The organism is Acinetobacter apis (genome assembly GCF_900197575.1).
Classification (GTDB): Bacteria; Pseudomonadota; Gammaproteobacteria; order Pseudomonadales; family Moraxellaceae; genus Acinetobacter; species Acinetobacter apis.
Genome location: NZ_FZLN01000001.1, coordinates 576715 through 634385 on the forward strand (window position 1 = coordinate 576715; position 57671 = coordinate 634385).

Here is a 57671-nt window from a genome sequence, read left to right on the forward strand (position 1 = left end):
TGAACGGCGTGGATCAGGACGTCCTTGGTCTGGTCGACCTTGTTGATGATACTCATGACGATCACCATCACCGCGTTGATCACCAGGTCCTGCAAATGCTGTAATGCTTGTGAAGAATGTTGACCCAATCAAAGCGACAGTTAAAATTTTCTTGTTCATACAATTATCTCAGAAATGAATTAATTGGTTACAAGTTAGCAAAGGTTTTTTGAAAAATAATGGAGGAATCCGTGTTTTGTGTAAAATTATTCAGGTTTTATATTATATATTCTTCTTAAGGTACTGTTTTAAATAAAATTTTTATAAGACTGAAAAACAATGTATATGGATGCTTAGTATACAATCATGCGTAAAATCAGTTGCATAAAATTCAAAATCGTATGGTTTGTAATTTTTTTTAACAAAAAACCGCCTTTTTCACTCATTAAATAGAAAGAATCAGTGAAAATCGCGATATAACAATAATGATAGTCTGGTAATCAATCATCTCATGATATTGAATCGACTATAAAAAAATAAAATTTTCGTGATCCATCCACTTCCAAAGAACAACCTTGGATTCAAATTATGAAGCTTGTGACAAGAGTAAGACACAGTTGGTTAAACCAAACAGCACATACTGACTGGTTAAGAACACAAACCTTAAATTTGCTTGATTTTTATCAAGATGCAAAATGCCAATATGGTGGATTTATTGATTTGGATCGTTTTGGTCTTCCTTTACATCAGCGTCCAAATACATTAAATACAGCCCGTTTTACTTACTGCTATTCGCTTGCAGCGATTCGCGGTTATGCTGGCAGTGTGGAATTGGCTGAGTGGGGCGTCAAAAGCTTAAATAATGAGCTGTATGATCATGAACATGGCGGATGGTTGTCCTCTTTACCAGATGAAAGCCCGAATGACCGCAAAAAATCTTATTTACATGTTTTTGTTTTGCTTGCTGCAAACTGTGCAAGACAAGCCAATATAAAAGGGTCGGACACTTTATTTGAAACAGCTTTAACGTTGTTTAATCGTTATTTTTGGTCAGAAGAACAGCAATGTGTATTAGAAAGCTATGCACCAGATTGGTCTGATCTTGAAGTATATCGTGGTGCAAACTGCAATATGCATGCTTTAGAGCTATTCATGCAATTGGCGGTGACCACACAAGATAATGTTTGGTTAGAACGCTCATTGGCTATTGTGAAGCGTATTATTCATGAGCAAGCAAAAAATCATCAATACAATGTGGTTGAGCATTTCGATGATAATTGGCAACCACTTTATGATTATAATGAAAAAAATATTCTTGATGATTTTAGACCATATGGAGTAACTCCAGGTCATGGCTTTGAATGGTGCCATTTGCTACTGAATCTTGAGCAAGGCCTCAAAGATGCCAAGCTTGAAGTACCTAGATGGTTAATTGAAGATGCTAAGCAGTTATTTGATACAGCTTGGAAATATGGTTGGAAAGATGATCCACATACAGGCATTATCTATACCTATAATTGGAAAGGTGAACCTGTGGTGCAAGAGCGTTTGCATTGGGTACATGCAGAAGCAGCTGTGGCTGCAGCTGCATTAATGAAACGCTTAGACAATGAAAAGTATGAGGTTTATTACCGTAAAATCATTGGCTATATTCATCATCACTTGGTAGATGAGCGACACGGCAGTTGGTTCCAAGACTTAGATAAGAAAAATAATATTTCTAATCTAGTTTGGGACGGTAAGCCTGATTTATATCATGCATTTTTAATGACCTTAAAATTGCCGATGTTTTTAGATCAAGTGTTACTTCAGCAATTAAAACCGACCAAAATTAAATAATTACTTCGGTTGTAATTGCTCAACCAAGTAATTGATAAATACACGAACCGCAGGCAACATGCCACGGCGAGAGGGATAGACCGCATGCAAAATACCATGCGGTACTGTCCACTCAGGTAAAACATGGACCAATTGCCCCAAAGCCAATGCTTCTTTGGTAATTGAATTGGGTAAAAGCGCAACACCACCACCTTGGCATGCCAATTCGCGTAGTAGAATTAAATCAGACCCCATGACCGTGGGGTTTATTTTGACCTTTAATAATGCATCTGAAGACAAGTTTTGCACAGTAAGCACTTGTTCGGTATGGTCATCGACCATACTCAGTACTCGGTGTTCACTTAAATCTTTGGGATGGTTGATTTGCCCGTATTGGTTTAAATAGGCTTGGCTCGCAAAAAAATACTCTTCATCACGTTCAAACTTTCGAATAATTAAGCTTGGGTCATCATCAATTTTTGAACGTACTCGAATAGCGACATCAATATTTTCGTAAATAACATCAACACGGCGGTTACTAATAATCAGCTGTAAGCGCACTTCAGGATATTTTTTTAAAAATTGCGGTAAAATATGTGCTAATTCATTTTGTGCAATCGAGATTGGCACACTAACGCGCACCACACCACGTGGTTCTACAGTCAAGTGGTTAACAGTGTCATAAGCCGCTTGCGCAGCTGCAGTCATCATTTGAGCATGCTGATAGACATTCATACCGATGTCAGTGACTGCAAAATGACGAGATCCTCGCTGAATAAGACGTACTTTAAGGTGCTGTTCAAGCTGATCAACACGGCGGCTCAGTTTTGATTTTGGTATATCTGTGGCACGTTCAGCAGCACTAAAGCCGCCATGTTCAACCACTACAGCAAAATAATAAAAGTCGTCTAAGTCATTTAGCATGCAAGAAATCCTGTCTTTAACCATATATTGCTGATGTTGAAGAATAGAGTAAAGGCTAATACTTCAACTTGATAGGGGGGTAGAAAAAGTTTAGCATGCAGCAAGGATTTATCATGACCAAACATACGATTAAATTGAGGAATGTATGCCATTGTCTATGCGTCAGATTGAAAGCGCGACCGCGCATGTGACATGCCCAATTTGTCAATCATGTGTGATTAATTGGAGTGAAGAGCAATATATACAGCCATGCCAGCATACTGTATTTATTGCACTTGATTTGGGTTTTGAATTTGTTGCAGATAGCTTTGAAGCTACGCTTGCACATTCTGTTGATGATATTCATCAACATGAATTGAATGTGTTGGATGAAATTAAAAAATCAACTCAACTGCCTGAATTGTTGATATATCAAATGCCTTTAGGGGCACTTGATTATTCCCGCTATATTGGTTTTAAGCAGAGATAAAAAAACAGCAGTACACGTGTGTACTGCTGTTTTTAGATTTAAATGTTTAAAATTAAATCAGTTTTGCATCGAGTGTAATTTCTGCATTAAATAAGCGTGATACAGGGCAACCAGCTTTGGTTGCTGCAGCGATTTCTTGGAATTTCGCCTCATCAATCCCGCCTTGAACTTTAACATGAGACTCTAAATGTACCTTGCTTACAAAAAAGCCTTTCTCATCTTTAGATAAAGTGACAGCAGCTACAGTATCAATTGATTCAGCAGTAAAACCTTCATTACCCAAACCTAAGGTAAGCGCCATTGAAAAACAGCCTGAATGTGCTGCACCTAGAATTTCTTCAGGGTTTGTTCCAACTTTGTCTTCAAAGCGAGTATTAAAGCCGTATGGTTGGTTTGTTAAAGCCCCAGATTCTGTTGAAATATGACCTGTACCTTCTTTAATTGTACCTTCCCAATGTGCTGAACCTTTTTTTATAATATCTGCCATGGTTATTCTCTCTTTGCTTTAGTTATTGATGAAATAGGTATAGATGAGTTTTTAATCTAGCATGAATGTAAAATAATTAATGTTATCGCTATGTTTAGATATTTAGCTTGTTTTTATCTTATTGTCTTGGATCACTTCATATTTAGTACGCGATCACTGCAAGAAACGTATATTAGTCATTAGCAATTGTGCTAAAACACGTTAGAATGTGGGCAAATTTTGCGATAAAAACAAATTGGAGCATAGAGTGGATCGACTGACGATAAGCCCAGAGAGCCTAACTGAGGCTGCTACGCATTTAGACACGATACGAGATTATATTCGTTTTGGTGTGACTGCATTACGTCAATATGATGCGCATCTTGGTCAGGGGACGGATGATTTTTTTGCAGAGAGTGCTGCATTGGTATTGCAAACACTGGCATTAGATTGGGAAGCCAATGCTGATATTTTAGATGCCAAGTTATTGCCAAGCGAAAAAGCTGCGTTTCTTGAGTTGTTAGAGCGCCGTATTAATGAGCGTGTACCTACCTCATACTTATTAAATTTGGCTTACTTTTGTAAAAAGCCATTTTATGTGGATGAGCGTGTATTAATTCCTCGTTCACCAATTGCAGAATTGATTGAACAAAAGTTTGCACCTTATTTTCCAACAGAAGATGCATCGATCCCTTTAGCACAAGGGTTACCTGCTCGTACACACAGTACAGCACCTGCACGTATTTTAGATATGTGTACAGGGTCAGGTTGTATTGCCATTGCTTTGGCTTATGCTTTTCCAGATGCAGAAGTTGATGCAACAGACTTATCTCGTGATGCGTTAGAAGTGGCAGCGTTAAATGTTGAACATCACAATATGCAATATCAAGTGGCTTTACTTGAGTCAGATTTATTTGCCAAGCTTCCTGCTGAGCATCAATATGACTTAATTGTGAGTAATCCACCATATGTTGATGCAGAAGATATGGCAGACCTACCTGATGAATTTTTACATGAGCCTGAGCTTGCTTTGGCTGCAGGTCAAGATGGCTTAGATTTAGTGAAAAAGATGTTGGCACAAGCGGCTGACTATCTCACCCAAGATGGCTTAATTGTGATTGAAGTGGGTAATTCAGAATGGTCAATGCGTCAAAACTTCAATACGATTGATTTTCATTGGATAACATTTAATCGCGGTGGGTCAGGTGTGTTCGCATTCACGGCGGCACAATGCCGTGAATATAAAGCAATCTTTGAAGCATCTACTGCATTTTAAGGGATAAAGGATATGGCAGGAAATTCAATTGGTCAGTTATTCCGTGTTACCACGTGTGGGGAGTCACATGGTTTAGGGTTGATGGCGATTGTAGATGGCGTACCGCCAGGCTTATGGCTGTCAGAGCAAGATTTACAGGTCGATTTAGACCGTAGAAAGCCTGGGACATCCAAGTTTGCAACTCAGCGTAAAGAACCTGATCAAGCTAAAATTATTTCAGGTGTTTTTGAGGGGCGTACTACAGGGACATCGATTGGTCTTTTGATTGAAAATACAGATCAAAAATCAAAAGATTATGGCAATATTGCGCAAACTTTCCGTCCAGGTCATGCCGATTATACTTATACACATAAGTATGGATTTCGCGATTATCGCGGTGGTGGTCGTTCAAGTGCACGTGAAACAGCAATGCGGGTCGCAGCAGGGGCAATTGCTAAAAAATATTTGGCTGAAAAGTTTAATATTGTAGTTCGTGGCCATGTGACACAAATAGGTTCTGAAATGGCTTCTGCTTTAGATTGGGCTGAAGTTGAAAATAACCCATTTTTTTGTGGTGATGTCGAGGCTGTACCGCGTTTTGAAGCATTAGTGACATCTTTACGTGAGCGTGGTACCAGCTGTGGTGCAAAACTAGAAATTTTGGCTGAAAATGTGCCTGTGGGGTGGGGTGAACCTGTATTTGACCGTTTAGATGCAGATCTTGCACACGCTTTAATGAGCATTAATGCGGTTAAAGGGGTTGAAATTGGTGATGGATTTGCTGTGGCTGGGCAGTTTGGTCATGAGACACGTGATGAGCTGAGTAGCCAAGGCTTTTTAGCCAATCATGCAGGTGGTGTGTTAGGTGGGATTTCCTCAGGACAAACCATTCGTGCAGCAATTGCCTTAAAACCAACTGCAAGTATTACTACTTCAGGAAAAACCATTAATTTAAATGGTGAAGATACTGATGTATTAACCAAAGGTCGTCATGACCCTTGTGTTGGTGTTCGTGCAACACCTATTGCAGAAGCAATGGTGGCTATTGTACTGATGGATCACTTTTTACGTCATCGCGCTCAAAATGCTGATGTGGTGGCGCCGTTTCAACCAATTGCTTAATTCATTTAAAAAAAAGTTCCTAAATGGAGCTTTTTTTTGGTGTAAATTGCTCAAAAACAGGTTAAGTTGAAAGAAGAAGTCATCGATCAGATGATTGAGCGTAAAGGAGAAGGTATGAAAACTGTTGTTAAATACATTGTGCTAAAAAGTAAAGAATACCAATTAGGACATCCTTTACATGAAGAAGAAATTGATGCCAATTCAGATTACTTTGATCAATTGCCAGAGCAGATTGAATATCAAAATCTGACGTTTCAAGTGCTGTCTAAAGAGCTTAATCGCTTAAAAAAGACAGGGGATGCAGAAGAAACGCAAACCATTAAAGTTAAACTTGTGGCTTTGGCAGATTAGCCAACCATGAGGCATAAAAAAAGAAGTAGATATCCTACTTCTTTTTTATGCCTCAATAGATTATTCAGCTTTTTGAGTATCAGGTGCTTCAGCAGTTAACTGCTTGAGAAGATGATTTTCTAAATAGTGAATATCCATTGCACTTTCACAAAAAGCTTCATCTTTTAAGATCAAGTCTTTATGTAATGGAATATTGGTTTTTACACCCGTTAAGATCATTTCATCTAATGCTTGACGCATACGAGCCAACGATGTTTTACGATCTTTACCATGTGCAATTAATTTTGCAATCATAGAGTCATAATATGGCGGAATTTTATAACCTGGATACACGTGAGAATCTAAACGAATACCTGCACCACCTGGCGCATAAAAGGTCTCAATTTTACCTGGTGATGGTAAAAAAGTGGTTGGGTCTTCTGCATTAATACGGCATTCGATTGCATGACCTTGAACTTTGATATCATCTTGTTGGATGCTTAAACCCAAGCCTGCAGCAACACGTAACTGTTGCTCAATAATATCAATCCCTGTGACCATTTCTGTGACAGGGTGTTCAACTTGAACACGAGTATTCATCTCAATAAAGAAAAACTCGCCATCTTCAAATAAAAATTCAAAAGTACCTGCGCCACGATATTGCATCAGCTCACATGCTTTAACACAAGATGCCAAAATATCTGCACGTGCTTGAACAGGTAAGCCCGGTGCGGGTGCTTCTTCTAAAACTTTTTGGTGACGGCGTTGCAGTGAACAATCACGATCATATAAATGCACAGCATGGCCATTACCATCTGCTAAAACTTGGACTTCAACATGACGTGGAGTTTGTAAAAAACGCTCCATGTAAACAGTATCATCACCAAACCACATTTCTGCATCACGTTGTGCTGCTTGAACTGACTCAAGTAATGTGTCAATTCGTTCAACAATACGCATACCACGACCACCACCACCTGATGCAGCTTTGACAATCAGTGGAAAACCGATTTTAGCTGCTTCTTCTTTGGCATTGGCAGGCGTGACCGCATGCTGAGAACCTGGAACAGTAGGTACACCTGCTTTACGCATTGCAGTAATTGCAGATACTTTGTTACCCATTAAACGGATATGTTCAGGACGAGGGCCAATAAAAATATACCCTGAGCTTTCGACCATTTCTGCAAATTCTGCATTTTCTGATAAAAAGCCATAACCTGGATGGATGGCATCTGCCCCTGTAATTTCAGCAGCAGTTAATAGTGCAGGAATATTTAAATAACTTTCGCTGGTTGCACCTGGACCAATACATACAGCTTCATCAACAAAACGCAAATGCATTAAATCTTTATCTGCATCTGAGTAAACGCCAACTGTTTTAATTCCGAGTGTTTTACAAGCGCGGGTAATGCGTAATGCAATTTCACCACGGTTTGCAATCAGGACTTTTTGCAACATGTGAAACTCCACTTAAGCGCGGTAACGGAACAATGGCTGACCAAATTCAATCACTTCACCATTTTTCACTAAAATCTCTTCAATCACGCCACTTTGTGTCGCCTCAATTGGATTCATAATTTTCATTGCTTCGATAATACCTAATGTATCACCTGCAGACACCGTCTGACCTACTTGAGCAAGTGGGCTTTCACCTGGGCTTGATGCTGCATAGAATACGCCAACCATAGGCGCTGTTTCTAATGCGCCACGTGGCGTTTTTGCAGCAGGTGCTTGAGCAGCAACGGGTGCTTGTGCAGGCGCTTGCATACTCAAGATTGGCTCAGGTAAACGACGAGTTAAGGCAATGGACTGATCGCCTTCTTTAACTTCAATGGCTTGTAAGTCAGATTCGATCATTAAATCAATCAGTTTCTTGATTTTACGAATGTCCATAGTTGAAATTTTCCTTATGAAAATGAATCAGTAGGTGAAAGTTTGGAAAGAATATATTGTAAAGCAGCATGATAACCAAAAGCACCTAATCCACAAATGACAGCTTGTGCTTGATCACTGAAATAAGAATGGTGTCTAAATGGCTCTCTAGCATGAACATTAGATAGATGAACTTCTATAAATGGAATGGCTACACCCAATAAAGCATCTCGAATGGCAATAGAGGTATGGGTATATGCTGCTGGATTAATAATGATGTATTCAATCTGTTCGTTTTGGGCTTGGTGAATTCGGTTAATAATATCGGCTTCAGCATTGCTTTGAAAGGTTTTTAGCTCGCATTCATGGCGTTTGGCATCAGCAATTAAAGCATGGTTAATATCATTTAACGTATGATGACCATAGACATCAGGTTCTCGTGTTCCGAGCAAGTTTAAATTTGGTCCATGTATTACGAGAATGTGAGCAGCCATACAACGTGTTCCACTTAAAATAGGTATAGTTTACAAGATATCTGCAAAGTTAATACTTTAAGCCCCAAAACAAGCAGATTTATTGACATCAATCTAACCGAATGTATTTTAAGGTTTGAAAATATGCGCATATCTTGTAAATATTTTTCATATTTAGCAATGTTAAAAAGTGCCATTTTTGTAGAGTAAATACTTTAAAGTATAAACTATGGTCAAATTGGTGTATAGCGCTTGTAAGGCATATAACTATTCTATTACTTTGAATAGAATTTCATGAGGGTTTTTTGAATCCATGTGCCATAAGGCGGATAAATGAGCTTCATAAAACTCAGTTTCGGTCGTACAAATACTGACTTTTCATGACTAAATGTCTTAAAACCTTCAATGCCATGGTAGCGTCCCATGCCTGAAGCCCCCACACCACCAAAAGGCAGGTCTTCTTGTGCCACATGAATTAAAGTTTCATTGAGACAAATACCGCCACTGTGCGTATTTAAAATCACATGTTGTTGTGCTTTTGCATCATGACCAAAGTAATAAAGTGCTAAGGGACGCGGACGCTGGTTAATATATACAATTGCATCATCTAAATGCTCATACGGAATGACAGGCAAGATGGGACCAAAAATTTCTTCGTGTGCAATGGTCATGTCATCTGTCATGTTTTCAAGCACGCAATGTAAAAAACGCCGTCCATCTGAATGACCTTGCATTTGATGAATAATCGCGCCGTGGTGTATTGCATCAGTCACATAGTCAGTTAAACGTTTTAAATGGCGATCATTAATAATGGCGGTGTAATCTGGGTTATCAGCCACTTTAGGATAAAACTGTTCAAGTGTTTTTAAATATTTATCAATGAAATCTTCTTTTAGGGATTGGTCAATTAACACATAATCTGGTGCAACACAGGTTTGACCGGCATTCATGGTTTTACCAAATGCAATACGCTCGACGGCTTCATCAAGCTCAGCATTTTTGGTAATGATGGCTGGGGATTTTCCACCTAGCTCTAAAGTGACAGGCGTTAAGTTGGCTGCTGCAGTTTGCATAATATGCTGACCGACTGCGGTTGAGCCTGTAAAAAATAAATGATTAAACGGCAGCTGTGTAAAAGCTTTTGCAGTGTCGGTGTCGCCAATCACGACAGTAATTAAGTCTTGAGGAAATACACGCCCAATCGCATCTTTGAATGCGATTGCAAAATGTGGAGTATATTCACTCATTTTTAGCATGACACGATTTCCTGCCGCCAAAGCTTGGCACAGTGGACCAAATGCCAAAAATAATGGGTAATTCCAAGGCACCATAATTCCAATTACGCCAAGCGGTTGTGCTAAAACATATGCTTTTGCTGGCTGAAATAGCATTGCAACATCGCGTGAGTTGGGTTGCATCCATTTTTTCAAATGCTTCAAGCAGTATTTAATGGCAGAAAGACTGGGAATAATTTCTGCAATCTGGCTTTCATCGGCACTACGGTGAACATAGTCTTTGTTGATTGCATCAATAAAAATGTGCTGCTCTTGCTGTAAAAGTGTATATAACCGCATGAGCCAAATTTTACGTTCTTCATAAGCAGGATAGCTTTGTTGTTGATACGCTTGTTGTTGCGCTTTAAAGTAAGAATTTAAATCTTCTGTGAGATTTTCAGTTGGCGAGGCCATATCGATATACACTACATGAACGGTTTGTTTTTATCCTACTATGAAAAAATTGTTTTGTGTGTGATATCGGTTTCGTTGCATTAAAAAAATCAAACAAACTGATGGTATGCAAATACACTTTCTTTTCTCGAATTATGCTAATTTATCAACATTATGCAAACAATGAATTTAAGAGTTATATGAAACGATTATTTAGCGCTGTTTTATTTTTTATGAGTGCAGCATCATTTGCAGCATCTCCTGCCACCACACAACAAAAAGCGAAACTCCCACCTGCACCTGCAAATGATATTGTCATTGTGACACGGCCTGCCATTTATGGATTATGGGCGATGGCATTGCCCAACACCACATGTAAAGAATTTTACAACTTTAAAGAAAATAATGCTGTGGTGGTGAACAGTGCTGCCGAATGGTCTACAGGGATGTATGAATACCAACCTTCTGTAGAAGACAATAAAATTGGTGCGCTTGCGATTCAAATGAAATTTGACAATAACCAAAGAGATTGTTCAGGCGAAGCGATTCAACAGTCAGGTGAGCTATCTCAATATTATGTTCGCTGGCAAGATCCAAACAACATACAGTTTTGTTCATCTGCCGACCCAAAACAATGTCCTGTTGCATTGAAGCGTTTACTGCCTTAAATCCAACTATAAGCAATTGGCAGGTTTTGGAATTCCTGCCAAGCGACAAACATGTCGTGCAACGAGACCGGTATTAAAGGCTTGTTGTAATTTGGCATTGGTTATATCAGCATCAACTGTTTTCATTAAAAACTTAATCAGCGGTCGTGTACTTGGTGAGTGACCATATTGAGTATAAAACTGTCGTACGCCGTGCAACACGTCTAAATGCCATTCGGTGAGCGTGATCTCAAGAGATTGTGCTAAGTGTTGTGCAATGTCGGCATTCCATGTGCTGTGGTCAAGCAGATGGCCATCTTGATCAAGCGGGTAAGGCATAATATTTCTCTGTGTTTTAGTGAAGGCGAATACAGGTTGTGGTCTGTAATATCAAATCTGCCAATTGAGGATAATCAATCACTTGCACATTAGCAGGATGTACACTCAATAATAAGGCTTCTGAGTTTAATACATAAACTTGTTTGAATGTTTGAAGCCGAGGATCATTGGCCCATAATACGGCATCCGCCATGAGAATAATCACATCGTTAATCTGAGCAAGCTGTGCTAATTGATCAAGGTGAGCAGGTGTTTGATGATATGTGCTTTGTATTAAATAAATAGAATAAGACATCATACTTACCAAGATAATATGTGGTGAAATTGTTGAACAAAGTCGCGATTAAACTCAATACATTGAATGGATGATTGTGCTTGATGGACTAAAGGATGCTTGGCATGTTTTTCTTCAATATAAATTGATTCAATATCATAAAATTCAAAACTATCGACAAGATTGGATGCCAATTTAAAAGCGTGTGTGCTTGCATCGTAACTTAGATCAGAAGCTAAAAGGCTCAGTGCTGCATCTTGTAGCAAAACATGGACTTCACTACCAAATGTTGCAAGTACCATGGCAGCTGAAATACTTTCTACTGTATTTAACTGATGTAAATTGGCGGTTGATAACACAATAAGAATTTTTTTCACGATATACCTTTAAAATTGCACAACACGATCAGCCTGTTCAACAGCATCTGCTAACTCACCTAATCCAACCAACTGAAAATGTTTTGCTAAGTTGGAATGGAGTAATTGGTGACGTTCTGCGTTGTCTTGATCTGTAATCCCACGTTGTAATGCTGCACTGACACATACAGGCAATGGAATATTTAAACTTTGCCATTCATGGGTTAAATTTCGTTGATCATCAGGGTTCCAATTGAGCTGATTTGCAACATGAACGCCGTCTTGATAAAAGAAAACCCGAAATGGCTGTTGTTTTTGTTGTAATGCTTGTGCCAACCCCAAAGCATGCCAAGCCATAATCGATGTTGGTGATGTCGTAATTAAAATAAGCGTGCTCATATCACAAGTACAATGATTCGATGAGGGTAGTATACAATGATTTATTTCAAGAGAGAGCAGCTAAGCTCGATTGAATTCTTTGATTTAATTTCTGTTATATAATGATTATTATTTACAAAAACAGGTGTAGTATAAATCACACCATATTATTGATTGATTGAAGTAAAGGATTATCATATGAGCATACGTATTGAACGTGACACGATGGGTGAAGTTGAAGTACCAAGTGAAGCGTATTGGGGCGCACAGACTCAGCGTAGCTTACAAAACTTTAAAATTGGTACTGAGCATCTGCCTCGCGTCATGATACGTGCCATGGGTATTGTAAAAAAAGCTGCGGCACTGACCAATGCAGAGTTAAAGCAAATTCCTCAAGATTTGGCAACAGCGATTGTTGATGCAGCAGACGAAGTGATCGCAGGGCAATGGGACAATCAGTTTCCTTTGGTGATTTGGCAAACAGGTTCCGGCACACAAAGCAATATGAACTGTAATGAAGTCATTGCCAATATTGCCAATCATAAGCAAGGACAGCCTTTAGGCACACAACAGCCTGTTCATCCGAATGATCATGTCAATCGTGCACAATCAACCAATGATTCTTTTCCAACAGCCATCCATATTGCTGCCTGTTTGCATTTACATGAAGTATTAATTCCTGCGGTGACAGCATTACGCGATACATTGCGCCGTAAATCTATTGAGTTTGAGTCAATTGTTAAAATAGGTCGTACACATTTACAAGATGCAACACCATTAACATTAGGGCAAGAGTTCAGTGGTTATGTTGCACAGCTTGATGCAGGCTTACAACGAATCCAATATGCATTACATGGGTTATATGAGTTGCCTTTGGGTGGAACCGCAGTGGGTACAGGTTTAAATGCACATCCAGACTATGCGGTTCGTGCAGCACAGGAGATTGCTGATCTAACAGGATTGCCATTTATCACTGCACCCAATAAATTCGAAGCACTTGCTGCAAGAGATGCTGCTGTATTTGCATCAGGTGCGTTAAAAACATTGGCCACAAGCTTAAATAAAATTGCCAATGATGTGAGATGGCTTGCAAGTGGTCCACGTTGTGGTTTGGCTGAACTCCGTATCCCTGAAAATGAGCCAGGGTCAAGTATTATGCCCGGAAAAGTTAATCCAACCCAAAGTGAAGCCATGACAATGGTGGTGGCACAGGTATTGGGTAACGATACAACGATTAATATTGCTGGCGCATCAGGTAATTTTGAGCTTAATGTCTTTATGCCTGTGATTGCATTTAACTTATTACAGTCTATTCGTTTATTGGGTGATGCAAGTTTAAGTTTTAATGATCATTGCGCCGTAGGCATTACACCTAATTTAGATCAAATCGATCATTTCTTGCAAAACTCTTTGATGTTAGTGACTGCATTGAATCCAACCATCGGTTATGAAAAAGCAGCTAAGGTTGCTAAAACGGCTTACCAACAAGGTAAAACATTAAAAGAAGTCGCTGTAGAGCTTGGTTATGTGACTGCTGATGAGTTTGATAAAATTGTTGTACCTGAAAATATGGTTTCAGCGAATGTGAAATAACCATCTTTGCATCAGGTATTTTGAATCGTTCACGTTATGTCTTACAATGAATGATATTTTAATACCTGATGACGAGTTTATGCTTGAGATTTATCTAACCGATACACAACAACATATTCAGTTTCAAGATTACCCAGGTGACCATCCTGTTAAATTTATCTTAAACTTTAAAAAAATATTTCCAAGTGTAATGGAGCTTTTACTGCCTGTGTTGCCTGAAGATAATAATTTAGAGCAAATGCAGTGGGAGTCAAAAGAGAAAGATTTTAATATTTTTAAATTGTTTGTAAGTGGTTGGGGCGGTGTTGAACTTCGTTTAACTGCAATTGCACAATATAAAGACCGTGAATATGCCAATGACATGGTACAAAAAATTAAAAAGAAACGTCAAAGTTATCATATCAAGCATAAAAATTTAACCACGCCTGAATTAGATTATTTATTTTTGCATGATTTACATGCAACGATTGATGAAGAATTAATTGAAGTTGGAGAGCGCTTTTATTTACCATTACTTCGTGAACAATGGAAACCGTATATTACACCGAACGTTCTAAATGGGCTTGAAAACGTAAAAAAACCGTCATAAAAGACGGTTTTTTTAAGACTTAGATAAATTAGCCTAAGTAAAATTAATCTAAACCTTTTAAAGTACGGTCAAGTTGTTCTTTGTCTAAAGCGTTGTCCCAACGTGCAACAACCACGGCAGCACAAGCATTCCCGATAAAGTTAGTTAATGCACGGCATTCAGACATAAAACGGTCAATACCCAAAATCAATGCCATACCTGCAACAGGTACATCAGGAACAACAGATAATGTAGCTGCAAGGGTAATAAATCCAGCACCAGTTACACCAGCTGCACCTTTAGAGCTAATCATTGCAACTAATAAAAGGGTAAGCTGCTGACCGATTGTTAAATCAATATTACACGCTTGTGCAATAAACAATGCAGCCATGGTCATGTAGATGTTTGTTCCATCTAAGTTAAATGAGTAACCTGTAGGAATCACCAAACCAACCACAGATTTTTCACAACCTGCTTTTTCCATTTTAGTCATTAAATTAGGAAGGGCAGCTTCAGATGAACTGGTACCTAATACTAACCATAATTCGTCCTTGATATAACGAATTAAGCGGATAATTGAAAAGCCGTTATAACGTGCAACAGCACCTAAAACAATTAATATAAACAAAACTGATGTTAAATAGAATGTACCAATAAGCAGGGCAAGGTTACCAATTGAACCAACGCCGTATTTACCTACAGTAAATGCCATAGCACCGAAAGCACCAATGGGAGCAAGCTTCATGAGCATGCCAACCAATTTAAATACAGGAACCGTAAGTAAGTTTAAAAAATCAATAATTGGTTGAGATTTATCATTGGTTGACGCAAGCGCAATACCAAATAAAACTGCCACCACCAATACTTGTAGAATATCGCCACCGACTAAAGGACTGATTAACGTTTTTGGGATAATTCCCATTAAGAAGCCAACAATTGTCGAATCATGTGCTTTATCGACATATTGAGCAACTTTATCGCCTTGTAATGTTGCAGGGTCAATGTTTAAACCATGACCTGGTTGAATGACGTTTGCAACAATCATTCCTACAAATAACGCAAGTGTTGAAAACGTAACAAAATAAAGCATGGCTTTACCTGTTACTCGGCCAACACTCCCCATGTTTTTCATACCTGAGATGCCTGTAACAACCGTAAGAAAAATCACAGGTGCAATAATCATCTTCACAATGCCAATAAATGCATCACCGAGAGGTTTTAAACTTTCTGCAAAGGTTGGATAAAAGTGTCCAAGCAGAATGCCAAGCGTGATTGCAAATATTACTTGTATATAAAGGACTTGATAAAACTTTTGTTTTTTAGCAGGAGAGTGAGATTTGATTTCCATTAATCGAGATCCACAAAATATTTCAGCTTGAAGTGTACTTTAAAAAGTTATTCAAAGTCGAAATATAAGTCATCACCTCAAAAAATGGTATTTTTAGGGAATAAACTGATTGATATAGAATTTTTTTATAAATATAAGTGACTTATAAGAAAAATACCGAATATTGTGATAGATTTCCTATAAGTAATACGAACTTAGACTTTAGTCTACATACCCAAATAGCCTAAGTATAATGAAAATAGAAGCCTTTAAACAAAAGCTTCTCGAATATTGGTTTTCGCTTCAATTACCGTCATAAAAGTATATGCGCCAATAAATTTACGACTAATAAACATAAACTCTTTAGGAGGGATACTGAAATAACGAGAAGCCATTGATTTACTTGCTCTTTGCATTACACGCTGATGTAACTGACTACGTTTCCAATCATAGCGGTTATCTTCACCCATCACGCCTTCTGGCAGCTCAGGATTATTTTGATGGCTACTAAATGGTTCAGTTGCAAGTAAAAACACACGTGCCATGTCTGGTTTAACACTACTTGGAATTTGATCAAAGAAAGGGTAGCCATGCATTGCATTGGTCATTGCTTCTAAATCATGGTTATAACCTGCTAACAAAAGGGCATGAGACATATCAAGCAAGGTCTGATCAAATTGTCTGATTGCGCCAAAATCTAGCAATACAATTTGATCTTGTGTTTGGTCGTTATTGGCTAAACGGACCAAATAATTTCCAAAGTTTGGATCTGTTTGCATCTCGCCCCATACAAACAATTCTTTAATTGCAATATCTAAAGAAGCTTCACCAATCAAATTACGACGCTCTTGAGATAAAACCAACATCTCTTTACTGTTGACTGGGATACCTTCCTCATATGTCATACATAAAATGAGCGGGGTAGAGAATTCATCAATAATTGTAGGCACAATATAACGTGAATCATTTTTTAAGTAGTCTGCAAAACGCTTGGTTGTTGCAGCTTCAATATTATAATCAACTTCACGGTGCATCATTTCTCTGACTTCATCAAACCACTGATCAAATTCACGTGTTTGCGGCAACAAATTTGTGATTTTAAGCATTTGTTTAAACAAATTCATGTCTGAGTCGATGGCATTTGCAACCCCAGGATATTGTATTTTCAATACCATTTGTAAGCCATCAGATTTACGTGTAGCACGATGCACTTGTGCTAACGATGCTGTCCCAATCGGGGAGGGATCAACCTCTAATTCACCTAATTTTGCACCCAATTCATTTTGAAGGTGAGGGTAGATCGATTGCCAATCTACTGCAACTGTCTGATTATTCAATGTGTTTAATGCATCAGTAACTTCACGTGGTAAAAAATGCTCTCCATATAGAGCCATCATTTGACCAATTTTAACAATTGAACCTTTTAACTTGCCAATTTCAGACACCAAGTAATTGGCTTGTTCAGTCAGCGCTTTTTTTCTTCTTTTCTCTTTTTCTTCATCGCTTGCAAAAAAAGAAGTTGCATTGGAGGTCGCCCAACGTGTTCCTGCAACAAATGATGCTTTTGCAATCGATATTCTTCGATCCAGCGAAGATGTTTTTAGATTTTTTAATATATCTTTTTCATCAGGCATTTGTAGAATCCTTTAAATCGGGCAATGTATTTGAAGATATATCAAATAAGGGCAAACCTTTTTCTTATTGTAACCAAATTCAGACCATTATGCGCAGTTTAAACCGTATAAAAAACGTATTTATAAATAGCCTAAGTAAATTTAAAAATAACTTGTGTAAAAAACAGTAAACAGCTAAATACAAAAATTAGAAATACAAATACAATGAAATTAGAACGACTCAATTGATGTTAAGATTGAAATAAGAGACTATTTATCGTATTGTTATTCATAACAATTCTTCTTTGTTTCATAAGGATATAAAAATGAGCTATACATTACCAGAATTACCATACGCATATGATGCTTTAGAACCAAACTTTGATGCACAAACAATGGAAATTCACCATACTAAGCATCATCAAACTTATATCAATAACATCAATGCTGCTATCCAAGGCACAGAGTGGGAATCTTTAAGCGTAGAAGATTTAGTATCAAAATTTAATGATATTCCTGCAGATCTAAAAACAGTTGTTGCTAACAACGGCGGCGGACATGCAAACCATTCTTTATTTTGGACAGTATTAAGCCCACAGGGCGGTGGTAAGCCAGAAGGCGAACTTGCAACTGCAATTGAAAATGAACTAGGTGGCTTTGATGCATTTAAAGAAGCATTCACTAAAGCTGCTGTAAGCCGTTTTGGTAGTGGTTGGGCATGGTTAAGTGTTACACCTGAGAAAAAATTAGTAGTTGAAAGCAGTGGTAATCAAGATTCTCCACTTGCTTATGGCAATACACCAATTCTAGGTTTAGATGTATGGGAACATGCATACTACTTAAAGTATCAAAACCGTCGTCCAGAATACATTTCAGCTTTCTACAATGTGGTTAATTGGAATGAAGTATCACGTCGTTATCAAGAAGCACTTGCTAAATAATTTATGAATTTTAAAAAAAAGCAGCCGAATTCGGCTGCTTTTTTTATGTTTAAAGATCCCATTTTTTTCGATAACGCCATAAAGTGCTACGGCTGATTTTTAATTTTTCTAATACCGTATTCAAATCATAATGAGATGATTCTAATACGGCGTGTAAAGTCTGTTTAGATATTTTAGACGTTACTTCTTGAGAACAATTTACGGTCTGATCTTTCGCATGTTCATATACTAACTCTTGGGGTAAATCATGTACATCAAGGGTTGAGCCATCATCCATCATGGTTAATGCATAAAGCAGTGTATTTTTAAGTTCTCGAATATTACCCGCCCAATGGTGCTGATATAAAATTGACATTGCTTCATCAGTAATAATAGGTTCTTGATGTGAAGGGCAATACTCATTCATAATTTGTTTAAGGAGTAATGGTAAATCCATCTTTCTTTGACGAAGTGGCGGAACAAAAATAGGAATAACCCGTAAACGGTATAAAAGGTCATATCTAAATCGTCCATGTTTAGCTTCTTCTCTTAATGCACGGTGAGTAGCTGTAATAATACGTGCATGCGTCTTGATAACTTTTTCGCCACCCAACGGCGTAAATTCACCTGTTTCTAAAACACGCAAAAGTTTAGCTTGTAAATCTAATGATAGTTCTGCAATTTCATCTAGGAATAATGTCCCTGTTGTTGCACGCTCAAATAACCCTTTATGATCTTTAATTGCGCCTGTAAATGCACCTTTCACATGCCCAAATAATTCACTTTCTAAGATACTGGTATTTAATGCTGCACAATTAATTGCAATAAATGGTTGGTCTATACGATTACTACATTGGTGAATTAATTGAGCAACCCATTCTTTACCACTCCCTGACTCACCACGGATTAAAACAGGAAAGTTGGTTTTAGCGACTTTTTGAATGATATGAACCATTTTTTCAATTTCAGGCGATACACTATTTAAATGATTCATTAATTGTTGCTGTGTTGGTTGATCATTCAAAAGAAGGTTTGCACATGAATTTAATAAAAATAACGTGCCATAGCATTGAGATTGAACGGTAATTTTAAACTGCTGAAATTGATGGACGGTGTGAGTGTTTTGTATTGCATTTAATAAAGTTTTGGATTGGTCTTTTAACGCGGGGGAACAATACACCATAGAAAATGTACTGCTTTGTAATGTGAAAAAAATGATTGTCTGTTTGGGATAAATTACTTCTAAATATTTTAAAAATTGTTGAAAATTATCTAAAGTTTCAAATTCCAATTGTTTCATTTATTGTTTCACATGTTTCATTTATTGTTTCAAATTAGCATAGAAATGGCTTTAATTCTAAATTTAAAATATAAATAACTGATTTTAATATATATTATTTATGGCATGTTTTCTGCTTAATAAGGGTAAAGTTATAATATAAAAGGCAGCCCCATGCTCATACAACAATTTTTTGAGCCAATCAGCTCTACATATACTTATCTTTTATTTTGTAGTGCTTCACGTCATGCAGCTCTCATTGATCCTGTCATTTCACAAACAGACGTTTATATTGAGGCAATTAAAACACAACAACTCGAATTAAAATATATTTTAGAAACACATCTTCATGCTGACCATATTACTGGAGCATCAGAATTAAGATCTATAACAGGGGCACAGCTTTGTATTCATCAAAACTCACATGTGACATGCGCAGATGTTTTAATCCAAGACAATGACATCCTTCATTTAGGACAACATCAAATCTATATATTACATACACCCGGACATACCAATGCATGTGTTTGTTTCTACATTCACGGCGCTGTATTCACAGGAGATGCTTTACTCATTAATGGCTGTGGTAGAACCGACTTTCAACAAGGATGTGCCGCAAATTTATATGATAGCGTCCATAATAAATTATTCACTTTGCCTGAAGAGACAGTTGTTTATCCTGCTCATGATTACCATGGTTTAAAAGCGTCTACTATTGGGTTAGAAAAGAAAAATAATATACGGCTTGGACAAGGTAAAACCAAAGCAGAGTTTATAACAATTATGCAGCAGTTAAATTTACCTTACCCAAAACTCATTGACCAAGCACTGCCTGCTAATCAGCAATGTGGTCGTATTGAGGTTTAATCCTTTAGATAAATAACGGCGTTTAACAGCATGATCATGATAGACAGGTAGAGATAAAGATGTTTTTACTAATATTTGAAGGCATTTTAATTGGCATATTACTTGGATTAACTGGTGCAGGCGGAGGAATATTGGCTATTCCTGCTTTAATGTATTCTCAGAACTGGACAATTGCTGAAGCTGCGCCTGTCGGACTACTTGCCATTACACTATCTTCAGGGATAGGTGCCTTTGATGGGTTATATCGCGGTGTTGTACGTTATAAAGCTGCAATTTGGATTGCATTATTTTCCATACCGACAGTTTATACGGGTATCTATTTAAGACATATGTTACCAGTCAATCTACTGACCTTTATTTTTTGCTTTATTATGGCAAGTGCTGCATTACGCTCGCTGTTTACTCATACTTCAAACCAAACAAGTAATTTATGTCCGCTCGATCCTGAGACAGGTCGTTTTTCATGGACAATACAAACACAAGTATATTTAGGTGGCATTGGACTTTGCTCAGGGTTAATGACTGGTGTATTGGGTGTAGGAGGCGGTTTTCTTATTATTCCTGCGCTTAAAAAAGTATCAAAACTCTCATTTGAAAGTATTAGTAGTACATCACTCATGATTATATTTTTAATTGGTCTAATTACGTGTTTAACACAATTATCATCTGGCTATCATTATCCCAAAGAGGTGACGTCTACATTCATAATTTCATGTGTTTTAGGTCTATTTATCGGAAAATATATCCAACGCTATATTTCAGAATTATTGGTTAAACGCTTTTTTTCAGTTATGCTGATTATCATTTCATTAAGTATGGCACTAAGAACTCTCAGTTAATATCATATTGAAATTCATAATTTATAAACACAAGGACTGTGGATATGAAATACACTAAGCTTATTACATCAGCTGCTTTTTTTATTATGCTTACCACCACATTGGCACATGCCAAAACATATATTTTAACTGACACAGAACAAAATATTGATTTAGGTGCATGGAAGGTTTCAGGACCAAATTATAGCATTGAACAAAGAGTCTTACGTGGCGGGAAACAAGAAGGGACGAAGGTAATTACCTTAACCAGTGACCATGGCCTAACTATTGCTTTATCTCCGACACGAGGAATGGGCTTATTATATGCTAAAGGTCAGGGAATTCACTTAGGTTGGTCATCACCAGTTAAAGAAATCGTAAATCCATCATATATTCAATTAGATAGCCGCAATGGTTTAGGGTGGTTAGATGGCTTTAACGAAATGATGGTGCGCTGTGGTTATGAATGGACAGGGCATCCTGTGGTTGCAGATGGGCAAATTTATTCGTTACATGGCAAAGCACAAAATACACCTGCATCTTATGTTGCCATACATATTGATGATAAAGCACCTTATGCGATCCATATTAAAGGTCTTATTAAAGAAAGCACGTTTAAAAAATCTGATTTACAGACAATGACAGAGCTTGTGTATGTACCTGGTGAAAGTACATTTAAAATTCATGATGTATTAACCAATCATGCAGATTACCCACATGACTATCAAATTATTTATCATAGTAATTTTTCACAACCTATTTTAGAAGACGGTGCTAAATTTATTGCACCTGTGAGTGAAGTCAGTCCATTTAATGATTATGCAATTAAGGGATTAGAGACATGGTCTAAATATTTAGGACCAACTAAAAACTTCGATGAAATGGTATTTAATTTAAAGCCAATCGCAGATGCTCAAGGCAATACTTTAGCTGCATTAATTAACAAGGCAGGGGATAAGGGTGTATCGATTGCCTTTAATACGGCACAGCTGCCTGTACTTACACTATGGAAAAATACAGATACCTTAAAACAAGGTTATGTTACAGGGATTGAACCAGGCACCAGTTATGCATATCCAGTTACTATTGAACGCGCACAAAATCGGGTAAAGCAAATACAGCCGAATCAAAGTATTGATTTTGAGTTAACGTATTCTTTATTGAGTTCGGCTCAGCAAGTGAAAGCAACTGAACAAAGAATAGCGCAAATCCAAGGTAATCATAAAATTAATCAATTAAAAACGCCTATTGCAAAAGAATAAGTAACTTTTTAAAAAAAAGCTAGGTTGAATATAAGTTGACCTGGCTTTTTTTATATCTATAAAACGCAAACTGGCTAAATTTTGTTAAAAAAATAGTTATAAATATCACCATAACAATACATTCATATTTAATATTATATTTACAATTATTTCGCTGAATAAGGCATGGAAAATATTTATTTAAATAAGTATTAAAATTAAAAAGGATTTTGTAATGAAAAAAACAGTTATGTTATTGCTGTGCATGGTTATTTTGACTGCATGCAGTAGTGAAAACACTAAAATATCAGAAACAACAAAAAAACCTGATCTTCAACTTGGTAATCAGTTTTTAACCGATAATGAGCTCTCAAATAAGGGCTTTAAAATCCATTCACTTGAAACCAATTGGTCCAAGGCTGGAAAATACTATTACCAAGTGAATATTACAAATACATCAACCCAATCTCAAAGTTTGACAATAGAACAACTTGTTTTGGTTGATACGCTAGGTATTGAAAATCATGTTCAGATGATTGATCAAGACTTGATTAGTCCATATCAAGCCAATCAATCTAAAACTGGAATTATTGCTTTTGATGATTTAGGAGAAGGTAAACCTAAATTTTTAAGATTAAAAGAATAGTTTTATCTATTTAATTAAATTTTTCAAACAGCGTTTGCAGCTCAATCAATGAAGTAATGCCTTTAAACATTTAAAGGTATTACTTCATTAAATTTATTTAAGATCTAAATTTTTAAAAATATTGGTATAAAATCATTATGGGTTATAGTGCTATCCATATTTACATCATTTCGTATAATGTATATTATGTTAAATAGAGTGAGTAGCACTAACAACTTTAAGTATGTTTAGTGAATACATTACTCATGCTAACGCTACATTTAAACTCACATACGCTCATTTTTAATAAGATCAGGTTATAATGATTGCCTCCCAAAAATATGATTGATTCATTATGAATAGCTCCAATGACCCTTTACATGGCAAAAAACTCGCTGATATCTTGGATGAGTTATTGGACTACTATGATGGTTTTGAAGGTTTAAGTCGTAAAATTGAAATTAGATGCTTTTGCATAGATCCAAGTATTAAATCATCATTGCGGTTCTTACGTACAACACCATGGGCACACGAAAAAGTAGAAAGCTTATATTTATATGTTTTACGCCAGAAAGCCAAACAGAAATCATAGTCACCAAGACCCTAACTTCAGCATACAAGTGATTATGGTGTAATATAAAGTCAGCCGACTAGTTTTTATTTTAATAATTACTAATTTATCAAGTACAAGGAAAACAGAGGAAAAACAATGGATGTAGGTGCAACATTAATAAAATTAAAACCAAACACTTTTTCAAGTGTTGAAGACTGGAAAAAGAAATTCAGGTAAGAAAAGATGAAGCTATACAGATGCTTGAAGCTGAAGGTGTATATATTGAATCTTGGTTTCACATTGAATTAGATGGTGAGGATTATTTATTGGCTTATATGAGAGCAAATGATATTTCTGCTGCCCAAAAAATCGCTAAAACAAGCCCTTTTAACATTGATCAAGTGCATAAAAAGTTCAAGGAGACTTGGGGGGAAAAATACCCAGCAAGGCTATTAATTGATTTAGAGAATAATAAATCATTTTAAAGGCATTCATTTTTAGCCTTACCCCCTATCCTTTTTCTTCTTTATTATGATAACCAATACTACTTTATTTATACCATTTTGCTATAGATCATTGTAGGCATGGTTAATATGCTAGCTTTGCCTCTAATTAATTCGATTAATTTTATGAAAAATAAAATATCTCTAGTGTCTGTTTTTTTAGTCAGTAGCTTAATTAGCTCACAGTCTATATATGCGGACATTGACCATAAACCAAGATTTGATACAACCCATACGGCTGAAAACTCATTAGATTGGTTTGGAGAATATACAGGCACTGAGCCATGTAAACACTGTCAAGGAATTCACACAAGTTTAATCTTAAAGGAGAACAAAACCTTTCAATTAAAAGAAACATACCTCTATGCACATGGTCGTAATAAGACAATGATTTCAAAAGGTCATTTTAAATTTAATACAGATCATTCCTCGATTATTACACTCAATTTTCGTGGAAGAAAACGACTTTTCTTTATTGGAGAACATACAGCTACACCATTAAATATAAAAGGAAAACATATTAAAGGCGCTGTAACCCTCAAGCAAAAAATATGATGAAACAATGGTCATTATATTATTACCAATCAACGTACTCATTAAAACTCAAGGATTATGAGAATGAAAAAATTATTATTTGTTATGCTTGCATCCGCGACAACGCTAGCTCAAGCAGAATTACCAAGAACCTTTAGCTCGGATCATTTTGCCCAAGCAGAATTTAACAAAATTTCTTTACGCAAGAATTTACCCGCTTGGATAAAAACAGGTGGCACGACATCTGAAACAAAAAGTGTAAAAATTGCAGGTCAGGATTATTTGGTATTTAATTCATGTAAACCACATGATTGTGCAAGCGAACAAATTGCAACCATCTATTCTTCAAAGCTAAAAACCATGACATCTGTTTACTCAGTCACTAATCTGAAAAAATCAACTCAACAATTGAGTTGGATGAGTAATAAAATGGATATATCGATTGAAGAGAAAACCGTTTTACTTTCTGCCTTAACGGGTGCTTTAGATAATTACCCACAAAAATTTAATTTTTAATTACACCTAAATATCTATTTGTACGGCGTTATAGGAAAAGCTTATTTTACTATAATGCTTTACACTCTAAGATTATGATATTTATATATTAAATTTATTGATATCCCCTATTCATGTGTAAGTTTTCATAAATATGACCTGTGAATGGTTCAATTTTCTTTAAGACGTTTTTTTGCAAAATATAAATAAAAGTACGACTCGCCTTTTTTTAGGTTCTCATCGAATTTCCATATCATTATTTAGTTTATAACTTCATCTTGAAGTAAATGTTTTTACAGTCAGTTTATGAGCCGAATAATTTTTTAATCGGCTTATATCATGAGCCGAATATATGTTATATTTGGCTCATTAAATAACTTATGTCGTTTCGGAGCTGAAATGCAAAAGTGGATTTGGCAAATTGACCATTGGACAAACTTTTCATGGCATGAAGAAACAATTCTTCCAAAAGTTAGACGAATACATCAAAAAATAGGTATTTTACTGGGTCAAAGCCAGCATGATATTGCCAAAGAACAATTCACTTTAGATACATTGCTAGCCAACCTTGTCGCCTCTTCTGCCATTGAAAATGAAACCCTGAATGTATTTTCGTTGCGATCATCATTGGCTAAACGCCTTGGGGTAACGCTTGAACAGCCCTATCCGAGTTCAAATCGATCTGAAGGTCTTGCCAACATAATGTTAGATGCTTTGCATAGTGTGAAACAACCATTGACCTTAGAACGTTTAATGCAGTGGCACCGCTGGTTATTTACTGATTATGATTGGACCATACAACGTTTACATATTGGAGAGCTTCGAGGCACAGAGCCTATGCAAGTTGTTTCAGGTCGAATGGATTATCCTAAGGTGCATTTTGAAGCACCAGCAAGAGATGGACTAGAGCAACGTTTAGATGCTTTTATTACATGGTTTAATTCTAGTTTAAATGATGCCTTATTGGATCCAATTTTACGTGCAGGAATTACACATTTATGGTTTATTACATTACATCCGTTTGATGATGGTAACGGGCGGATTACACGTATATTAACCGATCTTGCCTTGGCTCAAATGGATGAGCAAAGTATTCGTTTATACGCAATATCTCCAGCAATTCTAGATAAACGTAAAAGCTATTATGATATTTTAGAACAAACCCAAAAAAGCGATTCTAATATTACTGCATGGCTGGTTTGGTTTTTAGATACCTTAGATGATAGTCTTGAAAAAACCTTAAAAAAAATCAATCGAACCCTTTTTAAAAGTCAATTTTGGCATAAACATGCCAAATTAGAACTGCATGAAGGACAACGTAAAATTATAAATCGATTATTAGATGGTGGGGAGAATGGTTTTGAGCAAGGAATTAGTGCATCGCAATACCAGAAAGTGGCGAAAGTAAGTAAAGCAACTGCAACACGTCATTTATCTGATTTATTAGAAAAAAACTGTGTAGTAAAATTAGAAGGTCGCGGACGTAATACACGGTATCAAATTAATAGAATGCTTATTCCATAGAATCTGACTTTAAAGCGAAAATTAGTAATGGACTCTGAAATTAATCGTTTAATCCTAGAGATGCCCACTTGGCTAAATGCTCATTATTTAATTGAGGCTACTGAGTGTGAAATTATTGTTCCTGGCGTAAATTTAGTATTTTCAGCACTGACAGCGTCCAAAACTACCTATTATATCAAAGTGTTTAATCGTGAGCGTTCTTGGGCATCTCTCAATTTAGAAGCAAAGCTTTGTAATGATTTAAAAAGCCATGCTATTTCAGCTGCAGCAGTATTAACAAATCGATCAAATGACTTTGTCACTGTAATGACGGTACAAGATCAACAACATTTAGTGCTCGTATTTGAACAAGCACCAGGAACTCAAAGCACATATTTAGAAAGAGACATACAGTCTGCTGCATATACCCTTGCACGGCTACACCAATTACCAATATCCCATTTACTACCATGTTATGACCATCAAGCAAAACATGCAGAAATACAGAGATTACTTGAATTAAATTGTGGTGATGTTGCCTTACAACAGCATTATTTAAAGCTCATTAATTTAGTAAAAACACAAGATTTTCATCATGAAATGGTGTTATGTCATGGCGATCCTCGCCCAAGAAATATATTTATTGAACACAATGTTTCAAAATTTATAGATTTTGAGTATGCATGCATTTCGAGCCCATGTATGGACGTGGCAATTATGCTATGGAACTTACAACGGTGGGATAAAGATGGTACTGATTTAACAACAAGTGCTGCTGTATTTTTAAATGCATATTCTCAATATTCTAATCGTGTTTTTACGCTTGAAGAAATTGCACCTGATCTATTGTTACACGAAATAAAGAAAATAGCTTTTCTCGTTCAACACGGTTGTTTAACGCCTCATATTATTCCAAAAATACTCAAAGATTCAGCACAGGTAATGAAATGGTTACGCCTTTATTTAAGCAATGGAGTAAATAGCAATGTCTAAACAAGATAAGATTAAAATACTACAAAATAAGATGACTGTGTCGAAGTAACTTATATTTTATGGCAAACCACCATTCAAAATAGATTACTAGATTTTCTACTAGTAATCACACACAACCGCCCCAAAGATTGTGTTTAAGATACTTGACACAGTCATTACGTCACAATCGGGTGTCAGACAAAGTAATAAAGCCATCTCTTTACTTCATTTAAAACACTTATTCCGACTGAGTATACTTTTTCAAATATAACTTTAAATATAAAGTTACCGTTTGAAAAAGTAATATCTGTTGTCTAGAAACATCATTTAAAATTAATGTCGTTCCCTATACAAAATACAATATAATCATTTTTCTGATTGCACAAGCCTAAATTTTAAGGAAATTTAGTAATATTTAAAAAATATTAAATGGATAGGTTGAGGGAAATATTTCGAATAAATTAAAAATAAATATAAATCATATTTTTATTTTTAATTTCCAATTAAAAATATGTTTTACATACTTATAAATTTCTATTATTGTATTAATTGATCAAGTTTATCTAAATATCAGTTTAATATCTTTAGTATGTAATATTGTATAATGTTTTTATAAATAAGTGCTTTAGTTTTAATGGATCGATATCAAAGTGTGATCTGTACATAGCTCTCTACCGGATCATTGCTTAATAAGGCATATCTCTCCTATTTTACTGATTTACTATGTATTCCCTTCAAATATTTATTTTTTAATCGTTAATATATCTTACAGATGGCATAGGCACGCTATCTTCTCTATAATATATATATATACTAAAAATTAAACCAGTCATTAAAATGCAGGTGAGATTTCACCTTTGAATGTCTTATTAATGAAGTCTTTGGTGGCCTGACTATTTAATGCTTGCGCCACTTTTTTCACTGCCACATCATTTACATCGTTTGGACGAGTAACCAAATATTCTGCCCATATGTTTTTTCCATCTAAGCCACGTTCCATATAAAGTACGTTACTTTTATTTAGTTTTTCCTGAAGAAAAATGTTTCCATTTAAAATCACAAAGTCTGTAATTTTAATAATGTCTGCTAATTTTTCCGCATTATATTGTCTAATTTCTAAGTTTTTCGGGTTACTCGTAATATCTTGAACTGTAGGCAATTTATCAGTTAATGCATCGTAATGGTTTACTTCTGATTTTAAGGTAATTAAATTCAGTTTATTTAACAATAATAATGCTCGTCCGGTATCCACAACATCATTCGCAATAACGACCATTGCACCATAGGGTACTTCTTTTAAACTTTTAACTTTGTTGGAATACAAAATAAATGGTTCGATATGGACTGGAACAACAGAAACTAAATTTGTTTTATTTAAAGTATTAAATCTAGCGATATATGGTCGATAAACAATATAAGATGCATCAATTTTTTTGGTAGCAACATCAACATTGGCCTGTTCAAAATCTGGATATATTTTGATTTTTAGATCAATTCCCTGCTTTGCGAGTTGCGGCTTGATGGATTCTAAAATCACCCCATGCGGTGTTTCAGTTGCTCCAACAGTAATAGATTGATTAGCAAAAGTTGAACTAGCAACAACTGTTAACCCCAGGGTAAAAGCAAATTTTTTAAAAAGATTCATGAATAAATATCCATTGAAAAATATAACAATAGTGGTTTGATCAAAAATATTTGAAGACATAACCTGCTATATATATTAATTTATTACCTTGAACGAAGTTTATTGAATATATGCTTTGTACTTTAGGCATAATGGTATAAATCAATATTCTTTTAAAGAGGCAATATAATGTGTACAGAAAAAATTAAATAAATACTATACTGATATAATAAATAATACCTAAATATAGACCCCTAATATTTAATAGTAATTCAACCACACATTTATTTACTCTATTATGTGACATATTATTTATTCATTGAATAAATTTTTAATGACCACTAATATAAGTTAAATATTTAATATATTTTCAATATTAATCAACTACATTGTCTGCTGCGCACACAGTAATAATGTAATTCAATTAAAATCACTTGGTTAGCTTGCAAGAGGGATAATATCACGCATTATTATATATGCAATATGATTTAAATATTTATAAAACATAAATCATTATATTTTATATGTTTTATTATTAGAAGTATTTATTATTAATTTAAATTATCATAATTAATATAAGTATTATATTTTATATAAATATAGACAGTAAATATAATTACTATCTATATCCTATAAAAAAAACATCTTAAATTATTTAAAATGCAGGTGAAATTTCACCCTTAAATGTTTTGATAATAAAGTCTTTGGTTGCTTTACTATTTAACGCTTGAGCCACTTTTTGAATTGCTGGATTATTAGCCTCTTCTGGACGAGTAACTAAATACTCTGCCCACATTTTTTTACCATCCAAACCACGTTCTACATAAAGTACACCTGCTTGATCAAGTTTTTCTTCTAAGAAAAAATTGCCGTTGAGTACAATAAATTCAGTGATGCGAATAATACCTGAAAGCTTAACCGCCTCAAGTTCTTTAATTTTTAAATTTTTAGGATTACTCATAATGTCACGTACTGTAGGTAAACGATCTGTTAATGAGTCATAGTGATTTACTTCAGGCTTCAATGTAATTAAATTTGCTTTGTGCAGTAGTAGTAATGCACGTCCAGCATTTACAGCATCATCAGGAATTACAACCATTGCACCATAAGGTACTTCTGTTAAATTTTTAACTTTTGATGAGTACAAGATCAGTGGTTCGATGTGGACCGGAACAATCGGAACTAAATTGGCTTTATGTTCACGGTTAAATTGAGCAAGGTACGGTCTAAAGACAATATAAGATGCATCTAGTTTTTTTGCATTTAAATCAACATTAGGGCGATCAAAATCAGGATAGATTTTAACTTTTAAATCAATACCTTGTTTAGCTAACTGAGGCTTAATAAAGTCTAAAATCACGCCATGTGGTGTCTCTGTTGCACCAATGGTAATTTTTTGATTTGCAAATGCAGTGACAGCCACTGCTGATAGCCCTAGGCTTAACACAATCTTTTTGAAAAAATTCATTTATCTAATATCCAATCCGGATGTTGCATTCATTATTCTTTAACAATAATAAGCTAATATTAAGTGACTGTAATTTAAAGTAATATGCTTTTGTAGCTTTGGATCACTTTGAATATATGCCAACTCTAATTAGCATCCCCGATGTAATGTTTCATCAATGCCATAACGAACGTTCATATGTTCAGCTATGTTGGCCCCTAAAATACGCATTGCGAGTAACATTATTTAATACATGTCATAAAGCATTAAAATTAATGAAATGGTAATTTAGACCACTTCAATTAAATTTATTGTTATTACCCCTGTTGTGAACAACATATCAAGCGATACGAAAAAAATAAAAAACATATAAAGATGAGCGGTATTCTTCAAAAATGAGTCGCTTAACACATTTACAACTTATTTATTTAAGTAAAAAAATCAAAAACTTAAATAGATTTTGAATATTATCATGGGGCAATCTAGAGTTTTTATATATTAGTATTGTTTAAATTGATGAGTAGGATTTGTTTTACCGATGATATGCGTTATTTGTTTGGATGATCAACATAAATAACTTTTTTGATAGGGCTTCAGTTGATGATCAGCATACTGAAAGCCCATATAGATTAAATTAAGACTTTATTTTAACCGCTTCATGTTCTTGGTCGCCCTCTTCATCTTTGGCTAAAAAGCAAACCCCTGCCAAAATAAGAATCGCACCAAGTACTTTGGTCATTGTCAGCGGCTCATCAAACAGCCAAATTGATAAGAACATTACACATACGAGTTCTAAATGAGAAGCTGCAAAGGCAGGCCCAATCGGTGCATGCTTTAATAAATTCATCCAAATCAAAAATGCGCCCAAATAGCCAATTAATGCGCCATAAATCCATGGATGACTAAAAACACGAATAAGCCATGTGACATCAAAACTTAAAGGCATGGCATAAATAGATGCCATTTTAAAACTCACTTGTGCCAACGTATCAAACAACATGAGCATGATAAAACCAATCAGATAGAATCTGCTCATATTCCACCACCCACAATACTTACGCCAAGCCCAATTAATATGACGCCAACAATTCGATTTTTAGTTAACTTTTCATTAAAAAATAATCTGCCCGCGAGCATAATGACAACGATATTGATGCAGCCTAACATGACACCGATTGAAAGAGGAACCAATGATAAAAAAGCCAGCCAAGAGACAAATTCAAAAATGTAGCAAATGATCCCAACCCATAGCCATGGTCGTTTCAGCATAAACTTCCAATGTGCTAAACCATTATTGCTTTTGCTTTCAAATGCAGCCGCTTTAAAAGCCAACTGCCCGACTGTATCAATGATAATAGTCAGCATCCATACACTAAATACCACTGCATTCATTGTAATACATCCGCTTTCATTTGACCCAATGAGTGTGCATGTGGCGGAATTGTATAGCCTGATAAAGAGGTATCTTTTCTTTGATACTGCTGAATAAAGTCTATTGATTCATCAATAACTTGCTCTCGATCATTGTCAATGGTAATCATATGATAGCTGTTATGCAGCAATACCATACGCTTGACACCACTGACACTGTCATAAACCAATTGGCTGTTTTTACGGTGTGAAATATCATCATCATAAGCATGTAATAACAGACAAGGTGAATGGATTTTTGATAGATTTTTTCTGACATCACGAGATAGGCATTGAAGCTGATACAATGAATGCCAAGGATTTCCCGGTAATCCTGCTTCTGAGCTATCACAATTTTGCATTGAATGTGCAATTCGAGCACGTAATGCTTTATTTTTTATGCCATAAGGCTCTGCTTCATCAAAAGTCTTACTTTTAAAAATATTTAAATAATGCACACTTGGTAATAATATCGGTGCAAGCACTTTTGACCAGCGTGGAATACTCCAGCCATCGTATTGGAATGTTGGGCTATAGGCGATCACACCTGCAACAGGATAAGTCGAAGCATATTTTAATGCCAACAATGCACCCATAGATAAACCCGCAACATAAATTTCATCTGTTTGCGCTTTTAAGGTATCTGCTGCTTGTTTTACGCTTTCAAACCAATCTTGCCAACGACTGTTTACAAGGTCTTCAACTTGACCACAATGTCCTGCCAATTGAACACCATAAACACTATAGCCTGCTTGATGAAAACGTCTTGCAATGCCTCTCATTTCATTGGGTGTGCCAGTTAAACCATGAATTAGTAAAATGCCTGTACGGTTGCCAGGTAAAAAGAATGAATGATCATGTATCATATTGTCACCATCATTGGGTTATCTTGTCCCAAGTCACTGTTCAGCAATTTGGTTAAAGGGTGGTAAATTTCTTCAAAACGGTTAAATGTCGTATGTCTAATGTGGTGGGTTTTGCAATGCTCAATCAATGATTTCTTGGCAAACACATAATCCGCATGTGCTGCTAAACAAAAATCTGATCGACCATCACCAATCAAAATCGATTGTTTACCTTGATTTTGTTGCGCAACATTACATTTACATGTTCCACTTTGGCTGACACAACGGCTGCTTGCGTTCGGAAATTCTAATTGCCATGTTCGCTCACCGACTTGCGATAAATGATTGGCAATAATTGGAAGGTGATCAAGTTGATATCTTTTTAAGATGTAGCGAATGACATAATCCAAACCATCGCTAACCACAATTAAAGGAATGTGGTGCGCTGCTGCAATTTGAACTAACTCGATAAATCCTAAGTCAATTTCAATGTGATCTAAGCAATGGTGTAACTCATCACGTGACACATCTAATAAGCCAATTTGCTTTTGCATACAGACTTTTGAGTTGATTTCTCCTCTAGCCCATTGTGCTTCTATATCCTCCCAACTTGGATGAGCAAAAGCTTGTAATAAATAATCAGTCGTATCTTTTAAACTAATTGTTCCATCAAAATCACATAAGATTTGATAAGGAATAATGTAGTCTGAAACATAATGCGAATTGACCAATAACATAATGGGCCTCACGAGGATAATTTAAAATCCATTTGTAAAATTAATCTCTGAATGCACGCTTAATTTACTATAATAAAAAAATATAGTTTATAAATGCACCCTATGTCCTAAATGTTGAATTGTCCGCAATTTAATCCAAAAACCTTGTATTTAAATTACGAGTAAAATGTTATTTAGTGTCATTAAAATAGACTCAAGTTACAGATTCAACCATTAAAAATGAGATGAAATTATACTTTCGGACAATTATTAAATTTAAATCAATGTTTTATATAACAAATTATAAAAACATATAAAGTGACATGATTCACAAAAAAAATACAATTTTAATTTAAATTTAACCATACATTAAGGTTTTGCTAAGAGTTTTAATTTAAATTTAAATATAGATGAGCAGTACAGGTTTATATATTCTTTGTTTATTTATATATGTAAAGATTAATATGTTGAATTCATTTAAAAAAATGATTTTAGCATCTTTTGTATTAACTAGCCCTTATATTTATTCTTCAGCTTATGCTGAGGATAATATAACACCTGATTTAACGATTGGATTAAATTATTCACTTAATTGGCAAGCCTATAAAGGGCGCAGCATCTATCATAATGTATTGCCTGTTGTGTTTTATGACAACAATACACTCTACGTTGAAGGTGATGATGCCGGCGTATATTTGTTTAAGAATGAACACCATCAGTTCCGCTTAAATATTTTATATGACAGCAACTCATTTGATCCAAGTGGAGCATTGTATTTACTTGATCAACGACGTTGGTCAATTTTGGCAGGCGCAAGTTACATGAGAATTACACCCATCGGTGGATTCAAAGTGCAATTGGCCACAGATATGCTGTCTCGAAGTCAAGGAACAATTGCTCGAGCTTCTTATTTAGCAGCTGTAGAGCAAGGAAAGTGGTCTTTTTATCCTGAGTTTGGATTGCAATGGAACAATGCAAAATATAACCGATATTACTTTGGTGTGAGCGAAACTGAAGCGAAGCGAAGCGGCGTTTTAGCGTATGAACCTCGTCAAAGTATCGCGCCTTTTGCAAGCATTGCAGTGAATTATGATGTATCAAAGCATTGGAGTGTTTTTAGCTCATTAGAATTTAATTATCTTTCACATGAACAGTTTAAGAGCCCTATGGCGAAAAAACATTCAGAAATTACACCCTCTTTTGGGGTTAATTTCAATTTTTAAACAGATTTATTTAACTAACTCGGCTTCTGTATCTCGATGATACATACGGAAAAATGCCAACCTGAAAGGAAACACGGATGACAAACGCCAATCAATTTAAGCATAAGCAATCCTCTACCCCACTTGATGAAGCACAACTTTTAGCAGATGAAGCAAAATATTGTTCGCATGGTGATACAGTACACTATGTGAACCCACCAAAAATATTTACTGACTGTCAAGGCAGCTATATTTTTGATGATCAGAATATTCCTTACTTAGATTTGCAAATGTGGTATTCAGCTGTAAATTTTGGCTATAAAAATCCACGTTTAGATCAAGCTTTAATTCAGCAAATTCAAACACTGCCTCAAATTGCTAGCCAATACTTGCACCCTACAAAAATTGAGCTAAGTAAAGTCATTGCAGAAGATATTCTGAAAAAAACTGGTGTACAAGGACGTGTTCACTATAATGTTGGCGGTTCACAAGCCATCGAAGATTCATTAAAACTTGTACGTAATTTCTGTCATGGTAAAAGCCGTATGTTTGCTTTTGAAGGTGGCTACCATGGTCGTACCTTAGGTGCATCATCAATTACATCAAGCTATCGTTATCGCCGTCGTTATGGTCATTTTGGTGAAAGAGCTCAGTTTATTCCTTTCCCATACCCATTTCGCCGCCCTAAAGGCATGACACCAGAAGAGTATGCAGACAAATTGATTGCTGAATTTGCTCGTCTCTTCGAAAATGAGTATCACGGTGTATGGGATCCTAAAGTCCGTGAAAGCGAATTTGCAGCGTTTTATGTTGAAACCATCCAAGGTACAGGTGGTTATGTCATTCCACCGAAAAACTTTTACAAAGGCTTGAAAAAAGTTTTAGATGATCATGGCATTTTGTTGGTTGTTGATGAAATTCAAATGGGCTTTTACCGTACAGGTAAATTATGGTCATTTGAACATTTTGACATTACACCTGATGTGGTTGCGTTCGGTAAAGCATTAACCAACGGATTGAATCCTTTGGCAGGTATATGGGCAAAAGAAGAAATGATTAACCCACAAACATTCCCTGTTGGTTCTACGCATTCAACGTTTGCATCCAACCCACTTGGTACAGCTGTTGGTCTTGAGCTCATGACCATGTTGGCTGAAAAAGATTATGAAAAACAAGTGATGGATAGCGGTGCATACTTCTTAGAGGGATTAAAAGATTTACAATCTCGCCATCCTGAAATTGGTGATGTAGACGGTCTAGGCTTAGCATTACGTGCTGAAATTTGTCAAGCTGATGGATTTACACCGAATAAAGAACTTTTAGATAAGATGGTAGATATTGGCTTATCTGGTACACTTGAATATCAAGGTCAACAGTGTGGTTTAGTGTTGGACGTAGGTGGTTATTACAAAAACGTCATCACATTTGCACCATCGCTTGAAATTTCACGTTCTGAAATAGAACAAGCAATGGTCTTACTTGAACAGCTTTTAAATCGTGCAAAACGAGAGCTTTAAAAGTTCGTTTATGAATAACGCCAACCTCAATCAGTTGGAGCCGCAGGCTGTGGTGGATGCTTTTTTAAAGCATCCACCATCTGGTTTTGATGTGCACTCACCTGCTGATTTCGTGCCCTACTTCTATACTCAGTTTGATTTGCTCACCACCTTAGAAACTGATGCACTCAAAAAAGTACGTGCTTTTCCCGGTTATAAAACATGGGGAAAGTTACTTCACCTTAAAACCTGTTTTATTGGCACCACAGTGACTGAATATAGCGTGCTACCACAACACTGTAATATTGAGTCAATGACGCAATTTTTAAAAAATAATGACCAAATTAAATTAGGTATTATTAAGGATTTACCCCTTGATTCGCCGTTGTTGAGTCAATCTGAAAATCAGTACAGTCAGCATTTTATTCAAACTGCAGAAAACAATGGTTTTTTATCTGTTGAAGGACAAGCTTTGGCTTATGTCCCAATTAATTTCAGTAGCCGTGAAGAATACTTATCAAGACTGTCTAAAAGCCGCCGAAAAAATCTTAAACGTAAACTCAAAAGCTTAACGGAGCTTCGAATTGAACGTTTATCGACTGGCGATCCACAGTTTGATGATGCACATTTTACATCACACTTATATCAGCTATATTTGGCTGTGTATCATCAAAGTGAAATACATTTTGATTTGCTCAGCGCTGATTTTTTTACACAGATTTTGCAAGATGCATCAAGCCAAGGTATTGTATTTTTATATTGGGTAGGCAGTGAGCTTGCAGGTTATAACATTTGTTATACCTATAAAGACAATCTTGTCGACAAATACATTGGCTTCAAATACCCACTTGCCACAGACTATAACCTTTATTTTGTCAGTTGGTTTGTCAATTTAGATTATGCTTTAAATCACAAGTTAAAATTTTATATTGCTGGATGGACAGATCCCGAAGTTAAAGCACAGCTTGGAGCTCAATTTACCTTTACACGGCATTTGGTATGGATACATTCGCCATTTCTACGTTTTATTTTAAAAAAACTACGTCCATTATTTGAATCAGATCATCAATGGCATGAAAAGCAGGATGCTTAATCATGGATTTAAATCAGACCAAACGCCCTTTGATATTGAATTTTGACCACTCTGCTGGACAGTTCAATGATGCCTTTTGTGTTAACTTAACATCATGGCAAGAAAAAATTCGCTTTGGATGTAAACACCAACAGTTTGCTGAATTACAGCAGTATATAAACCAACAAAACCTACCTCAAAATTTAGGCTGTGTACTGCTTGGTAGTGGTGATTATCATCATCTCAGCCAATTATTATTAGAAAGACTCTCAAACACACAAGAGCCGATTCATTTGATTGTCTGCGATAACCATCCAGACAATATGCGCTATCCATTTGGCATCCACTGTGGCTCATGGGTATATTGGGCAAGTCAACTGCCTCATGTGGCAAGAATTGATGTGATTGGTATTCATTCAAGCGACATCGGCTGGGCACATGCTTGGGAAAACCATTGGTCACCACTTTATAAGCACAAGCTACACTATTGGAGCTTACAACAAAATGCCTCATGGACACGCTTTATTGGTGCAAAAAATGCGTGGCATGACTTTCAACATCCTGATGAGCTCATCACAGCATTTCTTTCTCAAGTGCAGACATCTGAGCAACCAATATATCTGTCTATTGATAAAGACGTATTGTCAAGTGAAGTCGTCAAAACGAATTGGGATCAAGGACAGTTTTTAGAAATTCATTTGCATCAGCTAATTCAAGCCTGCAAAGGTCGACTAGTTGCAGCAGATATTACTGGTGATGTTTCTATTTTTAAATATAAAAGTCGCTTTAAACGTGTCTTGGCAGCTGCAGATGGTCAACAAGAGCCTTCTCAAGCTGAAATCATGCAATGGCAAAAAGACCAAGCAGAATTGAATTTACGTTTAATGGATGCAATTAATCAGTCATGGCACATTTAATTTACTCATAGATAATCAGTATTTAAATTTTGTTGTTATACAAGGAATTAAAAATGAAAAACTATATGGATAAAACACTATTTAATCTGCCTAAACGCTTCATCCTTACGGCCCTTACCATCTCTTTTTCTTTTTACACCGCTGCTCAACCCGTTCAAGAAATACATTCAGCCATTAACAGATCCAATACTATAGAACCTGCTGCTATTAATACAAATGTTCAGTTACTAGAACGTGGCCATTGGGATAATTTTAATCGTGAGCAAATCAATGCGTTGATATTAAAATATGGCAAACATAATCCACACTATAACCCTGCAGCGCCAGCATATATTGTGGCAGACTTTGACAACACTTCAGTGTTTTTAGATATTGAAGAAGCAACTTTGATTTATCAATTAGAAAATTTAAAATTTAAAGTCACACCTGAACAACTCAATCAAATTATTCGCAAAAACATCAGTGCTCAAAATTTTGTTGAAAGTTATCATAATGCTGCGGGACAGCCTGTCAATATTGAAAAAATTGCACCCGATATTATTGAAAGTTATCGCTGGCTTTATCACAATTATGCAGGTTTAAAGGGTAAGCAATCGCTTTCGTCTGTACAAAAAAATCATCATTATCAAAATTTCATCACCAAAATGCGTTATTTATATGCTGCAATTGGTGATACCTTTGACCATGATGTCTCCTACCCTTGGGTTACTTATTTGTTTACAGGGTTTACAGCACCTGAAGTTAGAAGCATGGTTAAACATACTTTTGATTGGCAACAACAGCAAAACATTGGTCCTGTTACATGGACGTCCCCGCAGTCATTACCAGGTCAAGCAGGTGTGGTGAGCGTGACTTGGGACAATGGGCTTCGTCCTTATCAAGAAATGAAAAATCTTTTTGCGACTTTGCAAAATAATGGAATTATGGTGTATGTCTGCTCAGCCTCATTTATTGATGTAGTCAAAGAAATGGTATCGAATCCTGACATTGGTTTTGCCGTTAATGCAGAAAATGTGCTTGCAATGGAATTAGAAAGAGACCATGAAGGTCGTATATTGCCTGAATTTAGAAAAGGATATGCTCAAACACAAGGCGTTGGTAAAAGCAAAATGATTAATCAGTTTTTAGTGAGTAAATATCACTATGGCCCCATATTTATTGCCGGTGACAGTGAGGGTGATCAAAATATGATGCAAGACTTTAAAGACACTGAGAAAGTATTGATTATTAATCGTTTGAGAAAACCAAATACAGACATTGGTCGATTTTCCAAGTTAGCAGTAGAGACTTATGGTCAACAGGATGCCAAATATTTATTGCAAGGTCGCGATGCCAATACCGGTCAATTCATACCATCGAATAAAAGTATTGCTTATGGCTCATCTACGGCTAAAGCATTAAAATAACTTAATAACAAATGACTGCAGATCTCGTCCTAGATCTGCAGTCATGATTATATTCATGATGGTTTATATTGGCGTGAACAATATGCTCTTGAAATATCAGGCGAACGTAATTTCAAATGTTTACTTTTTCTGCTTGTCACGCGTTTACGCCATAATTTAAAGCTGCTGGCTTTGAGTTCTGAACGCATCAGCTGAATTGTTGCTGGTTCAGATAATCCAAATTGGATCTCAATTGCTTCAAACGGTGTACGGTCTTCCCATGCCATTTCTATTATACGAGAAACGTCATCAACCGATAAATGATTCTGTGCTGTTGCCATAGAATGACCTCGTAAGTGTATGTGAGATTTAATTTATCATATAGGGCGAAAGAGTTCTGTTTCAATCATATATCTAATATGACGGTCAAAGCTCAAAGTATCTAAGTCTGCAAGCTCAAGCTTAAACATCCCCTCAAAACCACAAACCATTGCAATTAAACGCCATGCAATGTCTTTTGCTGTCGTATTTGCATGAATACGGTACATCTCTTGTTCAAGCCCTAACGTGATCATGTTAAATACTGTGGCATGCCAATCTTGCATAGTAAAATTATATGCCCTTTTAATTTCAGCATCTTTGCTAAGTAAAACTTCAGCTTCACTCCATAATTTTAAATAGGGCTGTGTTTGTTGGATATTGTGACAACCTAACAAGATTTCTATTTTCTGATACCAATCATGCTCATCAAGCGCTTGTGCATGAATATTTAATTCTTCCATTAACACGATAAATGCTTCAGCTTTTAAATGCGATGCTGACTTAAAATGATGGTGTACTTGCCCCACGGAAATATTGGCTTCTTCTGCGATGCGTCTTACAGTCATGGCTTGTAGCCCATTTTGGAGTACAAAGGTTTTTGCGACATGCAGAATCATGTTACGCCGTTCAGCCTTACTTAAATAACTCATCTTTTATCAGCTCAATCACTAGGTTACTTTCTTACTATAATTTAAAGTTGGACAAGTGTTCAAGTTCAAATATAATCTATAGAAAATAAATATGTCTTAGCTTTGGTTTAGGTGCTCTTATGCGTCGCAAATATATTATTCTTATAATCATTATTCTCATTTATTTACCCGTTACAATTGATGCAACAGTGCTTTATATTGCTATTCCCACACTCAGTGAAGCACTGAATTTAAGTAATAATCAGCTTTTATGGGTATTAGACATTTACTCCTTAATTATGGCAGGCTTAATTTTACCCATGGGTGCTTTAGGTGACCGAATTGGGTTTAAGCGATTAATGTTATTGGGTACCGTCATTTTTTCTTTTGCCTCTTTACTTGCTGCATTGTCAAACTCAGCCTATATGCTCATTACAGCTCGTGCATTACTTGGTTTAGGTGCGTCCATTATTTTACCAGCAACATTGGCAGGCATCCGACATACATTCACTGATGACAAAGAACGTAATTACGCTTTAGGCATATGGAGTACCATTGGCGGTGGTGGCGCTGCAGTCGGTCCACTGCTTGGCGGCTTTATTTTAGAACATTTCCATTGGGGAATGATTTTCCTCATTAATGTGCCAATCACTTTGGTTGTGATGGTTTTAATTCAAAAATTTGTTCCAGTACAACAAGTCAATGCACAGCAAAGACTACATTTACAACAAGCATTGATTTTAATTTCTTCAATTTTAATGCTGATTTATGCATTAAAAACATCATTTTATGTACTTGATTGGAAAATCTTGAGCTTGTTTATTGCAGGGGTCATTGGATTAATTTATTTCATTCGTATGCAAAAAAGTACCGACAATCCAATGGTTGATCTGAGTTTATTTGCGAATCGAATTGTGTCTACCAGTATTATTATGGCTGTGGTGTCCATGATGGCGTTGGTTGGTTTTGAATTGTTATTGTCTCAAGAGTTACAGCTGATTCATCATTATACGCCGTTAGAAGCAGGACTTTTTATCTTACCGTTTATGATTGCAATTAGTGTAGGTGGACCATTTGCCAGTTGGTTAATGAACAAATACCCATTACATTATTTGGCTTCTGTTGGTATGTTGATGTGTGCAACCAGCTTTATGGGACTTGCACAAATTAATTTTGCAGAACAAAGCAATTGGGCATGGGTTTGGATGGTGCTGATGGGAATTAGTATTGAGATTGCCCTACTTTCCTCGACAGCTGCCATTATGTCGTCTACCCCATCAGAGAAAGCCACTTCAGCAGGTGCAGTAGAAGGTATGGCTTATGAACTTGGTGCAGGCTTGGGGATTACCTTATTTGGTTTAATGCTGTCTTACTTTTATACCCAATCTTTAATTGTGCCTCAGGCGGTTATTGATCATGTCGGCATTCAACACAGTTTAGCTGAAACAATCAAAACAGCATCAGATCTGACAGACAAAGAGATGGCCAAGCAGCTTGTTACTGCAGCAGAGCAATCTTTTTCTGTTGCACACCGACAAGTGTTGTATGTTGCAGGTGGTGCTTTCTTTTTCCTTGCTGCTTTTGTCTATCTTCGTTTAAGACATTTAAAACAGCAAGTCTCTCATTAATTACTGTTTAGATCGTGTGGAATAAGGCGCTGCCTCGTTCCACTCTCGTCCTGTTAACTCATAATCTTCGCTGCGTTTAACGGCATCAATTTGTCGGTCAAATGATGCCATATACATTTTTTTCGCAATCGCTGTCGCTAAAGTTTGTGCACCATAATTTAACCCGCCAATCATCCCGACCTGTGCGCCTTGGCTTAATGAAGCACTGTAATTAAAACAATATATTTGGCTTAAATTTAATTTTGAGTGTTTACTCTGTAGCTCAAAACTTGCTGATAAATAAGGTTGGTCTGCCATATAGTTATCTTGTTCATGAACAGGTGCTGTATACATGTCCTTCCATTTTGCAATGGATGATTCAAGTTGTTTAAGCCATGTATATTTTGACCAATCTAATGTATATCCTGTGGCTAAAATTAAATAGTCCACGACAAAGCAGTGATCTTGGGTATAGATATGTAATTTATTTTGATGTTCTTCAACATGTGCAATGTGCTGATCAAAGTTAAAAAAGGCATTTTGATGTTTAGAAACACGAAGTGTACTGCCATAAGGTGCAGGTGTTTTTGCATGTTTTAAATAACGATGAAATTGCCATTTCTGTGCATCAGACCACTCACTATAAGAGGCAAGATAACCAGGGTTTGCCGCAACTTTGCCTCGATTGACACGTGGAAAATCTTTACAACGACACAATACTTCAACTTGACGTGCACCTAACTCAAGTGCAGTGGCTGTACTGTCCATTGCGCTTGCACTATATCCAATCACGGCAAGGTCAAGACCTTTAAAGCGTTGGTAATCCGATCCAGCATAAGAATGCTCCCAAAAGCGTGTATTTATGCCCTGCATAAAACTTGGGATATTCGGCTGACTTAAACTATCAATTCCCATGGCAAGCACAGTATGAGAGGCTTGATATTGAATGACTTCGCCTTGGTGTGAAAATGTTAGCTGAGTATGCGCGCTGTTAACTTCAAGCTCTATCAATTCATGTTCATACAGAATATGAGGTTGGGTTACTTTTTTAAACCATTGCAAATACGTATGCCATTGCAAACGCGGTATTTTATCAAGCTGTTCCCATGCCTCTTGCCCAAATTGAGCTTTAAACCATGCTTGAAAAGTTAAAGATGGAAATTGAAGTGCAGGACCAACTATATTTTTAGGCGAACGTAGAGTTTGCATCAATGCAGGTTTGACCCAAGGTCCTTCTTGTCCGTCTTTTTCTTTTTCAAATAATACGCAGCGAATACCCTGTGATAATAATGCAAGTGCCAAAGCAAGTGCAGACATTCCTGCACCAATGATTGCAACATCGACCTCGTTTTTTTCCGCTTGATTGTCTGAAATGATCCATGATTTGGGCGGAATATTTAAATTTTCGAAATCAATTTTAATTTGTTGTTCTAGTTCATCTAAACTTTTTTGTGGATACATAAAATCTTCAATTACGTTTGATAATAAAGTATATTTTGGACGTTGTTATAAAGCGTTTTATTACAAAATTCAATTATATTGCGCTATTTAAATGAAATTTATAATTTTTCTTCATTTGCATATCTCCTTTTATTTATTTTAAATTTTCCGATTATGTTTTATAAGTAAAACTAAATTACCGTCATTGTTTTATTTTATTTGAGTTGATCTATTTTAAGATGACAGATAATCTTAACAGTTAGCAATTTTTATTATATATAAATCTAAAAAATTCATTTGGAGAGTTAAGGTCATGAAACAGCAAATTTATTTAGATTATGCTGCAACTACACCGGTATATCCTGAAATTATCGATGAAATGGCAAAATGTTTGTCGTTTGATGGCCTTTTTGGCAATCCAGCATCGAATAGTCATTGTTTTGGTAGTTGTGCTAAAGACAAAATTGAAGAAGCAAGAGCCAATGTTGCCGCCTTAATTGGTGCAAGTGCAGATGAAATTGTGTGGACTTCAGGTGCTACAGAATCAAATAATTTAGCTTTGAAAGGTATTGCCGAACGTTATTCGTGTCGGGGAAAGCATATTATTACCAGTCAAATTGAACATAAAGCTATTTTAGACAGTTGTTGTAAGTTAGAAAGTTTAGGATTCGAAGTTACTTATTTAAAACCTGAAAAAAATACAGGTATCATTTCTCCTCAGGCTGTATTAGACGCCATCCGCCCAGACACTCTTCTTATTTCTTTAATGATGGTCAATAATGAAATTGGCACCATCACAGACATTCAAGAAATTGGTCAAATCGCTAAAACGCATGATTTATTTTTACATGTTGATGCCGCTCAAGCAGCCGGAAAGTTTCCAATTGATGTCAATACACTTGGAGTGGATTTATTAAGTTTATCAGCACATAAAGTGTATGGTCCAAAAGGCATTGGTGCGTTATATGTCAACCGTCAGAAAGAGTTTGACATTGAACCGCAGATTCATGGTGGCGGTCATGAGCAAGGTTGTCGTTCAGGTACGCTTGCAACTCACCAAATTGTCGGCATGGGTGAAGCATTTAGAATTGCAGCTGATGGCATTCATGAAGAACAGCTTCGTATCCAAAAGCTACAAGATAAGCTGTATCATGCCCTGTCTGATCTGACTGAAATTGTGTTAAATGGCGATCCAACACAACGTGTTGCCAATTATTTAAATGTGTCTTTTTTAAGTGATGATGCATTTATTTTTATCAATGCGATTAAAACCTTTGCTGCTGTGTCTAGCGGGTCTGCATGTAACTCACGCCTTAGCAGTGCTTCACATGTATTATTGGGATTAGGACGAAATGAAGTGCTTGCACGAAACTCGGTTCGCTTTAGTTTTGGTAAATATACCACTGAGCAAGATATAGACGTGCTGATCAATCACATTGAACAAGTATATCAATCAACACGTTTTGTTAGCTTTGCATAACCCGTTTAATGTGTCGCATTTTGAGGTTGATAAAAAGGTACATCCCCTAATACTGTTGCTCTATGCATAATACGATGCGCATCGCCGTAATCAAAAAGCGCTTTGTGTTGTGTGCAACGGTTGTCCCAAATGGCAATATCGCCTTCTTGCCACTGCCAACGCAAATGAAGGGATTCTTGTGTTGCATGTTCAAATAAGAATGCTAGTAGTTCTTGGCTTTCTTGTGCATCAAGCTCATTAATTTTTGTGGTAAATCCTTCACTGACAAAAAGCACATGTTCGCCTGTATCTGGATGAGTACGAACCACAGGATGTGTCACAGGCGGATTTTTTGCAAACACTTGTTCTAGTTTGGCGCGGTCTTCATCCGTTGTTGCATAACGTTCAAGCGGAAAAGATTGTCGAATATCATGTGTTGCTGTTAATCCTAAGATTTTTTGTTGAATTTCTTTAGCTAATGTTTTAAATGCCCCTACGCCTGAAGACCACAATGTATCTCCGCCTATAGCAGGAATTTTAATCGCTTGTAGAACACAACCTAGTGGAGGTGTTTTACTAAATGTCACATCAGTATGCCAGAGTTCATTATCTCTTAAATCTTGCTTGAGGCTATCTAAAATTAAGACTTCAGGTACATCATCAAAATGCGGATAAATTGGATGAATATGTAACTCTCCAAAGGTATGTGCGAGTGCCGCCTGTGCCTGAGGTGTTAAAACTTGGTTGCGAAAAAAGATCACATGATGATCAAGCAATGCTTGATGAATGGCTTTGGTTTGCAGCTCATCAATTTGATTTAGATCTATATCTTGAATGATCGCACCGATGGCCGGCTTAATTTTTTCAATCGTTAAACGCATAATTCACCTATTTAATTCATGTTTAATTAAAGTTGCTTGCCATACCATGGCGATAATTGATGTTGCAACCACCGTAAAAACACTTCAAAACCGACTGCGACTAAAGCAATCACAATAATGCCTAAAATAACAGTATCTGTAATTAAAAATTGTGCTGCAGATTGCACCATAAAACCAATGCCTCGGTCTGCTGCAACCAATTCTGCGGCCACAAGCGTCGACCAACCAACACCTAAACCAATTCGAATACCTGTAATAATATGTGGTAAAGCGGTTGGTAAAATGACATGAAAGAATACTTGTTTACGGCTTGCTCCTAATGAGAGCGCTGCACGTTCACGATTAATTTGATGACTCAGTACCCCATGCGTGCTGCTTATGACAATAGGTGCTAAAATTGAAAAGAAAATTAATAAAATCTTTGTGGTTTCGCCAATACCAAACCAAATCACAAGTAATGGTAAATAAGCGAGTGGTGGAATAGGACGTGATAGTTCAATTAAAGGGTCCATCACAGCACTCACCCACTTATTGAGCCCCATCCATAAGCCAAGTGGCACACCAATGACAATAGCTGCGATTAAGGCTGTAAGCACACGCGTGATACTTGAAGCCAAATGCTGCCATAGTGTTGCCTTCATAAAACCTTGTTGGCTGACTTGTATGAACTTTTGCCATACGGCTTGTGGGCTAGGTAAAAACAAAGGTGAAATTAATTGAAAATATGTCACCAAAAACCAAACGATCAGTAAGGTTAAAACACTACTGAGACTTAATAATGTTCCTTGGTAATCTTTGAAAAAACGATCTTTTTGGCGTGTCATGTGGGATCTCCACGCTCAGTTTGTTGTGAAGTATATTCACTCAAATGTTCAAATAGTTGTTCGCGCAATTGAATAAATGCTGCGTCAGATTTAATTTGGCGTATGGATTCACCTTGCTGATAACGTGTCGAAAAATCGAGTGTTTTAATTTCTTGAATACGTCCAGGTTGAGCTTGCATAATTACCAACTGTTGGCTGAGTAATAAAGCTTCTTCAATATCATGTGTAATCAGAAAAAAACTTTTTCTTTCATGAATCCATAGATCTAATACCAGTTTTTGCATGGCTTCACGTGTAAAGGCATCTAATGCAGCAAAAGGCTCATCTAGCAAAATAAATTCAGCTGAGCTCACTAATGCTCGTGCAATGCCAACACGCTGTTTCATCCCGCCTGACAGCTCCCAAATATTGGCATCTGCTACATGGTCTAAACCAACAATAGATAAAATATTGCTTACTTTATCTTCAATAATGCTTTCATCTTGATCTTGTAAACGGAGCGAAAATGCGACGTTTTCTTTAACATTTAACCAAGGCAACAATGCATGATCTTGAAAGACGACAGCACGACTCGCATCAGGTGCTCGAATGACACGTTCACCCAATGTCACTTGCCCTGCATCAGGCTGTTGAAAGCCTGCCAAAATATTCAGTAAAGTGGTTTTACCACAACCAGATTCACCCAATACCACAGTAATTGTGCCAGGTTCTAACGTGAGATTAATATCTTCAAGCGTTGCAACCGACTGATTTGCGAAAGTATGTTGAATATGTTCTACACGTAATGTCGTCATGCTGTATCCAAACGGTTTATTTCAAAAAGCGAGTGTTGATGTTCTCTTGATAATCCGGCTTAACCTGATCGACCTTGCCTTGTGTTTTCAAAAAGTTTGCTGTATCTGCAATATTTTTTCCAAAAACTTGAGATAAGGTTTCAATTTGTTGTGCACGATTCAAATAAGTATTACCTGCTAAAAGCAAAGGAATGTCCTTAGCATCTGAACCTGTTAAACCTGAAATGTCTGTAATATTTTTTTCATTAGCCAAAAATGCTTTTGGATCTTGGTTATATTTTTCTAATTGCTCTAATGTCTTATTTACAAAGTTTTTCAAGAATTCAGGGTGTGCTTTTGCAAAGTCTTGGCGTACTACCCACAAGTCATATGTTGGTGAACCCCAATTGCCGACTTCGGTAGAGTCAGTTAATACTTTGCCTGAATGTTTAATTTGGCTGAGTGCAGGATCCCAAACATAAGCAGCATCAATATCACCACGATTCCATGCTGCAACAATTTCAGGTGGACGAAGATTAATAATCTTGACCTGACTTTCAGCAATATTCCAATGTTTTAATGCTGATAACAAACTGTAATGTGTGGTTGAAACAAATGGTACAGCAATGGTTTTACCAATTAAGTCTTTTGGACTTTGAATACCTGCTTTATTGTTTACCACCAAAGCTTCTGATCCACCAAGTTTAGAGGTAATCAAAAATGCTTCAATGGGTACGCCACGACTTGTTGCTGCTGCAAATGGGCTTGAACCAATATTACCAATAGCAACATCACCTGATGCAAGCGCATTCACAACATCTGAGCCTGTATCAAATTTTTTCCACTCAATATGAAGATCTGTATCTTGTGAATACGTGCCGTGTGCTTGGGCAACTTTGCTTGGATCAACACCTGTCTGATAAGCAATAACCACAGAGGTATCTGCTTTACCTTTTGTATTGGCTTGTGTTTGACCTTCTGTTGTAGATTGATTTTGATAAAATAAAAATCCAACCAATGCCAACACAACAACAGCGGTAATGAGAAGAGGTTTTTTATACTGTTTACGCATCAAATAAACACCGGCTTATGAATATATTTCATATGGTATGTTTGTGAAACACAGGATTAAAATAATAAAATGATGCAAGTTTATGAGAAATTATTATTTAGTTATTTTGTATAAACTAATTCGTTTTATAGATATAGCATAGTCAATTTAAGCCTAAGATATACATCGTTTGATGATAATCATATATATAATAAGATATTAAAAATAGCATACTTTTCTTTTTATTGTATTTATACTCATGAAACAAGATGAAAATTAAAATTAGGGATCTTTATGAAAAAACAATTTTTTGCAGGCTTACTTGGTTTACTTGTTGTGACAAGCACTTTTGCGGCTGAAACCAAAAGCTTTTTAAATGTATCTTATGACCCAACACGTGAATTTTATCGAGATTATAATCAAGCCTTCGGAAAGTATTGGTTTGACCGCACAGGACAACGTATTGACTTTAAACAATCACATGGTGGTTCAGGTAAACAAGCCCGTGCTGTGGCAACAGGTTTAAAGGCCGATGTAGTGACTTTGGCTCTTGCAAATGATGTTGATGAAATTGCAAATGCAGGATATATCCGTAAAGATTGGCAAAAACAATTTCCAAATAATTCTGCACCGTATACTTCTACGGTGGTATTTCTTGTAAAAAAAGGCAATCCAAAACAAATTAAAGATTGGAAAGACTTAACCAAGCCTGGTGTTGAAATTATTACACCAAATCCAAAAACCGGTGGTGCGCCACGCTGGATTTATCTTGCAGCTTGGGGATATGCATTAAAACAACCTGGTGGTAATGATTCGCAAGCACGCGCTTTAGTGTCAGGTATTTATAAAAATGTAAAAGTGCTTGATTCAGGTTCACGTGGTGCATTAACTACATTTGCAGAGCGTGGCATCGGTGATGTGCTTTTAACATGGGAAAATGAAGCATTGTTGGCACAAAAAAACTTGGCAAAAGATAAATTTGAAATTGTTTACCCATCTATTTCGATTTTAGCTGAACCATCAGTGGCTTTAGTGGATAAAACAGTTGATCAAAACGGTAACCGTTTAATCGCAACAGGTTATTTAAATTTCTTATATTCGCCAATTGGACAAAACTTAGCAGCAGAATACAACTTCCGCCCACGTAATGCAGTAGTTGCACAAAAGTATGCGAGTAAGTTTCCTAAATTAGAGCTTTTTACCATTGATTCGTTATTTGGTAGTTGGGCAAATGCACAAAAAATTCATTTCTCAAATGGTGGTGTTTTCGATCAAATCTATAAAAAATAAGCTGATTATTTAATTTAAGGCGGATATAAAATTTTATATCCGCCTTTTTTATATGCCTCGCCAATCTGTGCGTGCATCTCGTTCAGTGGCATAAATTTGTAAAATATAATGTCCAATTGCTAAGTTTTTAATTTTTTCTTCTAAGCATAATGTGTCCTCAGTACGTTGTTTAACATCTTGCTCCCAAGGTGTACCTGCTATATTCAGTAGCGGTGCAAGCATTGAACACACAGAGATATCCGCTAGGCTCAAACGATCTCCGATTAAATATGTCCCCACTTTTCGTTCAGCATATTGATTTAACTGATTGGTGAGACGAATAATGTGTTCATATGCTTCTTTTAAACTAGACTCATTCAATTGATAATTTTTTTGCAAAAGTGACTTTATAAACGGTTTTGAATAACGCTCAAACTTTTTCAAATACCCTCTTTCACCTACAATAATATCTAAAGATTCGGGATGATTTAAAATAATATGTGCTAATGTCCAACGCCGTACATACTCTCCAAGCTCAGAAGCTATTTGGTTGATTTCATAAATAGTAGACTTCATTGCGTAATGACTACGAATGACTTTTTTTTCTGGATATTGCTCATCTAAATACAATGCAATTTTTGTTGAATCTGCAACCCAATGTTGCTGATCATTTAATAAAGGCAAAGTATGAGATTGTGCTTTGGTTTTTCGATTAACAAATGAGCGATGAAGCCCCGGAACTAGATTGTGAGCCACATAATCTAATTCTTTATAATCAAGTATCCAACGTGCTTTTTCACAATAATGTGACAAAGGAAATTGATATAAAACGCGCATAAAACCTCGTTCATCCAAACAGGCTAATCATTATTATTGGTTCTAAACGTTTCCGTTCATTGTACTTTTTAAAGTATAGCAAATTGCAATATATAAAGCTGATGATTCATTTGTATGACAACAGCCTGACTTTATTGTCAGTTTCAGGTAGAATCGCTAACAATTTCATAGAACATGTGTGAGTATTTCATGGGCTTTAATTGCGGTATTGTTGGCTTACCCAATGTTGGTAAATCTACCCTGTTTAATGCATTAACAAAAGCAGCAATTGCTGCTGAAAATTTTCCATTTTGTACGATTGAGCCAAATACAGGTATTGTTCCTGTACCTGATTCACGTTTAGAAAAACTCACTGCCATTGTAAAACCGCAACGTGTTTTACCAACCACAATGGAGTTTGTTGATATTGCAGGCTTAGTTGCTGGTGCATCTAAAGGTGAAGGTTTAGGCAACCAATTCTTAGCAAATATTCGTGAAACAGATGCAATTGCACATGTTGTCCGTTGTTTTGAAGATGAAAATGTGATCCATGTGAATGGAAAAATTGACCCACTTGATGACATTGCAACCATTAACACGGAACTTGCCCTTTCTGATTTAGAAACAGTGACAAAGTCAGTTACTCGTTTAGCAAAAAGTGTGAAAAGTGGCGATAAAGATGCTTTAGCCACTAAAAACGTTTTAGATAAAATCTTACCTTTACTGAACGAAGGTAAACCTGCACGTGCAGCAGAATTATCAGATGATGATCATAAATTATTGCGTGGTTATGGTTTATTGACGTTAAAACCAACAATGTATATTGCAAATGTCGCTGAAGATGGTTTTGAAAATAACCCTTTCCTTGATGCTGTAAGAAAACTTGCAGAAGAAGAAAATGCCATTGTTGTTCCCCTATGCAACCAAATTGAAGCTGAAATTTCTCTTCTTGAAGATGAAGATCGCGCTGAATTTTTAGAAGCGATGGGTATGGAAGAGCCTGGATTAAATGTTGTGATTCGTGCAGGTTATGGTCTTTTAGGCTTACAAACTTATTTTACAGCGGGTGTACAAGAAGTTCGCGCTTGGACAGTTAAAGTGGGTGCCACTGCCCCACAAGCTGCAGGCGTTATTCACACTGATTTTGAAAAAGGCTTTATCCGTGCAGAAGTCATTCCTTACAATGATTTCATTCAATTTAATGGTGAAGCAGGTGCAAAAGATGCTGGTAAATGGCGCTTAGAAGGCAAAACCTATATCGTCCAAGATGGTGATGTAATGCACTTCAGATTTAACGTTTAGTCTTTGATTACTAGGGTGAGAAAATTTCTCACCCTTTTTTTATTTAAAATTTTTAATTATACTTAGGCTATTTTAGAGAATTAAATTTCAGCGTATTCACCAAATCCATCAGGCCATGGCGTAAGCACTTCAAATCCGTTGCTCGTTACAACAACCATGTGCTCCCATTGTGCAGAAAATGATCTATCCTTTGTCACAACGGTCCATCCATCAGTAAGTTCTTTGACTGCTGCTTTACCTAAATTAATCATTGGTTCAATGGTGAAAACCATGCCTTCTTTCAGTTTTAATCCCTGACCTGCTTGACCATAGTGCAAAATGTTAGGTTGTTCGTGGTAGCCTCGCCCAATACCATGGCCACAATACTCTCTAACCACTGTAAAATGGTGTTGATGTGCAACGCTTTGTATGGCAAAACCAATATCTCCTAATGTAGCGCCTGGTTTAACTTGTTGTATCCCTGCCCGCATTGCATCATAAGTGACCTTGACGAGTTTTTTATGCTCAGCTTTAGTGCTCTCACCGACATAATACATACGGCTTGTGTCACCGTAATAACCATCTTTAATGATAGCGACATCAATATTGACAATATCACCATCTTGCAAAATATCAGTTTCAGATGGAATGCCATGACATACGACTTCATTTTTAGAAATACATGTGGTCTTACTGTAGCCATGGTAGCCAACATTTGCAGGAATCACGTTCAGTGTATTTACAATATAGTCATGACAAATACGATCTAATTCTGCAGTACTAATCCCTTGTTTTACATGACCTTTAATCATATTTAATACATCTGCAGCATAACGCCCTGCTACCTTAAGTTTTTCGATTTCATCTTCGTTTTTAATCATGACTTTTGAGTTATACACATTTCTTCCTTTTTCTTACAAAAAAATATTTCACTTCTCACCCTAATGCTTAGGCTATTTGAAAAGGGACACATAGAAAGTTAAATAAACTTAAAATATTTCCCGATTTTCATAAAAATGAAATCTACAATTTAAAAAAAACTTAAATTGCACTAGAATTGAACACTGTTTTACTTTTCTTTTAGACCCTTATGACTCAACTTAGTATTCGGGACATTGTTGCCTTAGGTTTCATGACCTTTGCCCTATTTATTGGCGCCGGCAACATTATTTTTCCTCCCATTGTCGCTCAACAAGCTGGAGACCATGTTTGGCTTGCAGCATTTGGATTTCTCATTACAGCAGTGGGTTTACCTGTACTGACAATCATTGCGCTTGCACGCGTTGGCGGCTCAATTGAAACATTAAGTTCACCTATCGGTCGTGTAGCAAGCATCGTGTTTACTGTGACATGTTATTTGGCAGTTGGACCACTTTTTGCAACACCTCGTACAGCCACTGTATCATATGCAATTGGATTTTCGCCATATTTTGGTGAATCATCCACTTCTCTGTTCGTCTATAGCTGTATCTATTTTACCATTGTGACGATTGTTTCATTATATCCAAACAAGTTATTAGATACTGTAGGACATGTTTTAGCACCGCTTAAATTAGCTGCTTTAGCAATCTTGTGTATTACCACTATTGTACTTCCTTTGGCATATAGTTCTGCACCAATTAACAATTATGTTGATCGTCCTGTATCAGAAGGCTTGGTCAATGGCTACTTAACCATGGACACTTTGGGTGCATTGGTTTTTGGTATTGTGATTGTGCAAGCAATGTATTCTCGTGGTGTAAGTAATCAAAAATTGGTTTTACGTTATGCCATTATTGCAAGCCTTGTGGCTGGTATTGGTCTGACTGTTTTATACCTATGCTTATTCCGCCTAGGAGTTCAAAGCCATGCATTTATTCCAAATGCAAGCAACGGCGCTGAAATTTTACATGCGTATGTACAACATGCATTTGGCGATTTAGGATCATTATTCTTAAGTGGTTTAATCTTCTTGGCATGTATTGTTACTGCTATTGGCTTAACTTGTTCTTGTGCACAATACTTTCATCGTTTAACTAAATTGCCATACAAGTTATTGGTATTGATTTTAGTGATCTCAGCATTATTGATCTCAAACTTGGGCTTAAATAAGTTAATTGCGATCTCTGTACCTGTACTTACCGCGATTTATCCTCCTGCAATTATTGTAATTGTTTTGAGCTTCTTTTGGCGCTTTATGAATCGTACACATGTGGTATTAATTCCTGTGACACTTGTGTCTTTTATCTTTGGTATTGTTGAAGGATTAAAAGCATCAAGCTTAAAGGATATTGTTCCAAACGCGCTTACAAGTTTACCGCTTGCAGAACAAAATTTAGCATGGCTTATCCCTTCTGTGATTGTACTTGTGCTTGCTGTAATTGTAGATCGACTCAAAAAAGCATAATGTAATTATCACGTTCATTATGTCTAAAAAAGCCTGAACCTTTGAGTTTGGGCTTTTTTATGCGCGAATAAATAAAAATAATATACGATTGTCATAATTCATTAACAAAACTATGATCTACAAAACTTGAATTTCAGTGTTAAATGAGAGAACATGTTATCACGCAATTTTAAAGGGTGATCCCTAACTCTCTATTTGATTTGGAGCTCAATGATGTTATTAACGATTAAAAAAATATTTTTCGAAGCAATGCAAGCAAGACAAAATGCTGTAGTTTATAGCGTTATGGCATTTGCATTATTTATGACCCTCACCATTCAAGGCGTAATTCATGGCAACCTTGAAATGACCCATTTTGCTTATGCGCTTATCACGGCAAGTGCATTCATGCTTTGGATCATGGTTGACCACAAAGTTCGCCAATCAAAATCTTACTAAATTCAATATTCACTTTGAGATGACTTAAAATAAAATTAAATATGTGAAATAAATACGTAAACTATTCAAACTGTTACTCAGTAAAGTTTGCATTTATTTCACCATCTTGGCTATCCTAAAAATCAGGCACTATTGCCTGATTTTTACTTTGGATTGTATTGTGAAAAAATTAATGATGATGGGCATTGCGATCAGCTTAACCAGTCTGAGTGTTACTGCATTTGCTTGCCCAAAAGGCAGCAGCTTACAAGGTGGTACAGGACCGCATCACAAAGGTGGTAAATGTGTGGCTTCATCGTCTACTTCTGCTAAGAAGACAAGCAAAGTTGAACATAAAAAGTAATGTACACAGCGTATATACAGCAGATCAAACATTAAAAAAGGAGGCATTGCCTCCTTTTTTATTAACTATTACCGAGTTTTGGATTATCTATTGCAGCTTTACACAAAGCTTTTTCACGCAAGTAATTGGCTTTGACTTGCGCAATATCTTGATCTTGCTTTTGTACAGCACGTGCCCATGCATCTAAACTGACCAACGACTTACGACATAATGCAAAATTACCTTCAGTGACAGAATCACCCATTTTGACATTGATCATCCAGCGATTGCCTAAATCACGTAAAGGACGGCGTACACTATCATCTAGTTCAGCCACAGGTCGACTTTCAATAAGCGGTTCAACCTGATTAATCAATTGCCAAGCATCATTGGCATATTGTGTCGCATCTTTATTTAATTTTGGCGCAGGTTTAATTTCAACTTTCTGTTGCGAGTTTCCATCACATGCTGTGAGTAAAACCGATAAACCCAATAGAAAAACAACGGCGCAATGTTTTGCCACATTCTCTTCCATTTTCACAAATTGATAGCTGCTATGCTATAAGATTCACTCTATGCACTCAAGTCTAATTATCAGTAATCAATCAGTTAAAGTTTAAGCAGCAAAGTATGGTTTTTAGACTTCTTACTGCTAAAACAATTCATAATTAAGCAAGTTCTGTTATGCTAAAACCACTTGAAGAGAAGGAATTTACCATGAATATTAGCCTTGGCACGCCCCTACAATCCTCAGCATTCAAAGTTTTATTATTAGGTTCAGGTGAACTTGGCAAAGAAGTCGTGATCTCTTTACAACGTCTAGGGGTAGAAGTTCATGCAGCAGACCGTTATGCAGACGCCCCTGCCATGCATGTCGCACATTATCATTATACCTTGAATATGGCAGATGCCGCCGCGTTAAGAAGCCTCATTGATCAAGTTCAACCTCATCTGATCGTTCCTGAAATTGAAGCCATTGCAACCGATGTTTTAATTGAAATCGAAAATAATAAAACTGCAACCGTCATTCCATCAGCCAAAGCTGTCAGCCTGACCATGAATCGTGAAGGTATTCGTTGTCTTGCAGCAGATGAATTACAGCTTCCTACATCAAATTTCCGTTTTGCCAGTGATTTAGACAGTTTCAGAGCCGCGTGTGATGCCATTGGTTATCCCAACTTTGTTAAACCTGTGATGTCATCATCAGGTAAAGGACAATCTTATGTAAAAACGCCAGATGATGTAGACCAAGCATGGAATCATGCCATGAATACGGCGCGTATTAACCAAGGCAAAGTCATTATTGAATCAAAAATTGATTTTGATTTTGAAATTACCTTGTTGACCGTTCGTGCACGAAACCCAAAAAGTGGTGACATTGAAACTCACTTTTGCGCACCGATCGGACATCAACAACAAGATGGTGATTATATTGAGAGTTGGCAGCCTCAGCCAATGTCAGATACCGCATTAACTCGTGCAAAAGACATTGCAGATAAAATTACAACTGCATTAGGCGGATGTGGTCTATTTGGTGTGGAACTCTTTATTCGTGGTGATGATGTATGGTTTAGTGAAGTCTCTCCGCGTCCACATGATACCGGGCTAGTTACACTTGCATCTCAGTATCAAAGCGAATTTGAGTTACATGCACGTGCAATTTTAGGACTCCCTGTCAACACACAACAACATAGTGTTGCTGCAAGCGCTGTAATTTATGCAGGAATTGACCAAAGTAACCTACAGTTTGAACATTTAGAACATGTACTTAGTCACCCCAATACAGACTTAAGACTATTTGGTAAACCTGAAGGCTTTACAAAACGCAGAATGGGTGTTGTTACTGCACGAGCGGAAAACACAGATGATGCCAGAGACATTGCTAGAGAAGCTGCTAGTCGTGTTGTTGTTAAAGCATAACGTTTACTTTCTTATTGTCTCTCATTTGTCTTAGGTATTAACGCATGGATATTGCCCTTCTTTCTGATTATACAACACAGCATCCACCTGCAGTGGCCATTCAAAAGTGGCATGCTGCAATTGAACATCAATTTGATCAGTATTTTTCTGAAGGGCAAAGCATTCGACATATTGTATTAGCACGCTCTAATGCAATTGATGACAGCTTGGCTTATTTATGGCAGCAAGCTGAGCTAAACCAATATACAGACATTAATCTGTTTGCTGTTGGTGGCTATGGTCGTAAAGAGATGTTCCCTTATTCTGACTTAGACATTATGATTTTATCAGAACATGATTTAACAGCAGATCAAGAACGTC

The 57671-nt window shown here is 36.4% G+C and carries 62 protein-coding genes and 1 pseudogene (2 of these 63 only partly in view); 33 read left to right on the forward strand and 30 right to left on the reverse strand.

Translation table 11 applies throughout. The annotated features are described in order from the left end of the window. Positions 1-159, reverse strand: partial view of an RcnB family protein gene (locus CFY84_RS02600; RefSeq protein WP_088822639.1) — the 5' end (the start) only. It extends 240 nt beyond the left edge of the window; only the first 159 of its 399 coding nucleotides appear in the window; the start codon lies at positions 157-159; its stop codon lies off the left edge, out of view. A 408-nt stretch (positions 160-567) separates the two neighbouring features. Between CFY84_RS02600 and CFY84_RS02605 the strand changes: the two genes are divergently transcribed. Continuing rightward, a complete protein-coding gene (locus tag CFY84_RS02605; RefSeq protein WP_088822640.1) occupies positions 568-1818 on the forward strand; it encodes an AGE family epimerase/isomerase in 1251 nt (416 codons plus the stop codon). Here the strand turns inward: CFY84_RS02605 and CFY84_RS02610 are convergent, their stop codons facing one another. Next, positions 1819-2721, reverse strand: coding sequence for a LysR family transcriptional regulator (locus tag CFY84_RS02610; protein WP_088822641.1), 903 nt, complete (start codon positions 2719-2721; stop codon positions 1819-1821). It lies immediately after the preceding gene. Between the two features lie 145 nt (positions 2722-2866). On the opposite strand from CFY84_RS02610, the gene CFY84_RS02615 reads away from it, so the two are divergent. Further along, a complete protein-coding gene (locus CFY84_RS02615) occupies positions 2867-3190 on the forward strand; it encodes a hypothetical protein (RefSeq protein WP_088822642.1) in 324 nt (107 codons plus the stop codon). 52 nt (positions 3191-3242) lie between these two features. Here the strand turns inward: CFY84_RS02615 and CFY84_RS02620 are convergent, their stop codons facing one another. Continuing rightward, positions 3243-3677, reverse strand: a complete 435-nt coding sequence (locus CFY84_RS02620) for an OsmC family protein (RefSeq protein ID WP_088822643.1) — start codon at positions 3675-3677, stop codon at positions 3243-3245. Between the two features lie 247 nt (positions 3678-3924). Between CFY84_RS02620 and prmB the strand changes: the two genes are divergently transcribed. From prmB to CFY84_RS02635, 3 genes are all read left to right on the forward strand, one after another. Beyond that, entirely contained in the window at positions 3925-4932 is a 1008-nt protein-coding gene (gene prmB, locus CFY84_RS02625) for a 50S ribosomal protein L3 N(5)-glutamine methyltransferase (RefSeq protein ID WP_088822644.1), read from the forward strand. A gap of 12 nt (positions 4933-4944) precedes the next feature. Then, a complete protein-coding gene (aroC, locus tag CFY84_RS02630) occupies positions 4945-6033 on the forward strand; it encodes a chorismate synthase (protein ID WP_088822645.1) in 1089 nt (362 codons plus the stop codon). 114 nt (positions 6034-6147) lie between these two features. Next, positions 6148-6384 carry a hypothetical protein gene (locus tag CFY84_RS02635; protein WP_088823368.1) on the forward strand — a complete coding sequence of 79 codons (237 nt, stop codon included), beginning with the start codon at positions 6148-6150 and terminating at the stop codon, positions 6382-6384. A 60-nt stretch (positions 6385-6444) separates the two neighbouring features. Here the strand turns inward: CFY84_RS02635 and accC are convergent, their stop codons facing one another. The 4 genes from accC to CFY84_RS02655 form a co-directional block, all read right to left on the reverse strand. Beyond that, a complete protein-coding gene (gene accC, locus CFY84_RS02640) occupies positions 6445-7821 on the reverse strand; it encodes an acetyl-CoA carboxylase biotin carboxylase subunit (protein WP_088822646.1) in 1377 nt (458 codons plus the stop codon). A 12-nt stretch (positions 7822-7833) separates the two neighbouring features. Continuing rightward, on the reverse strand, positions 7834-8256 hold the full coding sequence (gene accB, locus CFY84_RS02645; protein ID WP_088822647.1) for an acetyl-CoA carboxylase biotin carboxyl carrier protein: 423 nt from the start codon (positions 8254-8256) through the stop codon (positions 7834-7836). A gap of 14 nt (positions 8257-8270) precedes the next feature. Further along, positions 8271-8729: a type II 3-dehydroquinate dehydratase gene (gene aroQ / locus CFY84_RS02650; protein WP_088822648.1), complete on the reverse strand. Its 459-nt coding sequence runs from the start codon at positions 8727-8729 to the stop codon at positions 8271-8273. A 254-nt stretch (positions 8730-8983) separates the two neighbouring features. Further along, complete coding sequence (locus CFY84_RS02655) at positions 8984-10396, reverse strand: coniferyl aldehyde dehydrogenase (RefSeq protein ID WP_088822649.1); 1413 nt, start codon at positions 10394-10396, stop codon at positions 8984-8986. Between the two features lie 179 nt (positions 10397-10575). On the opposite strand from CFY84_RS02655, the gene CFY84_RS02660 reads away from it, so the two are divergent. Beyond that, positions 10576-11043 (forward strand): hypothetical protein, encoded by a 468-nt coding sequence (locus CFY84_RS02660; protein ID WP_228149577.1) that lies wholly within the window; start codon positions 10576-10578, stop codon positions 11041-11043. Between the two features lie 6 nt (positions 11044-11049). Here CFY84_RS02660 and CFY84_RS02665 read toward each other — a convergent pair whose 3' ends face one another. Genes CFY84_RS02665 through tusD form a run of 4 tightly spaced genes read right to left on the reverse strand, consistent with a single transcriptional unit; the run spans position 11050 to position 12390 of the window. After that, a complete protein-coding gene (locus CFY84_RS02665) occupies positions 11050-11361 on the reverse strand; it encodes a TusE/DsrC/DsvC family sulfur relay protein (RefSeq protein ID WP_088822650.1) in 312 nt (103 codons plus the stop codon). 16 nt (positions 11362-11377) lie between these two features. Then, positions 11378-11656 carry a hypothetical protein gene (locus tag CFY84_RS02670; protein WP_088822651.1) on the reverse strand — a complete coding sequence of 93 codons (279 nt, stop codon included), beginning with the start codon at positions 11654-11656 and terminating at the stop codon, positions 11378-11380. Between the two features lie 5 nt (positions 11657-11661). Continuing rightward, positions 11662-12012: a hypothetical protein gene (locus CFY84_RS02675; RefSeq protein WP_088822652.1), complete on the reverse strand. Its 351-nt coding sequence runs from the start codon at positions 12010-12012 to the stop codon at positions 11662-11664. Between the two features lie 9 nt (positions 12013-12021). Further along, entirely contained in the window at positions 12022-12390 is a 369-nt protein-coding gene (gene tusD, locus CFY84_RS02680; protein ID WP_088822653.1) for a sulfurtransferase complex subunit TusD, read from the reverse strand. Positions 12391-12567: 177 nt separating this feature from the next. On the opposite strand from tusD, the gene fumC reads away from it, so the two are divergent. Both fumC and CFY84_RS02690 read left to right on the forward strand, forming a co-directional pair. Then, entirely contained in the window at positions 12568-13962 is a 1395-nt protein-coding gene (gene fumC, locus CFY84_RS02685) for a class II fumarate hydratase (protein WP_088822654.1), read from the forward strand. 79 nt (positions 13963-14041) lie between these two features. After that, the gene (locus CFY84_RS02690; protein WP_088823370.1) at positions 14042-14551 is read left to right on the forward strand and encodes a hypothetical protein; all 510 of its coding nucleotides are present in this window, start codon (positions 14042-14044) and stop codon (positions 14549-14551) included. Between the two features lie 43 nt (positions 14552-14594). Here CFY84_RS02690 and CFY84_RS02695 read toward each other — a convergent pair whose 3' ends face one another. Beyond that, positions 14595-15878: a dicarboxylate/amino acid:cation symporter gene (locus tag CFY84_RS02695; RefSeq protein WP_088822655.1), complete on the reverse strand. Its 1284-nt coding sequence runs from the start codon at positions 15876-15878 to the stop codon at positions 14595-14597. A gap of 248 nt (positions 15879-16126) precedes the next feature. Further along, complete coding sequence (locus CFY84_RS02700) at positions 16127-17491, reverse strand: ABC1 kinase family protein (protein ID WP_088822656.1); 1365 nt, start codon at positions 17489-17491, stop codon at positions 16127-16129. A 305-nt stretch (positions 17492-17796) separates the two neighbouring features. Between CFY84_RS02700 and CFY84_RS02705 the strand changes: the two genes are divergently transcribed. Further along, entirely contained in the window at positions 17797-18411 is a 615-nt protein-coding gene (locus CFY84_RS02705) for a superoxide dismutase (protein ID WP_088822657.1), read from the forward strand. A 49-nt stretch (positions 18412-18460) separates the two neighbouring features. Here the strand turns inward: CFY84_RS02705 and CFY84_RS02710 are convergent, their stop codons facing one another. Beyond that, positions 18461-19690, reverse strand: coding sequence for a sigma-54 interaction domain-containing protein (locus CFY84_RS02710; protein WP_088822658.1), 1230 nt, complete (start codon positions 19688-19690; stop codon positions 18461-18463). A 153-nt stretch (positions 19691-19843) separates the two neighbouring features. Here CFY84_RS02710 and CFY84_RS02715 point away from each other — a divergent pair, with 153 nt between their 5' ends. The 10 genes and pseudogenes from CFY84_RS02715 (at position 19844) to CFY84_RS02760 (ending at position 27801) form a co-directional block, all read left to right on the forward strand. Continuing rightward, positions 19844-20536: an MBL fold metallo-hydrolase gene (locus CFY84_RS02715; protein WP_088822659.1), complete on the forward strand. Its 693-nt coding sequence runs from the start codon at positions 19844-19846 to the stop codon at positions 20534-20536. A gap of 59 nt (positions 20537-20595) precedes the next feature. Then, entirely contained in the window at positions 20596-21375 is a 780-nt protein-coding gene (locus tag CFY84_RS02720) for a sulfite exporter TauE/SafE family protein (protein ID WP_088822660.1), read from the forward strand. Positions 21376-21419: 44 nt separating this feature from the next. Next, a complete protein-coding gene (locus tag CFY84_RS02725; protein ID WP_088822661.1) occupies positions 21420-22616 on the forward strand; it encodes an aldose 1-epimerase family protein in 1197 nt (398 codons plus the stop codon). A gap of 214 nt (positions 22617-22830) precedes the next feature. Further along, positions 22831-23241 (forward strand): hypothetical protein, encoded by a 411-nt coding sequence (locus CFY84_RS02730; RefSeq protein WP_088822662.1) that lies wholly within the window; start codon positions 22831-22833, stop codon positions 23239-23241. A 334-nt stretch (positions 23242-23575) separates the two neighbouring features. Beyond that, on the forward strand, positions 23576-23812 hold the full coding sequence (locus CFY84_RS02735; protein WP_088822663.1) for a VF530 family protein: 237 nt from the start codon (positions 23576-23578) through the stop codon (positions 23810-23812). A 117-nt stretch (positions 23813-23929) separates the two neighbouring features. Beyond that, positions 23930-24258, forward strand: a pseudogene (locus CFY84_RS02740) (DUF6176 family protein). A 108-nt stretch (positions 24259-24366) separates the two neighbouring features. Then, on the forward strand, positions 24367-24831 hold the full coding sequence (locus CFY84_RS02745) for a copper resistance protein NlpE (RefSeq protein WP_171289019.1): 465 nt from the start codon (positions 24367-24369) through the stop codon (positions 24829-24831). A 63-nt stretch (positions 24832-24894) separates the two neighbouring features. Next, positions 24895-25326, forward strand: a complete 432-nt coding sequence (locus tag CFY84_RS02750) for an Ivy family c-type lysozyme inhibitor (protein ID WP_171289020.1) — start codon at positions 24895-24897, stop codon at positions 25324-25326. Between the two features lie 378 nt (positions 25327-25704). Beyond that, positions 25705-26829: a Fic family protein gene (locus CFY84_RS02755; RefSeq protein WP_088822666.1), complete on the forward strand. Its 1125-nt coding sequence runs from the start codon at positions 25705-25707 to the stop codon at positions 26827-26829. 27 nt (positions 26830-26856) lie between these two features. Beyond that, positions 26857-27801 carry a phosphotransferase enzyme family protein gene (locus tag CFY84_RS02760; RefSeq protein WP_088822667.1) on the forward strand — a complete coding sequence of 315 codons (945 nt, stop codon included), beginning with the start codon at positions 26857-26859 and terminating at the stop codon, positions 27799-27801. 811 nt (positions 27802-28612) lie between these two features. On the opposite strand, the gene CFY84_RS02765 is transcribed toward CFY84_RS02760, so the two are convergent. From CFY84_RS02765 to CFY84_RS02790, 6 genes are all read right to left on the reverse strand, one after another. Further along, the gene (locus tag CFY84_RS02765) at positions 28613-29425 is read right to left on the reverse strand and encodes a MetQ/NlpA family ABC transporter substrate-binding protein (protein WP_171289021.1); all 813 of its coding nucleotides are present in this window, start codon (positions 29423-29425) and stop codon (positions 28613-28615) included. Positions 29426-30059: 634 nt separating this feature from the next. Beyond that, positions 30060-30872, reverse strand: coding sequence for a MetQ/NlpA family ABC transporter substrate-binding protein (locus CFY84_RS02770; protein WP_088822669.1), 813 nt, complete (start codon positions 30870-30872; stop codon positions 30060-30062). Between the two features lie 613 nt (positions 30873-31485). Further along, positions 31486-31887 (reverse strand): DMT family transporter, encoded by a 402-nt coding sequence (locus CFY84_RS02775; protein ID WP_088822670.1) that lies wholly within the window; start codon positions 31885-31887, stop codon positions 31486-31488. Next, positions 31884-32243: an EamA family transporter gene (locus tag CFY84_RS02780; RefSeq protein WP_088822671.1), complete on the reverse strand. Its 360-nt coding sequence runs from the start codon at positions 32241-32243 to the stop codon at positions 31884-31886. The genes CFY84_RS02775 and CFY84_RS02780 overlap by 4 nt, the downstream gene beginning before the upstream one ends. Beyond that, a complete protein-coding gene (locus CFY84_RS02785; protein WP_088822672.1) occupies positions 32240-33127 on the reverse strand; it encodes an alpha/beta hydrolase in 888 nt (295 codons plus the stop codon). The genes CFY84_RS02780 and CFY84_RS02785 overlap by 4 nt, the downstream gene beginning before the upstream one ends. Beyond that, the gene (locus CFY84_RS02790) at positions 33124-33843 is read right to left on the reverse strand and encodes an MtnX-like HAD-IB family phosphatase (RefSeq protein ID WP_088822673.1); all 720 of its coding nucleotides are present in this window, start codon (positions 33841-33843) and stop codon (positions 33124-33126) included. Before CFY84_RS02790 ends, CFY84_RS02785 begins: the two co-directional genes overlap by 4 nt. A 443-nt stretch (positions 33844-34286) precedes the next feature. On the opposite strand from CFY84_RS02790, the gene CFY84_RS02795 reads away from it, so the two are divergent. From CFY84_RS02795 to CFY84_RS02815, 5 genes are all read left to right on the forward strand, one after another. Next, on the forward strand, positions 34287-35045 hold the full coding sequence (locus CFY84_RS02795; RefSeq protein WP_088822674.1) for a MipA/OmpV family protein: 759 nt from the start codon (positions 34287-34289) through the stop codon (positions 35043-35045). 77 nt (positions 35046-35122) lie between these two features. Further along, positions 35123-36541, forward strand: coding sequence for an aspartate aminotransferase family protein (locus CFY84_RS02800; RefSeq protein WP_088822675.1), 1419 nt, complete (start codon positions 35123-35125; stop codon positions 36539-36541). A gap of 10 nt (positions 36542-36551) precedes the next feature. Then, entirely contained in the window at positions 36552-37613 is a 1062-nt protein-coding gene (locus tag CFY84_RS02805) for a GNAT family N-acetyltransferase (RefSeq protein WP_088822676.1), read from the forward strand. Between the two features lie 2 nt (positions 37614-37615). Further along, entirely contained in the window at positions 37616-38509 is an 894-nt protein-coding gene (locus CFY84_RS02810; protein ID WP_088822677.1) for an arginase family protein, read from the forward strand. Between the two features lie 53 nt (positions 38510-38562). Further along, positions 38563-39915, forward strand: coding sequence for an HAD family hydrolase (locus tag CFY84_RS02815; protein ID WP_228149578.1), 1353 nt, complete (start codon positions 38563-38565; stop codon positions 39913-39915). Between the two features lie 53 nt (positions 39916-39968). Here CFY84_RS02815 and CFY84_RS02820 read toward each other — a convergent pair whose 3' ends face one another. Continuing rightward, positions 39969-40235, reverse strand: a complete 267-nt coding sequence (locus CFY84_RS02820; protein ID WP_088822678.1) for a TIGR03643 family protein — start codon at positions 40233-40235, stop codon at positions 39969-39971. A gap of 36 nt (positions 40236-40271) precedes the next feature. After that, positions 40272-40865, reverse strand: coding sequence for a TetR family transcriptional regulator (locus CFY84_RS02825; protein WP_088822679.1), 594 nt, complete (start codon positions 40863-40865; stop codon positions 40272-40274). Positions 40866-40984: 119 nt separating this feature from the next. Between CFY84_RS02825 and CFY84_RS02830 the strand changes: the two genes are divergently transcribed. Next, positions 40985-42472 (forward strand): MFS transporter, encoded by a 1488-nt coding sequence (locus tag CFY84_RS02830; RefSeq protein WP_088822680.1) that lies wholly within the window; start codon positions 40985-40987, stop codon positions 42470-42472. Here the strand turns inward: CFY84_RS02830 and CFY84_RS02835 are convergent, their stop codons facing one another. Continuing rightward, positions 42473-43912 (reverse strand): SidA/IucD/PvdA family monooxygenase, encoded by a 1440-nt coding sequence (locus CFY84_RS02835; RefSeq protein ID WP_088822681.1) that lies wholly within the window; start codon positions 43910-43912, stop codon positions 42473-42475. It abuts the gene before it with no gap. A 292-nt stretch (positions 43913-44204) separates the two neighbouring features. On the opposite strand from CFY84_RS02835, the gene CFY84_RS02840 reads away from it, so the two are divergent. After that, positions 44205-45371 (forward strand): aminotransferase class V-fold PLP-dependent enzyme, encoded by a 1167-nt coding sequence (locus CFY84_RS02840; protein ID WP_088822682.1) that lies wholly within the window; start codon positions 44205-44207, stop codon positions 45369-45371. A 5-nt stretch (positions 45372-45376) separates the two neighbouring features. Here CFY84_RS02840 and tauD read toward each other — a convergent pair whose 3' ends face one another. The 4 genes from tauD to tauA are packed head-to-tail and all read right to left on the reverse strand — an operon-like array spanning position 45377 to position 48900. Further along, positions 45377-46231 (reverse strand): taurine dioxygenase, encoded by an 855-nt coding sequence (gene tauD / locus CFY84_RS02845; protein WP_088822683.1) that lies wholly within the window; start codon positions 46229-46231, stop codon positions 45377-45379. Between the two features lie 26 nt (positions 46232-46257). Next, positions 46258-47055 carry a taurine ABC transporter permease TauC gene (gene tauC / locus CFY84_RS02850; protein ID WP_088822684.1) on the reverse strand — a complete coding sequence of 266 codons (798 nt, stop codon included), beginning with the start codon at positions 47053-47055 and terminating at the stop codon, positions 46258-46260. Further along, positions 47052-47849, reverse strand: coding sequence for a taurine ABC transporter ATP-binding protein (locus CFY84_RS02855; RefSeq protein WP_088822685.1), 798 nt, complete (start codon positions 47847-47849; stop codon positions 47052-47054). The genes tauC and CFY84_RS02855 overlap by 4 nt, the downstream gene beginning before the upstream one ends. A 16-nt stretch (positions 47850-47865) precedes the next feature. Then, positions 47866-48900: a taurine ABC transporter substrate-binding protein gene (gene tauA, locus CFY84_RS02860; protein WP_088822686.1), complete on the reverse strand. Its 1035-nt coding sequence runs from the start codon at positions 48898-48900 to the stop codon at positions 47866-47868. A gap of 273 nt (positions 48901-49173) precedes the next feature. Between tauA and CFY84_RS02865 the strand changes: the two genes are divergently transcribed. Further along, the gene (locus tag CFY84_RS02865; protein WP_088822687.1) at positions 49174-50169 is read left to right on the forward strand and encodes a sulfate ABC transporter substrate-binding protein; all 996 of its coding nucleotides are present in this window, start codon (positions 49174-49176) and stop codon (positions 50167-50169) included. A 48-nt stretch (positions 50170-50217) separates the two neighbouring features. Here the strand turns inward: CFY84_RS02865 and CFY84_RS02870 are convergent, their stop codons facing one another. Next, positions 50218-50985, reverse strand: a complete 768-nt coding sequence (locus CFY84_RS02870) for a glutathione S-transferase family protein (RefSeq protein WP_088822688.1) — start codon at positions 50983-50985, stop codon at positions 50218-50220. Positions 50986-51174: 189 nt separating this feature from the next. Here CFY84_RS02870 and ychF point away from each other — a divergent pair, with 189 nt between their 5' ends. Continuing rightward, the gene (ychF, locus tag CFY84_RS02875) at positions 51175-52266 is read left to right on the forward strand and encodes a redox-regulated ATPase YchF (protein ID WP_088822689.1); all 1092 of its coding nucleotides are present in this window, start codon (positions 51175-51177) and stop codon (positions 52264-52266) included. 80 nt (positions 52267-52346) lie between these two features. On the opposite strand, the gene map is transcribed toward ychF, so the two are convergent. Then, positions 52347-53126: a type I methionyl aminopeptidase gene (gene map, locus CFY84_RS02880; RefSeq protein ID WP_407640195.1), complete on the reverse strand. Its 780-nt coding sequence runs from the start codon at positions 53124-53126 to the stop codon at positions 52347-52349. A 209-nt stretch (positions 53127-53335) separates the two neighbouring features. On the opposite strand from map, the gene brnQ reads away from it, so the two are divergent. The 3 genes from brnQ to CFY84_RS02895 all read left to right on the forward strand — a co-directional run bounded on the left by brnQ (position 53336) and on the right by CFY84_RS02895 (position 55412). Next, entirely contained in the window at positions 53336-54631 is a 1296-nt protein-coding gene (gene brnQ, locus CFY84_RS02885; protein WP_088822691.1) for a branched-chain amino acid transport system II carrier protein, read from the forward strand. A gap of 210 nt (positions 54632-54841) precedes the next feature. Further along, complete coding sequence (locus tag CFY84_RS02890) at positions 54842-55069, forward strand: hypothetical protein (protein ID WP_088822692.1); 228 nt, start codon at positions 54842-54844, stop codon at positions 55067-55069. A gap of 160 nt (positions 55070-55229) precedes the next feature. Next, positions 55230-55412, forward strand: coding sequence for a hypothetical protein (locus CFY84_RS02895; RefSeq protein WP_088822693.1), 183 nt, complete (start codon positions 55230-55232; stop codon positions 55410-55412). A gap of 61 nt (positions 55413-55473) precedes the next feature. Here CFY84_RS02895 and CFY84_RS02900 read toward each other — a convergent pair whose 3' ends face one another. Beyond that, entirely contained in the window at positions 55474-55926 is a 453-nt protein-coding gene (locus CFY84_RS02900) for a hypothetical protein (protein ID WP_088822694.1), read from the reverse strand. A gap of 182 nt (positions 55927-56108) precedes the next feature. Between CFY84_RS02900 and purT the strand changes: the two genes are divergently transcribed. Together purT and glnD are read left to right on the forward strand one after the other, a co-directional pair. After that, positions 56109-57311: a formate-dependent phosphoribosylglycinamide formyltransferase gene (purT, locus tag CFY84_RS02905; protein ID WP_088822695.1), complete on the forward strand. Its 1203-nt coding sequence runs from the start codon at positions 56109-56111 to the stop codon at positions 57309-57311. Positions 57312-57355: 44 nt separating this feature from the next. Then, positions 57356-57671, forward strand: the 5' end (the start) of a protein-coding gene (gene glnD / locus CFY84_RS02910) for a [protein-PII] uridylyltransferase (protein WP_088822696.1). The gene runs 2348 nt beyond the window's last position; the window shows 316 of its 2664 coding nt (coding positions 1-316); it begins with the start codon at positions 57356-57358; its stop codon lies off the right edge, out of view.

Coding starts and splice junctions, on each gene's coding strand:
- purT (WP_088822695.1), top strand. CDS start 56,109: ATGAATATTAGCCTTGGCACGCCCCTACAATCCTCAGCATTCAAAGTT.
- CFY84_RS02670 (WP_088822651.1), bottom strand. CDS start 11,656: ATGTCTTATTCTATTTATTTAATACAAAGCACATATCATCAAACACCT.
- CFY84_RS02745 (WP_171289019.1), top strand. CDS start 24,367: ATGCTAGCTTTGCCTCTAATTAATTCGATTAATTTTATGAAAAATAAA.
- tauD (WP_088822683.1), bottom strand. CDS start 46,231: ATGCGTTTAACGATTGAAAAAATTAAGCCGGCCATCGGTGCGATCATT.
- CFY84_RS02760 (WP_088822667.1), top strand. CDS start 26,857: ATGGACTCTGAAATTAATCGTTTAATCCTAGAGATGCCCACTTGGCTA.
- aroQ (WP_088822648.1), bottom strand. CDS start 8,729: ATGGCTGCTCACATTCTCGTAATACATGGACCAAATTTAAACTTGCTC.
- CFY84_RS02830 (WP_088822680.1), top strand. CDS start 40,985: ATGCGTCGCAAATATATTATTCTTATAATCATTATTCTCATTTATTTA.
- CFY84_RS02660 (WP_228149577.1), top strand. CDS start 10,576: ATGAAACGATTATTTAGCGCTGTTTTATTTTTTATGAGTGCAGCATCA.
- CFY84_RS02755 (WP_088822666.1), top strand. CDS start 25,705: ATGCAAAAGTGGATTTGGCAAATTGACCATTGGACAAACTTTTCATGG.
- accC (WP_088822646.1), bottom strand. CDS start 7,821: ATGTTGCAAAAAGTCCTGATTGCAAACCGTGGTGAAATTGCATTACGC.
- map (WP_407640195.1), bottom strand. CDS start 53,126: ATGATTAAAAACGAAGATGAAATCGAAAAACTTAAGGTAGCAGGGCGT.
- CFY84_RS02700 (WP_088822656.1), bottom strand. CDS start 17,491: ATGCCTGATGAAAAAGATATATTAAAAAATCTAAAAACATCTTCGCTG.
- CFY84_RS02655 (WP_088822649.1), bottom strand. CDS start 10,396: ATGGCCTCGCCAACTGAAAATCTCACAGAAGATTTAAATTCTTACTTT.
- CFY84_RS02770 (WP_088822669.1), bottom strand. CDS start 30,872: ATGAATTTTTTCAAAAAGATTGTGTTAAGCCTAGGGCTATCAGCAGTG.
- CFY84_RS02820 (WP_088822678.1), bottom strand. CDS start 40,235: ATGGCAACAGCACAGAATCATTTATCGGTTGATGACGTTTCTCGTATA.
- CFY84_RS02805 (WP_088822676.1), top strand. CDS start 36,552: ATGAATAACGCCAACCTCAATCAGTTGGAGCCGCAGGCTGTGGTGGAT.
- accB (WP_088822647.1), bottom strand. CDS start 8,256: ATGGACATTCGTAAAATCAAGAAACTGATTGATTTAATGATCGAATCT.
- CFY84_RS02780 (WP_088822671.1), bottom strand. CDS start 32,243: ATGAATGCAGTGGTATTTAGTGTATGGATGCTGACTATTATCATTGAT.
- CFY84_RS02785 (WP_088822672.1), bottom strand. CDS start 33,127: ATGATACATGATCATTCATTCTTTTTACCTGGCAACCGTACAGGCATT.
- CFY84_RS02665 (WP_088822650.1), bottom strand. CDS start 11,361: ATGCCTTACCCGCTTGATCAAGATGGCCATCTGCTTGACCACAGCACA.
- CFY84_RS02865 (WP_088822687.1), top strand. CDS start 49,174: ATGAAAAAACAATTTTTTGCAGGCTTACTTGGTTTACTTGTTGTGACA.
- CFY84_RS02835 (WP_088822681.1), bottom strand. CDS start 43,912: ATGTATCCACAAAAAAGTTTAGATGAACTAGAACAACAAATTAAAATT.
- CFY84_RS02795 (WP_088822674.1), top strand. CDS start 34,287: ATGTTGAATTCATTTAAAAAAATGATTTTAGCATCTTTTGTATTAACT.
- CFY84_RS02750 (WP_171289020.1), top strand. CDS start 24,895: ATGAAAAAATTATTATTTGTTATGCTTGCATCCGCGACAACGCTAGCT.
- CFY84_RS02635 (WP_088823368.1), top strand. CDS start 6,148: ATGAAAACTGTTGTTAAATACATTGTGCTAAAAAGTAAAGAATACCAA.
- CFY84_RS02825 (WP_088822679.1), bottom strand. CDS start 40,865: ATGAGTTATTTAAGTAAGGCTGAACGGCGTAACATGATTCTGCATGTC.
- brnQ (WP_088822691.1), top strand. CDS start 53,336: ATGACTCAACTTAGTATTCGGGACATTGTTGCCTTAGGTTTCATGACC.
- tauC (WP_088822684.1), bottom strand. CDS start 47,055: ATGACACGCCAAAAAGATCGTTTTTTCAAAGATTACCAAGGAACATTA.
- CFY84_RS02900 (WP_088822694.1), bottom strand. CDS start 55,926: ATGGAAGAGAATGTGGCAAAACATTGCGCCGTTGTTTTTCTATTGGGT.
- CFY84_RS02855 (WP_088822685.1), bottom strand. CDS start 47,849: ATGACGACATTACGTGTAGAACATATTCAACATACTTTCGCAAATCAG.
- ychF (WP_088822689.1), top strand. CDS start 51,175: ATGGGCTTTAATTGCGGTATTGTTGGCTTACCCAATGTTGGTAAATCT.
- CFY84_RS02620 (WP_088822643.1), bottom strand. CDS start 3,677: ATGGCAGATATTATAAAAAAAGGTTCAGCACATTGGGAAGGTACAATT.
- CFY84_RS02615 (WP_088822642.1), top strand. CDS start 2,867: ATGCCATTGTCTATGCGTCAGATTGAAAGCGCGACCGCGCATGTGACA.
- CFY84_RS02720 (WP_088822660.1), top strand. CDS start 20,596: ATGTTTTTACTAATATTTGAAGGCATTTTAATTGGCATATTACTTGGA.
- CFY84_RS02840 (WP_088822682.1), top strand. CDS start 44,205: ATGAAACAGCAAATTTATTTAGATTATGCTGCAACTACACCGGTATAT.
- CFY84_RS02730 (WP_088822662.1), top strand. CDS start 22,831: ATGAAAAAAACAGTTATGTTATTGCTGTGCATGGTTATTTTGACTGCA.
- tauA (WP_088822686.1), bottom strand. CDS start 48,900: ATGCGTAAACAGTATAAAAAACCTCTTCTCATTACCGCTGTTGTTGTG.
- CFY84_RS02775 (WP_088822670.1), bottom strand. CDS start 31,887: ATGAGCAGATTCTATCTGATTGGTTTTATCATGCTCATGTTGTTTGAT.
- CFY84_RS02735 (WP_088822663.1), top strand. CDS start 23,576: ATGAATAGCTCCAATGACCCTTTACATGGCAAAAAACTCGCTGATATC.
- tusD (WP_088822653.1), bottom strand. CDS start 12,390: ATGAGCACGCTTATTTTAATTACGACATCACCAACATCGATTATGGCT.
- CFY84_RS02790 (WP_088822673.1), bottom strand. CDS start 33,843: ATGTTATTGGTCAATTCGCATTATGTTTCAGACTACATTATTCCTTAT.
- CFY84_RS02870 (WP_088822688.1), bottom strand. CDS start 50,985: ATGCGCGTTTTATATCAATTTCCTTTGTCACATTATTGTGAAAAAGCA.
- CFY84_RS02705 (WP_088822657.1), top strand. CDS start 17,797: ATGAGCTATACATTACCAGAATTACCATACGCATATGATGCTTTAGAA.
- CFY84_RS02810 (WP_088822677.1), top strand. CDS start 37,616: ATGGATTTAAATCAGACCAAACGCCCTTTGATATTGAATTTTGACCAC.
- CFY84_RS02690 (WP_088823370.1), top strand. CDS start 14,042: ATGCTTGAGATTTATCTAACCGATACACAACAACATATTCAGTTTCAA.
- CFY84_RS02725 (WP_088822661.1), top strand. CDS start 21,420: ATGAAATACACTAAGCTTATTACATCAGCTGCTTTTTTTATTATGCTT.
- CFY84_RS02715 (WP_088822659.1), top strand. CDS start 19,844: ATGCTCATACAACAATTTTTTGAGCCAATCAGCTCTACATATACTTAT.
- CFY84_RS02610 (WP_088822641.1), bottom strand. CDS start 2,721: ATGCTAAATGACTTAGACGACTTTTATTATTTTGCTGTAGTGGTTGAA.
- CFY84_RS02765 (WP_171289021.1), bottom strand. CDS start 29,425: ATGAATCTTTTTAAAAAATTTGCTTTTACCCTGGGGTTAACAGTTGTT.
- CFY84_RS02800 (WP_088822675.1), top strand. CDS start 35,123: ATGACAAACGCCAATCAATTTAAGCATAAGCAATCCTCTACCCCACTT.
- CFY84_RS02815 (WP_228149578.1), top strand. CDS start 38,563: ATGAAAAACTATATGGATAAAACACTATTTAATCTGCCTAAACGCTTC.
- CFY84_RS02890 (WP_088822692.1), top strand. CDS start 54,842: ATGATGTTATTAACGATTAAAAAAATATTTTTCGAAGCAATGCAAGCA.
- CFY84_RS02710 (WP_088822658.1), bottom strand. CDS start 19,690: ATGAAACAATTGGAATTTGAAACTTTAGATAATTTTCAACAATTTTTA.
- CFY84_RS02605 (WP_088822640.1), top strand. CDS start 568: ATGAAGCTTGTGACAAGAGTAAGACACAGTTGGTTAAACCAAACAGCA.
- fumC (WP_088822654.1), top strand. CDS start 12,568: ATGAGCATACGTATTGAACGTGACACGATGGGTGAAGTTGAAGTACCA.
- CFY84_RS02695 (WP_088822655.1), bottom strand. CDS start 15,878: ATGGAAATCAAATCTCACTCTCCTGCTAAAAAACAAAAGTTTTATCAA.
- aroC (WP_088822645.1), top strand. CDS start 4,945: ATGGCAGGAAATTCAATTGGTCAGTTATTCCGTGTTACCACGTGTGGG.